Annotated in this window: 53 protein-coding genes and 2 tRNA genes (2 of these 55 running past the window's edge); 33 read left to right on the forward strand and 22 right to left on the reverse strand. The window is 45.1% G+C overall.

The genetic code is table 11. The annotated features are described in order from the left end of the window. Positions 1-350, reverse strand: partial view of a transcriptional activator NhaR gene (nhaR, locus tag KJ365_RS14090; protein WP_214452320.1) — the 5' portion only. 553 nt of this gene lie to the left of the window's left edge; the window shows 350 of its 903 coding nt (coding positions 1-350); the start codon lies at positions 348-350; its stop codon lies beyond the left edge, outside the window. A 173-nt stretch (positions 351-523) separates the two neighbouring features. On the opposite strand from nhaR, the gene KJ365_RS14095 reads away from it, so the two are divergent. Continuing rightward, entirely contained in the window at positions 524-862 is a 339-nt protein-coding gene (locus KJ365_RS14095; protein WP_214452321.1) for an HPF/RaiA family ribosome-associated protein, read from the forward strand. Positions 863-957: 95 nt separating this feature from the next. Here KJ365_RS14095 and KJ365_RS14100 read toward each other — a convergent pair whose 3' ends face one another. The 8 genes from KJ365_RS14100 to ftsH all read right to left on the reverse strand — a co-directional run bounded on the left by KJ365_RS14100 (position 958) and on the right by ftsH (position 7,571). Next, positions 958-1,386 carry a ribosomal maturation YjgA family protein gene (locus tag KJ365_RS14100; protein ID WP_214452322.1) on the reverse strand — a complete coding sequence of 143 codons (429 nt, stop codon included), beginning with the start codon at positions 1,384-1,386 and terminating at the stop codon, positions 958-960. A 6-nt stretch (positions 1,387-1,392) separates the two neighbouring features. Then, positions 1,393-1,860: a Cys-tRNA(Pro) deacylase gene (gene ybaK, locus KJ365_RS14105; protein ID WP_214452323.1), complete on the reverse strand. Its 468-nt coding sequence runs from the start codon at positions 1,858-1,860 to the stop codon at positions 1,393-1,395. 118 nt (positions 1,861-1,978) lie between these two features. Next, positions 1,979-2,064: transfer RNA gene (locus tag KJ365_RS14110), tRNA-Leu, on the reverse strand. A 10-nt stretch (positions 2,065-2,074) separates the two neighbouring features. Continuing rightward, a complete protein-coding gene (secG, locus tag KJ365_RS14115) occupies positions 2,075-2,464 on the reverse strand; it encodes a preprotein translocase subunit SecG (protein ID WP_214452324.1) in 390 nt (129 codons plus the stop codon). A gap of 11 nt (positions 2,465-2,475) precedes the next feature. After that, positions 2,476-3,213, reverse strand: a complete 738-nt coding sequence (gene tpiA, locus KJ365_RS14120; protein ID WP_214452325.1) for a triose-phosphate isomerase — start codon at positions 3,211-3,213, stop codon at positions 2,476-2,478. 93 nt (positions 3,214-3,306) lie between these two features. Further along, entirely contained in the window at positions 3,307-4,650 is a 1,344-nt protein-coding gene (glmM, locus tag KJ365_RS14125; RefSeq protein WP_214452326.1) for a phosphoglucosamine mutase, read from the reverse strand. 11 nt (positions 4,651-4,661) lie between these two features. Continuing rightward, positions 4,662-5,498, reverse strand: coding sequence for a dihydropteroate synthase (folP, locus tag KJ365_RS14130; protein WP_214452445.1), 837 nt, complete (start codon positions 5,496-5,498; stop codon positions 4,662-4,664). Positions 5,499-5,645: 147 nt separating this feature from the next. Beyond that, positions 5,646-7,571, reverse strand: a complete 1,926-nt coding sequence (gene ftsH, locus KJ365_RS14135; RefSeq protein WP_214452327.1) for an ATP-dependent zinc metalloprotease FtsH — start codon at positions 7,569-7,571, stop codon at positions 5,646-5,648. Positions 7,572-8,010: 439 nt separating this feature from the next. On the opposite strand from ftsH, the gene yhbY reads away from it, so the two are divergent. Continuing rightward, the gene (yhbY, locus tag KJ365_RS14140; RefSeq protein ID WP_214452328.1) at positions 8,011-8,307 is read left to right on the forward strand and encodes a ribosome assembly RNA-binding protein YhbY; all 297 of its coding nucleotides are present in this window, start codon (positions 8,011-8,013) and stop codon (positions 8,305-8,307) included. 147 nt (positions 8,308-8,454) lie between these two features. Continuing rightward, a complete protein-coding gene (locus KJ365_RS14145; protein WP_214452329.1) occupies positions 8,455-9,231 on the forward strand; it encodes an SDR family NAD(P)-dependent oxidoreductase in 777 nt (258 codons plus the stop codon). Positions 9,232-9,239: 8 nt separating this feature from the next. Here the strand turns inward: KJ365_RS14145 and KJ365_RS14150 are convergent, their stop codons facing one another. After that, on the reverse strand, positions 9,240-11,642 hold the full coding sequence (locus KJ365_RS14150) for a Lon protease family protein (RefSeq protein WP_214452330.1): 2,403 nt from the start codon (positions 11,640-11,642) through the stop codon (positions 9,240-9,242). 290 nt (positions 11,643-11,932) lie between these two features. On the opposite strand from KJ365_RS14150, the gene leuS reads away from it, so the two are divergent. The 14 genes from leuS (at position 11,933) to KJ365_RS17065 (ending at position 27,543) form a co-directional block, all read left to right on the forward strand. After that, positions 11,933-14,569, forward strand: a complete 2,637-nt coding sequence (leuS, locus tag KJ365_RS14155; protein WP_214452331.1) for a leucine--tRNA ligase — start codon at positions 11,933-11,935, stop codon at positions 14,567-14,569. 2 nt (positions 14,570-14,571) lie between these two features. Continuing rightward, complete coding sequence (locus KJ365_RS14160) at positions 14,572-15,111, forward strand: LPS-assembly lipoprotein LptE (RefSeq protein ID WP_214452332.1); 540 nt, start codon at positions 14,572-14,574, stop codon at positions 15,109-15,111. Beyond that, a complete protein-coding gene (gene holA / locus KJ365_RS14165) occupies positions 15,112-16,143 on the forward strand; it encodes a DNA polymerase III subunit delta (RefSeq protein ID WP_214452333.1) in 1,032 nt (343 codons plus the stop codon). Positions 16,144-16,260: 117 nt separating this feature from the next. Beyond that, positions 16,261-16,578, forward strand: a complete 318-nt coding sequence (gene rsfS, locus KJ365_RS14170) for a ribosome silencing factor (RefSeq protein WP_214452334.1) — start codon at positions 16,261-16,263, stop codon at positions 16,576-16,578. Between the two features lie 11 nt (positions 16,579-16,589). Next, entirely contained in the window at positions 16,590-17,060 is a 471-nt protein-coding gene (gene rlmH / locus KJ365_RS14175; protein WP_214452335.1) for a 23S rRNA (pseudouridine(1915)-N(3))-methyltransferase RlmH, read from the forward strand. A gap of 12 nt (positions 17,061-17,072) precedes the next feature. Next, positions 17,073-18,986 carry a penicillin-binding protein 2 gene (gene mrdA, locus KJ365_RS14180; protein WP_214452336.1) on the forward strand — a complete coding sequence of 638 codons (1,914 nt, stop codon included), beginning with the start codon at positions 17,073-17,075 and terminating at the stop codon, positions 18,984-18,986. Continuing rightward, the gene (gene rodA, locus KJ365_RS14185; RefSeq protein WP_214452337.1) at positions 18,979-20,091 is read left to right on the forward strand and encodes a rod shape-determining protein RodA; all 1,113 of its coding nucleotides are present in this window, start codon (positions 18,979-18,981) and stop codon (positions 20,089-20,091) included. Before mrdA ends, rodA begins: the two co-directional genes overlap by 8 nt. Positions 20,092-20,129: 38 nt before the next feature. Then, positions 20,130-21,095 (forward strand): septal ring lytic transglycosylase RlpA family protein, encoded by a 966-nt coding sequence (locus KJ365_RS14190; RefSeq protein ID WP_214452338.1) that lies wholly within the window; start codon positions 20,130-20,132, stop codon positions 21,093-21,095. A 192-nt stretch (positions 21,096-21,287) separates the two neighbouring features. Continuing rightward, positions 21,288-22,442, forward strand: coding sequence for a D-alanyl-D-alanine carboxypeptidase family protein (locus KJ365_RS14195; RefSeq protein ID WP_214452339.1), 1,155 nt, complete (start codon positions 21,288-21,290; stop codon positions 22,440-22,442). Beyond that, positions 22,442-22,705, forward strand: coding sequence for a DUF493 family protein YbeD (ybeD, locus tag KJ365_RS14200; protein WP_214452340.1), 264 nt, complete (start codon positions 22,442-22,444; stop codon positions 22,703-22,705). Before KJ365_RS14195 ends, ybeD begins: the two co-directional genes overlap by 1 nt. An 82-nt stretch (positions 22,706-22,787) precedes the next feature. Continuing rightward, the gene (lipB, locus tag KJ365_RS14205; protein WP_250884264.1) at positions 22,788-23,372 is read left to right on the forward strand and encodes a lipoyl(octanoyl) transferase LipB; all 585 of its coding nucleotides are present in this window, start codon (positions 22,788-22,790) and stop codon (positions 23,370-23,372) included. After that, the gene (gene lipA, locus KJ365_RS14210) at positions 23,365-24,327 is read left to right on the forward strand and encodes a lipoyl synthase (RefSeq protein WP_214452342.1); all 963 of its coding nucleotides are present in this window, start codon (positions 23,365-23,367) and stop codon (positions 24,325-24,327) included. The genes lipB and lipA overlap by 8 nt, the downstream gene beginning before the upstream one ends. Before the next feature lie 265 nt (positions 24,328-24,592). Then, the gene (gene pckA, locus KJ365_RS14215; protein ID WP_502793494.1) at positions 24,593-26,206 is read left to right on the forward strand and encodes a phosphoenolpyruvate carboxykinase (ATP); all 1,614 of its coding nucleotides are present in this window, start codon (positions 24,593-24,595) and stop codon (positions 26,204-26,206) included. Positions 26,207-26,385: 179 nt separating this feature from the next. Next, on the forward strand, positions 26,386-27,543 hold the full coding sequence (locus KJ365_RS17065; RefSeq protein ID WP_214452343.1) for a GGDEF domain-containing protein: 1,158 nt from the start codon (positions 26,386-26,388) through the stop codon (positions 27,541-27,543). A 13-nt stretch (positions 27,544-27,556) separates the two neighbouring features. Here the strand turns inward: KJ365_RS17065 and KJ365_RS14225 are convergent, their stop codons facing one another. The 3 genes from KJ365_RS14225 to rimK are packed head-to-tail and all read right to left on the reverse strand — an operon-like array spanning position 27,557 to position 29,963. After that, on the reverse strand, positions 27,557-28,012 hold the full coding sequence (locus KJ365_RS14225) for an ATP-dependent zinc protease family protein (RefSeq protein WP_214452344.1): 456 nt from the start codon (positions 28,010-28,012) through the stop codon (positions 27,557-27,559). Further along, entirely contained in the window at positions 28,012-29,046 is a 1,035-nt protein-coding gene (locus KJ365_RS14230; RefSeq protein ID WP_214452345.1) for a succinylglutamate desuccinylase/aspartoacylase family protein, read from the reverse strand. Before KJ365_RS14230 ends, KJ365_RS14225 begins: the two co-directional genes overlap by 1 nt. An 11-nt stretch (positions 29,047-29,057) precedes the next feature. Then, positions 29,058-29,963, reverse strand: a complete 906-nt coding sequence (rimK, locus tag KJ365_RS14235) for a 30S ribosomal protein S6--L-glutamate ligase (RefSeq protein ID WP_214452346.1) — start codon at positions 29,961-29,963, stop codon at positions 29,058-29,060. Positions 29,964-30,333: 370 nt separating this feature from the next. Here rimK and KJ365_RS14240 point away from each other — a divergent pair, with 370 nt between their 5' ends. Together KJ365_RS14240 and trhA are read left to right on the forward strand one after the other, a co-directional pair. Then, positions 30,334-31,671, forward strand: a complete 1,338-nt coding sequence (locus tag KJ365_RS14240) for a magnesium transporter (protein WP_214452347.1) — start codon at positions 30,334-30,336, stop codon at positions 31,669-31,671. A 128-nt stretch (positions 31,672-31,799) separates the two neighbouring features. After that, positions 31,800-32,450 carry a PAQR family membrane homeostasis protein TrhA gene (trhA, locus tag KJ365_RS14245; protein ID WP_214452348.1) on the forward strand — a complete coding sequence of 217 codons (651 nt, stop codon included), beginning with the start codon at positions 31,800-31,802 and terminating at the stop codon, positions 32,448-32,450. A gap of 12 nt (positions 32,451-32,462) precedes the next feature. Here trhA and KJ365_RS14250 read toward each other — a convergent pair whose 3' ends face one another. Together KJ365_RS14250 and KJ365_RS14255 are read right to left on the reverse strand one after the other, a co-directional pair. Further along, positions 32,463-33,734 carry a serine hydrolase domain-containing protein gene (locus KJ365_RS14250; RefSeq protein WP_214452349.1) on the reverse strand — a complete coding sequence of 424 codons (1,272 nt, stop codon included), beginning with the start codon at positions 33,732-33,734 and terminating at the stop codon, positions 32,463-32,465. A gap of 92 nt (positions 33,735-33,826) precedes the next feature. Continuing rightward, the gene (locus tag KJ365_RS14255) at positions 33,827-34,273 is read right to left on the reverse strand and encodes a hypothetical protein (RefSeq protein WP_214452350.1); all 447 of its coding nucleotides are present in this window, start codon (positions 34,271-34,273) and stop codon (positions 33,827-33,829) included. Positions 34,274-34,584: 311 nt separating this feature from the next. On the opposite strand from KJ365_RS14255, the gene KJ365_RS14260 reads away from it, so the two are divergent. The 3 genes from KJ365_RS14260 (at position 34,585) to KJ365_RS14270 (ending at position 37,701) form a co-directional block, all read left to right on the forward strand. Beyond that, complete coding sequence (locus KJ365_RS14260; RefSeq protein WP_214452351.1) at positions 34,585-36,132, forward strand: methyl-accepting chemotaxis protein; 1,548 nt, start codon at positions 34,585-34,587, stop codon at positions 36,130-36,132. A 174-nt stretch (positions 36,133-36,306) separates the two neighbouring features. After that, positions 36,307-36,558 (forward strand): hypothetical protein, encoded by a 252-nt coding sequence (locus KJ365_RS14265; protein WP_284731291.1) that lies wholly within the window; start codon positions 36,307-36,309, stop codon positions 36,556-36,558. A 177-nt stretch (positions 36,559-36,735) separates the two neighbouring features. Continuing rightward, positions 36,736-37,701, forward strand: a complete 966-nt coding sequence (locus KJ365_RS14270; RefSeq protein ID WP_214452353.1) for an SDR family NAD(P)-dependent oxidoreductase — start codon at positions 36,736-36,738, stop codon at positions 37,699-37,701. A gap of 37 nt (positions 37,702-37,738) precedes the next feature. On the opposite strand, the gene KJ365_RS14275 is transcribed toward KJ365_RS14270, so the two are convergent. Continuing rightward, on the reverse strand, positions 37,739-38,806 hold the full coding sequence (locus KJ365_RS14275; protein WP_214452354.1) for a hypothetical protein: 1,068 nt from the start codon (positions 38,804-38,806) through the stop codon (positions 37,739-37,741). 30 nt (positions 38,807-38,836) lie between these two features. Beyond that, positions 38,837-39,880, reverse strand: coding sequence for a hypothetical protein (locus tag KJ365_RS14280; RefSeq protein WP_214452355.1), 1,044 nt, complete (start codon positions 39,878-39,880; stop codon positions 38,837-38,839). 279 nt (positions 39,881-40,159) lie between these two features. Here KJ365_RS14280 and KJ365_RS14285 point away from each other — a divergent pair, with 279 nt between their 5' ends. From KJ365_RS14285 to KJ365_RS14300, 4 genes are all read left to right on the forward strand, one after another. Continuing rightward, positions 40,160-41,080 carry an AEC family transporter gene (locus tag KJ365_RS14285; RefSeq protein WP_214452356.1) on the forward strand — a complete coding sequence of 307 codons (921 nt, stop codon included), beginning with the start codon at positions 40,160-40,162 and terminating at the stop codon, positions 41,078-41,080. An 82-nt stretch (positions 41,081-41,162) separates the two neighbouring features. Then, positions 41,163-42,878, forward strand: a complete 1,716-nt coding sequence (locus KJ365_RS14290) for an amidohydrolase (RefSeq protein ID WP_214452357.1) — start codon at positions 41,163-41,165, stop codon at positions 42,876-42,878. A 433-nt stretch (positions 42,879-43,311) separates the two neighbouring features. Further along, positions 43,312-43,761: a MarR family winged helix-turn-helix transcriptional regulator gene (locus KJ365_RS14295; protein WP_214452358.1), complete on the forward strand. Its 450-nt coding sequence runs from the start codon at positions 43,312-43,314 to the stop codon at positions 43,759-43,761. Positions 43,762-43,993: 232 nt separating this feature from the next. After that, positions 43,994-45,313: an MFS transporter gene (locus KJ365_RS14300; protein ID WP_214452359.1), complete on the forward strand. Its 1,320-nt coding sequence runs from the start codon at positions 43,994-43,996 to the stop codon at positions 45,311-45,313. A gap of 154 nt (positions 45,314-45,467) precedes the next feature. Here KJ365_RS14300 and KJ365_RS14305 read toward each other — a convergent pair. Continuing rightward, positions 45,468-45,544: transfer RNA gene (locus tag KJ365_RS14305), tRNA-Pro, on the reverse strand. A 166-nt stretch (positions 45,545-45,710) separates the two neighbouring features. Here KJ365_RS14305 and KJ365_RS14310 point away from each other — a divergent pair. After that, positions 45,711-46,382, forward strand: a complete 672-nt coding sequence (locus tag KJ365_RS14310; RefSeq protein WP_214452360.1) for a 2OG-Fe(II) oxygenase — start codon at positions 45,711-45,713, stop codon at positions 46,380-46,382. A 19-nt stretch (positions 46,383-46,401) separates the two neighbouring features. Here KJ365_RS14310 and dcd read toward each other — a convergent pair whose 3' ends face one another. Together dcd and apbC are read right to left on the reverse strand one after the other, a co-directional pair. Further along, positions 46,402-46,998, reverse strand: a complete 597-nt coding sequence (dcd, locus tag KJ365_RS14315; RefSeq protein ID WP_214452361.1) for a dCTP deaminase — start codon at positions 46,996-46,998, stop codon at positions 46,402-46,404. 163 nt (positions 46,999-47,161) lie between these two features. Next, entirely contained in the window at positions 47,162-48,253 is a 1,092-nt protein-coding gene (gene apbC / locus KJ365_RS14320) for an iron-sulfur cluster carrier protein ApbC (protein ID WP_214452362.1), read from the reverse strand. A 120-nt stretch (positions 48,254-48,373) separates the two neighbouring features. Between apbC and metG the strand changes: the two genes are divergently transcribed. After that, positions 48,374-50,431, forward strand: coding sequence for a methionine--tRNA ligase (gene metG, locus KJ365_RS14325; RefSeq protein ID WP_214452363.1), 2,058 nt, complete (start codon positions 48,374-48,376; stop codon positions 50,429-50,431). A gap of 14 nt (positions 50,432-50,445) precedes the next feature. Here metG and KJ365_RS14330 read toward each other — a convergent pair whose 3' ends face one another. Beyond that, positions 50,446-51,201, reverse strand: coding sequence for a methyltransferase domain-containing protein (locus KJ365_RS14330; protein WP_214452447.1), 756 nt, complete (start codon positions 51,199-51,201; stop codon positions 50,446-50,448). 169 nt (positions 51,202-51,370) lie between these two features. Between KJ365_RS14330 and gloB the strand changes: the two genes are divergently transcribed. Continuing rightward, positions 51,371-52,147, forward strand: coding sequence for a hydroxyacylglutathione hydrolase (gene gloB, locus KJ365_RS14335; protein WP_214452364.1), 777 nt, complete (start codon positions 51,371-51,373; stop codon positions 52,145-52,147). A gap of 60 nt (positions 52,148-52,207) precedes the next feature. Next, a complete protein-coding gene (locus KJ365_RS14340; RefSeq protein WP_214452365.1) occupies positions 52,208-53,836 on the forward strand; it encodes a lytic transglycosylase in 1,629 nt (542 codons plus the stop codon). Positions 53,837-53,860: 24 nt separating this feature from the next. Here the strand turns inward: KJ365_RS14340 and cysS are convergent, their stop codons facing one another. Continuing rightward, on the reverse strand, positions 53,861-55,252 hold the full coding sequence (cysS, locus tag KJ365_RS14345; RefSeq protein WP_214452366.1) for a cysteine--tRNA ligase: 1,392 nt from the start codon (positions 55,250-55,252) through the stop codon (positions 53,861-53,863). Positions 55,253-55,376: 124 nt separating this feature from the next. Between cysS and KJ365_RS14350 the strand changes: the two genes are divergently transcribed. The 3 genes from KJ365_RS14350 to KJ365_RS14360 form a co-directional block, all read left to right on the forward strand. After that, positions 55,377-55,871: a peptidylprolyl isomerase gene (locus KJ365_RS14350; protein ID WP_214452448.1), complete on the forward strand. Its 495-nt coding sequence runs from the start codon at positions 55,377-55,379 to the stop codon at positions 55,869-55,871. Positions 55,872-55,932: 61 nt separating this feature from the next. After that, positions 55,933-56,670: a UDP-2,3-diacylglucosamine diphosphatase gene (gene lpxH, locus KJ365_RS14355; RefSeq protein ID WP_214452367.1), complete on the forward strand. Its 738-nt coding sequence runs from the start codon at positions 55,933-55,935 to the stop codon at positions 56,668-56,670. A gap of 188 nt (positions 56,671-56,858) precedes the next feature. Further along, positions 56,859-57,671 carry the 5' portion of a hypothetical protein gene (locus tag KJ365_RS14360; RefSeq protein ID WP_214452368.1) on the forward strand. It continues 57 nt past the right edge of the window, so 813 of the gene's 870 nt are visible here — the first part of the coding sequence; its start codon is at positions 56,859-56,861; its stop codon lies off the right edge, out of view.

Here is a 57,671-nt window from a genome sequence, read left to right on the forward strand (position 1 = left end):
GCCGGCTCTAAAATCTTATAGACAATGGTTTTAGGTAGCGCACTGGCTGCACTGACAATAAATTCTGATGTTCCAACTAATGGCGCACCGCGCAACACATCGGTTAACTCCTTGCCTAGCTCAAAAATATCATCGGCGTATCTGAGCACCAACCTGCCGGTTTCTGTGAGTCGTAAACGTCGCCCTACTCTGTCGAACAAAGGCTGCCCAATGCGTTCTTCAAGCATACTGAGCTGGCCACTAATAGTCTGAGGTGTAATGAAAAGCTTATCTGCCGCGCGGGCAATACTACCTTCAGTCGCCACAACCCAAAAATAGTGGAGATGTTTATAATTTAAATTTTCCGCCATGCTTATTATTCTACCTTCATGCTCATCAGACGATTGTTGTGTGGGTCGGTAAACAAACCTTGCCACTCAAATAGCTCAGTTTTTCCGAATACTCTTTATACATATATTCGAATTTAATCGTTCACTTTTTATTGATATTGTTAAAAGGTTAGAAAAAGAAACCTGATAGCGATATGAATTACACGTTAGATGTAACAAACCTAAGATTAAAAGAAAGTGAGCACGAGATGATTGAGACTCGCTTGGGTCTTAGCTTGTCTAGATTCGCTAGTCTCATTGCGCAAAGCAACATTGCTTTCAGTGCTGGTTCGGCCGATATGAAGCAATCGGCAATACACTGTGAAATCACTCTTAAGCTGCAATCAGGCTATAAAATTGACATCAGGGATGACGCAAAAAGTGTCGAATTGGCTTTCACACAAGCCCTTCAACGTTCAAAACGCTCCATAGAAAGGCATCTTCGCCATCATCGCGGCCCTCGATTAGGCTCGAGTATGACGACGCGTACCTAAGCGACTTAGCGACTTTTCACACCTATACTCCTATTTAAAATACTCCTTTTTAAACGCTAACAACGTCAGATCGTGCTCGCCGCTTCTCACCATACCTAGCCTAACTGCTTCTTGACCAAGCAGATGTTCAGATAGGCCCCAAGCAATACGCCAATCAAATAGGCAAATAAATCGCTAACTTTAAAGCCGAACCCTAATATTAGTCCGCCAAGGGTTGTATGGCGGATATCATTGATCCATTGGGCCTGATAGAGCTGTGAAAATTCGATACAAAAGCAAAAAACCAAGGCAAACAGTGCTTGAGCAGCTACTTGCAGAGATGGCCTTAAAAAGCAAACACCCCAATAGATTAAACAAGCCCAAAGTGCATCCCCAACGTATAGATGAACAAAGCTTGAAGGTGCGACAAAACTGCTACGTGACAGCAAACCCAAAAGGATGGTGATACCAATGGCTAAGCTATAAATGATAGATGCACGAATGTTGATTGCCTTTCCCTCTTTTAAGCGTGGTTTGCGAAACACACTACATTATCGTCCAATTTTGCCATACACTGCACCGGTGATATTCACAAGATCACTGGGCCTAAGTTCTATTTCTAGTCCCCTTCGACCAGCACTTACATATATGGTTTCGAAGCTTTGTGCGCTTGCATCAACAATCGTTCTGAGGCGCTTTTTCTGTCCTAAGGGGCTTACGCCTCCCAATACATATCCCGTTGTTCGTTCTACCAAGGCTTTATCGGCCATGACTGCTTTTTTTGCGCCAACTACTTTAGCCAGATGCTTCATGCTTAACATACATGCAACGGGCACTACGGCGACAATCAGCTCATGAGAGTCTAGAGAAACCACTAGTGTCTTAAAGACTCTAATGGCAGACACGCCAAGCTTATCAGACGCCTCTTGCCCATATGAATCAATCGAATCATCGTGTTCATACTCGTGCACCTTATATTCGATTTTGTGTTTTTTAACGCTTATGATACCTGGAGTCATAATCTCCGCTTTTTGCAAGTAACATGAACTAACGTGACTTGTGCGTTGCACGGATGTCGCTAACACCGTCCTTGGCACATAAAAAAAGAGGTAAGCCACTAGCTTACCTCTTTTTAATTGGTGCGGAAAGCGGGACTTGAACCCGCACGAGCATAGCTCACCACCCCCTCAAGATGGCGTGTCTACCAATTCCACCACTTCCGCGTATTTGTCATTAATTAGGGATATCAGACTCTACCTGATCATCTTCAGCTTGAATAGGCTGAACTTCAGTCCCTGGAATATCTGATTCATTAGGCACTGGCGGTGCAACCGGCACGACCTGCTCTAATGGAATATCGATATTCTGAAACTCGTCTACTTCATCACCACGGTTAGCAGAGATGCTACCAATGATAAGGCTTATCAAGAAAAAACATGTGGCTAAAATAGCCGTGGTGCGCGTCATGAAGTTACCCGAGCCGCTAGAACCAAATACGGTGTTTGAACCACCAGCACCGAATGAAGCACCCATATCTGCGCCCTTGCCCTGTTGAATCAGTACAAAACCAATCAACAACAGTGCCACAATCAAGTACGCCACTAATAAAACTTCATAAATCATGTTATTTCCTCTTAACTTGCCGCTTGGCAAATTACGTTAAAATCGTCAATTTTCAAACTAGCGCCCCCAATTAGGCCGCCGTCTATATCTTTCTGTGCAAGCAATGCCGTTGCATTTGATGCATTTAAACTACCGCCATATAACAATCGCATTTGCGACGCTTTAGCGTTTTTTTGCGTTAGGTATTCACGAATAAAACCGTGTACCTCTTGTGCTTGCTCCGGTGTTGCTGTTTTGCCCGTGCCTATTGCCCAAATGGGCTCGTAAGCAATCGTAGTCAGCTTTTCAAAAAAGGCATCACCACATTGCGCTAACACTGCATCTAGCTGTGCTTGCACGTAAGCAAACACGTCACCGTTTTCCCTTACCTCTAAGGGTTCACCAATACAAAGTATAGGCTTAATATTAGAACTCAATGCATTGGCCATCTTTTTTGCCACGACTGCATTGCTTTCATTATGATCTTGTCGACGTTCTGAGTGACCAATAATCACATATTCAACCGATAAGTCTTGCAACATCTGCAGAGATACATCTCCGGTGTGAGCACCTTTTTCATGCTCACTGCAATCTTGCGCACCTATTGAGAACTTGTTTTGTGACGCTAACCCAAGGTATGGATAGGGCAAACAAAGCAGAACATCAGCGCTTTGAGGGACATTAAGCTGTTCTATAAACGTGTTGAGTAATGCTCGGTCGCCATTCATTTTCCAATTACCTGCAACCAACTTTCTGCGCACTTCACTCATACCTTGAACTCCTTGCGTGCCCCTTGCTCAAAAGCGGCGCTGATATTAACCAACCACAGCAAATTATACAAGCAAGTTGACGAATATTTTATGCTAAATGTCTAGTGCTTTCACTTCATCAGCGATAGCGTTTGCCCATTGATCAGATATTTCTCTTTCTTGTGCTTCGACCATAACGCGGATCAATGGCTCTGTACCACTTTTTCTAAGCAGCACTCTTCCGGTATTGCCCATTGCGTTTTCTGCGGTCTTTACCGCATTTATAACTGACTGAGCCTGCAATGGATCTGATGCCCCCGCCTGATACTTCACGTTAATCAAACGCTGTGGGAATTTAATAAAGCCAGACGCTAACTCGCTCAATGTCATTTGTGCTCTGAGCATCGCCGCAACAACTTGCAAACCGGCAACAATGCCATCACCGGTAGACGCATAGTTTAAATTCAACACGTGGCCCGAGCTTTCACCGCCTATTGACCAGCCGTTTCTACTGAGTAGCTCAAATACATAGCGGTCACCCACGTTCGCGCGGGCGAACGGAATGCCTAATTGTTCTAAACCAAGCTCCATACCCAAGTTCGACATTTTGGTGCCTACAACGCCGCCTTTTAAAATACCTGACTTGAGTGCGTCGCGCGCAATAATGAAGATGATTTGGTCACCATCAATCACCTGTCCGTGCTCGTCAACCATCATAATCCGGTCGCCATCGCCATCTAGCGCAAAACCAAAATCGGCTGAGTGCTCTTTTACTGCCTCAATACAGTTACGAAGAGAGGTTGCACCCACTTGATGATTAATGTTGATGCCATCTGGCGAAGTGCCAATTTCAATTACATTTGCACCTAGCTCGCTTAGCACACTCGGCGCAATGTGATAAGTGGCGCCATGTGCACAATCAACGACAATTTTTAGCCCTTTAAGAGAAAGATCTGTAGGAAAGGTGCCCTTGCAATACTCAATGTAACGACCTGCAGCATCACTTACTCGGCTTGCTTTTCCTAACTTATCGCTCTGCACACAGGTCATTGGCTGCTGCATTTGCTGCTCAATCGCCAGCTCGATATCGTCATCGAGCTTTTGCCCTTGGGCAGAGAAAAACTTAATGCCGTTATCATAATAGGGATTATGTGAGGCACTGATCACAATGCCCGCTTCAGAACGAAAGGTTTTGGTAAGATAGGCAATCGCAGGCGTTGGCATGGGGCCGAGTAGACCAATATTAATGCCCGCTGCAGACAGACCGGCCTCTAGAGAAGATTCAAGCATATAACCACTGATACGCGTGTCTTTGCCAATCAATACTTTGTTGGTGCCGCTCCCTGCTAAGACTTTCCCTGCTGCCCAACCTAATTTTGTGACAAACTCAGGGTTGATAACACTTTCGCCAACCTTGCCACGAATTCCATCTGTACCAAAATATTGTCTTGCTGACATTGATGTTCCTTTTATGCTACTTGATTAATTTTTTCGATAATTTTGACCACATCCATGGCCTCTTTTACATCATGTACTCTAAGCACACTCGCACCTGACATAGACGCAAGGGTATTAACGCAAACGTCGCCTGCGATCCTATCATCTACTTTTTTATTTAGTAAGTCACCTATCATCGACTTTCGTGACATGCCTGCCATGACGGGTAAGTCAAACTCGGTAAACCGAATAAAGTGTTTGAGCATTTGATAATTATGATCGAGGGTCTTACCAAAACCAAAACCCGGATCCAGCATGATTTGCTTATAGTGAAAACCAGCATGCGTTAAACGCTCTAACTGCTGGCGAAAGAACTCCACTACCTCATCGACAACCGAATCATACTGAGGTCCATTTTGCATGGTCAAAGGTGTGCCTTGCATATGCATAATGCAGCTTGGAATATTGTGCTTAGCCGCCAATTCTGCCGCAGTTTCTAGTGCACCTGGCTGCGATAGCGCGCGAACATCGTTAATCAATCCTGCGCCATGGGCAGCAGCTTCTGACATGACGGTTGCTTTGCTAGTATCGACTGAAATGATGACATCGAAACGTTTTGAAATTGCGTCAATTACCGGAATGACGCGAGATAACTCTTCGTCCTCACCCACCGGTGTCGCACCAGGACGCGTAGATTCGCCGCCTACATCGATGAAGGTCGCGCCTTGCTCGCACATAAATGCACATTGACTGATTGCAGAGTCTATATTGTCAAATTTACCGCCATCTGAAAATGAGTCGGGGGTGACATTTAAAATGCCCATCACTTTTGGCGCGTCGAACACGACTTTTTTATTTCTAAACGTCATCATAATAATTCATGCCTTTTACCCGCACAGGACCACGCATAATAACGCAATTTAAAAGAAATGTTCAGGTATTAGCGCCCAAAATTTGTGCACTTGAGCATAAACAAAAACACCGGCATAAGCCGGTGTTTTTTCGTACGTATTTGCTTACGATGAAGGATTAGTTTCCCCTGCACCGTCGTCTTTAGGCTCGTCTTGGCGACCTACATCAAGCTTGGCCCCGCCCGTTGGCGTGTCAGAATCCGACTTGTCATGCTTATCCCAATCCGCTGGCTGACGAACTTCTCTACGCGCCATCAAATCATCAATTTGGCGAGCATCGATAGTTTCGTACTTCATCAAACAATCTTTCATTGAATGCAGAATGTCGATGTTGTCACGCAATATCTTTTCAGCACGTTGATAGTTGCGGTCAATCAAAGCTTTGATTTCTTGGTCAATAGCACGAGCTGTTTCATCTGACACACTTGCAGACTTGCTTACAGAGCGCCCTAGGAACACTTCGCCCTCTTCTTCAGCATAAAGCTGAGCGCCCAACTTAGTTGAAAGGCCCCATTGGGTTACCATTTTCTTCGCTATATCAGTGGCACGCTCAATATCATTTGACGCGCCAGTTGTGACCATATCTTCACCGTAGATTATCTCTTCGGCTAATCGACCGCCGTAAAGGCTTGAAATCATACTTTCGAGATGTTGTTTGGTGTAGCTAACACGATCTTGTTCAGGCAGGTACATGGTCACACCTAATGCTCTGCCGCGCGGAATGATAGAGACCTTGTAAACCGGGTCATGCTCAGGCACAAGACGACCAACAATAGCATGTCCTGCTTCGTGATACGCCGTCATGGTTTTCTCTTTCTCACTCATGACCATAGATTTGCGCTCTGCGCCCATCATGATTTTGTCTTTTGCAGAATCAAACTCTTCCATTGACACTACGCGACGATTTGAACGTGCCGCAAACAAAGCAGCTTCGTTAACAAGGTTAGCCAAATCTGCACCAGAAAATCCTGGCGTACCGCGAGCGATTACAGCAGCGTCTACGTCATCACCTAAAGGCACTTTACGCATGTGCACTTTAAGAATTTGTTCACGACCACGGATATCTGGAAGACCTACGACTACCTGACGGTCAAAACGACCAGGACGAAGTAAGGCAGGGTCAAGTACGTCGGGACGGTTAGTTGCCGCAATAACAATAATTCCTTCGTGACCTTCAAACCCGTCCATTTCTACTAACATTTGGTTAAGCGTTTGCTCTCGCTCATCATGACCACCGCCTAGACCGGCGCCGCGCTGACGGCCAACGGCGTCAATTTCATCAATAAAGATGATACAAGGAGAAGATTTCTTGGCTTGCTCAAACATGTCACGAACGCGCGATGCACCTACACCAACAAACATTTCGACAAAGTCTGAGCCAGAAATAGTAAAGAAAGGTACTTTTGCTTCACCCGCAATCGCTTTTGCAAGTAAGGTCTTACCGGTCCCTGGAGGCCCTACCATTAATACGCCTTTCGGGATTTTACCGCCAAGCTTTTGGAACTTCGTTGGGTCGCGTAAGAAGTCCACTAATTCAGTAACGTCTTCTTTCGCTTCATCACAGCCGGCAACGTCTGCGAATGTTGTTTTTATTTGGTCTTCACCTAACAGGCGCGCTTTGCTCTTGCCGAATGACATCGCACCGCGGCCACCACCACCTTGCATTTGACGCATGAAGAATATCCATACACCAATCAGAAGCAACATAGGGAACCAAGAAATGAATATTTGCGCTAACCAGTTAGTTTGCTCTGGTGGCTGACCAAATGCTCTCACGTCTTGCTTAATCAAATCTGACATAAGCTGAGGGTCTGGGGCCGGCATGTATGTTACGAAAGGTTCACCATTACGTCTGACACCCTTAATTTCACTGCCATTGACAGTGACTTCGCGAATATCGCCGCGCTCTACTTCTTTAACGAATGTGGTGTAATCAGTCTGTGCACGAACCGTTTCTTGTCCAGAAAAATTCTTGAACACCATCATTAACACAACTGCGATGAATAACCACAGGATGAGATTTTTTGCCATGTCGCTCAACGCTACTTACCTCTAATCAATAAGCTCAATTTAAAAATTTGGATGCAGGCGATAATCCTATTAGGGCCTGCAAGTAAGACTACTATACTTTATTCGGTTTCGCCACTTAGGACGTGTTATGCGGCGATTTAGTTTCCATCCACCACCATTATTTTTCAGGCCTTATTTACTTTTCATAATTGCTTACGCGCGTGATTCAAATAATGGTCATTCAATTTTGTTGCTTATTGGGTTTTATTTATTACCGTGTAAAAAAAACCGTCCACCCATTAAGTTGTGCATATTTAACGCTTTTTTACACACCCGCTACATTGTTGACGATTTATGGTGTGCAAATGTCGCAATAGTTACTAAGTAGAGGTAGAATGCAGAAATTCAAGGTCGCTTTCTGTGAAAGCGACAAATAACTTTTTACATATTAGTTTGGTAAATGCATTTAACAACGAAACAAAATCAATATCTCAAAGGCCTCGCACACCCACTTAAGCCTGTTGTGCAACTGGGTCAAAATGGCCTCACTGAGGGCGTCGTCGCAGAAATCGAAAACGCGCTTGCACATCATGAACTTATCAAGGTGAAGGTACCTTCTGATGATCGCCAAGAAAAAACGCTGATCATGGATGCCATTGTTGGTGAAACTTCTGCCCATAAAGTACAAACCATCGGACATGTCTTGGTGTTATATAAACCAAGCGAAGAGCAAAAAATCACGCTTCCGCGCAAATAAGCCTGCACTCTCGCCACAAGCGAGCTAGGCTTTTCGATGCTTTTTTGTACGCAAGAATCTCATATGGCATTTAATACGTATGCACTGCTCATCAAACGCACTGGCATCTAGCGCCACATTGTTTTTTATCCGTAATTAGGAGTCGTAATGAATAATACTCAAAACACTGCCATCGTAACCGGCGGGTGCTCTGGCCTTGGCCATGCCACCACTAAAGCACTTATTGCAGCGAATTGGCACGTCATTATGTTAGATATGAACGCTGAGGCAGCGCAAGAGCGAATCGCTGAACATGGCGCTGATAGCTGCTCTTTTTTGCAGGTCGATGTGACTAGCGATGCAGCGGTAGAAGAGGCTCTGAGCACTGCATTTGCAGAGCATTCCAACATTCGCCTATGTGTCAATTGCGCTGGCGTCGCACCCGCCAAACGCATACTCAACAGAGACGGCGATGCGATGCCTTTAGGCGATTTTGCAAAAACGATTAATATTAATCTTATTGGCACATTCAACGTGTCACGAGTGGCGGCAAGTTACTTTGCGAAAAACGAAGCCCTTGGTGAAGCAGCGGAGCGCGGGCTTATTATAAATACCGCATCAGTTGCCGGTTATGAAGGACAAATTGGACAAACTGCATATGCGGCGAGTAAAGGCGGGATCATCGGTCTTTGTCTGCCCATGGCGCGCGATTTAGCGCCATTGGGTATTCGGGTAAATACTATTGCACCAGGCGTGATGGGCACCCCTATGCTTTTAGCCATGCCTGAAAATGTCCAACATGCGTTAACGGCCAATGTGCAATTTCCAAAACGCTTAGGCTTACCAGAAGAATTCGCAAAGCTGGTATTGCACATGTACGACAACAAGTACCTAAATGGCGAAACCGTTCGCTTAGACGGCGCTTTAAGGATGCCGCCTAAGTAAACCGACATCTATTCGTCGTGGCCGCCGTTAACGGTAACAGATATTGCATACAATCGATTAACGGCGCGCTCGTGGACAGAGTGCTTTGGAAAACGCCCTCGAGTATTTAGCACCCCAGCATCTTTTCCGGTCATAATACTGATGGCTTGGTCAACATTATCTACCGCATACACATGAAAGCTACCCGCTTCAACGGCATTTCGTACATCTTCGTTTAACATGAGATTTACGCGATTTGAGCGCGGTATAATTACCCCTTGCTCACCGTTTAACCCTCGGTGACTGCACAATTCAAAGTAGCCTTCAATTTTTTCGTTAATGCCGCCGACCGCCTGCACTTCCCCTAGCTGATTGATTGAACCGGTGACCGCTATGCTTTGCTTCAGCGGAATATCAGTCAATGCTGAGATAAGTGCGAGTAACTCTCCGAGCGAAGCGCTGTCACCATCGATGTAGCCATAGGATTGTTCTAATGCAATATTCGCTGATAAGGTAAGTGAAAACTCTTGGGCATACTTGTTGCCCAAGTAGCCTGTCAGCAAGAGCACCCCTTTAGAGTGGATTGACTGTCCTAGCTCCACTTCGCGCTCAATATCTACGACGCCACTGCTGCCTGCATACACGGTAGCCGTCACTCGCGCTGGCGTGCCAAACGCCGTATCACCAATTTCCAGTACAGTTAACCCATTTAGTGTACCAACCGCTAAGCCTTCTGTGCTAATGAGTACATGGCCCTCCTGAATATCTTGTAGGAAATTATCTGACACTCTGCCGGTGCGCATTTTTTTTGCACCAAGCGCGGCGACTACATCTTCAACTAGCAGGTTTTGACGTTGTGACTTTTCGCAGAAATATTTCGCTTCGTGGATTAACTCTAAAATATCTGCAAAGCGCGCACTTAGCTTACTTTGATGTTCGGCGATACGCAGGCTATGGGCTACAAGCTTCTCTATGGCCACCCGATCAATACTTTGTAAACCGAGTTTTTCCACTTCCTTTTCTAATCGCTTAACAAAATGCGTCAGGTTGGGTTCGTTTAACTCTATATCACTTTCAAAATCTACCAGTACCCGAAATAACTCAGGGAATTCAGGATCATAATCTTGCAAGGTGTAATACAAGTCTCTGGAGCCTAGAAGGATAACTTTAACGTCAAGTCCAATAGGCTCAGGGTTTTGCGTAATGGAGTTAACCATACCAACTTCTTGTTGCGGCAGCTCAAGCTTGATACGTTCAAATTTAAGGGCTAACTTCAGCGCCTCCCAGACATGCGCTTGTGACAACAACTTGTCGGCATCTAACACTAAATAACCACCGTTAGCACGGTGCAGCGCACCTGCCGTAATCATTCGGTAGTTGGTGTAAACGGAGCCCTGTACGCTAGTATATTCAATCTTACCAAATAAGTTTTGATAGCTAGGGTTAGCCTCGTATATCAGAGGAGCCGCTGCCCCTTGCTTATTACTCACCATAGTATTAGGCAAGTACATTTCTATCAGCATGCCACGCTTATCAAACTCATCTTGCTTGTCTTCTTTATGCTCTTGCGACAAGGTCTCAACAATCACGTCGACCATATTAGTCTTTAGCTGCTTGAGATACTTCAAAATGTGAATGTTACTGGAATACTTTTGTTCTAGCTCTTTAATTAAGGGGCGTACGCCTTGCTCAGCGAGCTGCTGCTTTAGCTGTTTTTGCTGCTCGGCCGCTTCGCGTTGCCAACTTGGCAGTTCAAGCAGCGCCTCGGTAAGGGTGAGTTCAAGCTCATCGATAATATCGTAATAATGCTTACGCATTTGGTCTGGTTGGCTCGAAAAATCTGCGTCACTTACAGGCTGGCCTTCTACTATTGGCGCAAAACTCACGCTATTGCCCTCTTCCACCAGCGCAACGCCTTTTTCAAAGGCGAGTTTTTCTACCTCATCGATAGCTTTGTCATATTTTTGTTCAAAATGGCGGGTAATGGCGGCTTTACGCCTTTGATAACCTGGGTTTTCATAAGACGCTGGAAAGGTTGCCAGCACCTCATCAATCAAAGTTTCCATATCGGCAACAAAGGCTTTGCTCTCGCCAGCTGGCAGCATGAGCACTCGCGGCTCTCGCTCGTTGTCTAAATTATTTAAATATAGATAGTCGTACAATTGCGTTTTGCGCTGCGTGTTGAGCGCAATGTAGTCACGAATCAAAGTAAAGCGACCGGTTGCCTGCTCGCCCATCACATACATATTGTATCCTGGGGAAGCAATCCCTAGGCCAAATTCAACGGCGCGCTTAGCGCGCTCCTGACCTATCAACTCATGTATTTGCGGCGTATCTAAAGGTGTCGTATCACAGAGCTTGGGTAAGGTGATATTTGCAGCTAATTCTTGGCTTGATAAGCGCGTTTGCTTGGCGACGGCGTTTTCTGTCATAAACCTGCTTGTTTATTGTTGTAATGATGACATGCGCAAAGTCTACCCCATAATGGCTTTGCAGACCGCATTAATTTGTGAGAATTATGGTTGTTTAATATCCCCTTGGGTCAAGGCAGAGCAGGTCAGATAACTAGAACGACTTTCTATACAGCATTGCACGCACATTCGTGAAGATTGAGCAGCGCCATTCCAAAGCGCTTTATGTAAAGAAAGGCTTGTGATGAGCGGCAAGGGCAAGGTATTCTATACGGCATAAATACATACTAATAATGAGCATTGCACAATAGATGTCCAGTTCTGAAGAAAACACGGCGAATACATACCAATACGACCCTAAATCCATTGAATCACGAGCCCAACAGCATTGGCTAGATACCAAGGTGTTTGATGCGAATGTCGATGAGAATAAAGAAAAATTTTATTGTATGTCGATGTTCCCTTACCCCAGCGGCCGCCTACACATGGGGCACGTGCGTAATTATACGATTGGCGATGTGGTCAGTCGTTTTCATCGCATGCAGGGCAAAAACGTACTACAGCCAATGGGTTGGGATGCTTTTGGATTGCCCGCTGAAAACGCAGCGCTTGCAAATAATACCGCCCCTTCTAACTGGACCTTGCAAAACATCGACTACATGAAGTCGCAACTTAATGCCTTGGGCTTTGGTTATGACTGGCGCCGCGAAGTGACAACCTGCAAAAGCGACTATTATCGTTGGGAGCAATGGTTCTTCACACGTCTGTTCGATAAGGGCTTGGTCTATAAAAAGAATGCGACGGTCAATTGGGATCCGATTGATCAAACCGTGCTTGCCAATGAACAAGTAATAGATGGCAGGGGTTGGCGCTCTGGCGCTTTAGTAGAGCAAAAAGAGATCCCTCAGTGGTTTATTAAAATCACCGATTATGCCGACCAGTTACTTGCAGATTTAGACAAGTTACCCGACTGGCCTAGCCAAGTTAAAACCGCACAAAGAAACTGGATTGGCCGTTCTGAAGGGGTAGAAATCAGCTTCGATTTAGAAACTGAAACCGCCGGTTACCAAGATATCGAAGTCTACACCACTCGACCTGATACACTATACGGCGCAACCTACTTAGCCATTGCAGCGCAGCACCCGATTGCCTTATCTATTGGCGAAAACAATGCCGATATCGCGGCATTTATCGAACAATGTAAAAATGTGAAAACCGCTGAAGCTGATATGGCGACCATGGAAAAGCTAGGTATGCCCACCGGTATTTATGCTATCCATCCACTCACCAATGAGCGTTTAGAAGTATGGATTGCTAACTTTGTATTAATGGGATATGGCTCAGGCGCCGTCATGTCGGTGCCTGCTCACGACCAGCGCGACTGGGAGTTTGCCACCAAATATAAGCTACCGATTGTGCAAGTGGTAGACATTGCACAAGAGCATGGCGATGCTGATATTAGCAAAGGCGCGTATGTAGAAAAAAACACCATCATAAATTCTGCAGAGTTTTCTAACCTCTCCTTTGAGGATGCCTTTAATGGGATTGCAGAGCGTCTTGAAGCTATGAATAAAGGTAAGAAGACGACCAACTACCGTCTTCGTGATTGGGGTGTATCACGTCAACGTTATTGGGGAGCGCCTATCCCGATTGTTAACGATGACGCAGGTAAATCATATGCTGTGGCTGAGCAAGACTTACCCGTTGAACTGCCAACCGATGTTGTGATGGACGGGGTTATCTCTCCCATTAAAGCCGACCCTGAGTGGGCAAAAACCGTGCATAACGGCCAAGCAATGCTGCGTGAGACGGATACTTTTGATACTTTCATGGAGTCATCTTGGTATTACGCAAGATATGCGTCAGCACCACAAGATGCGATGCTCGAGCCCAAAGAAGCAAATTACTGGTTGCCTGTGGATCAATATATTGGCGGTATTGAGCACGCAATATTGCATCTACTGTATGCTCGCTTTTTCCATAAATTATTAAGAGATGAAGGCTTAGTGGATTCCGATGAGCCCTTTAAACGCTTGTTGTGCCAAGGCATGGTGCTATCGAATGCATTTTATTCAAAAGCCGAAAACGGCAAAGAAATTTGGCATGCACTTGATGATGTGACTATCGAGCGCGATGACAAAGGCCGCATTACAGGCGCATACAATACGAAAACCGGCGAAGCGCTTGAATATGCGGGCATGATCAAGATGTCTAAGTCGAAAAACAACGGCATCGACCCGCAAAAAGTCATTGATGTCTACGGCGCTGACACCATCCGCTTATATACCATGTTTGCTGCGCCACCTGAGCAAGATTTAGAGTGGATAGAATCTGGCGTGGAAGGTGCAAATCGTTTCTTGCGCAGATTATGGCGCCTTGCAGGTGAATTTATTGACACGCATTTGAGCGATGCAGCTGATGGCGAGATTGCGGTAAGCGGAAGTTTGTCAAAAGAACAAAAAAACCTTCGCAAAGAAATCCATAGCAAAATTGACTCGATAACTGATGACGTAGCGCGCCGTCAAACTTTCAATACGGCCGTCGCGAAGATGATGGAGTTATTAAACGCACTTCAGAAGTATCAGATTAACGATACCAATGATGTTGCGGTATTTCATGAAGGTTTAATCGCATTAGTGAAAATGCTTAACCCATTCACTCCGCATATTTGCGAGGCACTTTGGTCGGCGTTAAAACAACAAGACCCATTGCAGTGTGCCCATTGGCCCGCGGTAGACAAAAGCGCCTTAGTGGAAGATGAAAAACTTATTATTGTGCAAGTAAACGGAAAAGTAAGAGCTAAACTCACCGTGCCTGCAGATATCGACAAAGATAGTTTAGAAAAACTAGCGTTAGATGCAGACAACGTGCAAGCCTTCACGCAAGATAAAACGATTCGCAAAGTGATAGTTATCCCTGGTAAGTTAGTCAACATAGTGGCCAATTAATCATGAAACTATTCACAGGTATTGTTTTTATCACGTTATGTATGAGCCTCGCTGGCTGCGGATTTAAGTTACGTGGCTCTCAAGCTTTACCTGAATCACTTGATACGGTGGTGATAAATTCATCGTTACAGTTTTCTCCTATGTCTAGAGCACTGGATAACCGGCTTTCGGTTTATCAACTAAACGGTATTGCTGCACGCAGTGAGCAAGCTAAAAACCTTGATGCCGACTCCGTTGTGTTAATTAACTTGTCGCCAGAGAATCTGGAGCGTCGATTATTATCGGTATTTTCTAGCGGTCAGGTGGCAGAATATGAGTTAATCTATTCGGTCAATTATGAAGTCATCTTTCCGGGTGCCGAGGCGATTTCTAATGTGATGTCAGTGTCTAGAGAATATCAAGATGACCCGCAACAAATCCTTGCAAAATCGCGTGAGTTGGAACTTGTTATGGATGAAATGCGTCTAGAAACCGCCGACAGGATTATCCGTTTGCTATCGAGTCAATACACCCTTAGCGTGACTGCTACTGAGTCAAACTAGATGCAACTTCGTGCTAATCAGTTTACTTCTCAGCTCGCAAGCAACGCACTCCCCCCTATTATTTTGCTGTTTGGCGATGAACCGCAGCAAAAACTAGACATCATTGATGCCATTCGAGAAAAAGCTAAAGCAAGTGGCTTTGAGGAGCGCCAAAGCCTCACCGCTGATGCTGATTTCAGTTGGCAACAGCTTGTTGATGCAACGCAAACCATGTCGTTATTTTCAGATAAACAGTACATTGAGCTGACCTTACCTACCGGCAAGCCTGGTGCGCAAGGCGCAGCGGTATTAACAGAGATTGCACAGCAACCTAATGAAGATGTTTTACTGTTGATTGATGGCCCCAAGATTGGCAAGGATGTGCAAAACACAAAGTGGTTCAAGCAGGTTTTGCAGCATGCGTGGTTTTGTCATTGTTATGACCTGCAAGGTAATCAATTAAACCAGTGGATTAAACAGCGCGCGCAACGTCTGAATCTGCCACTTAATGCTGATGCATGCGCCCTGATCGCCGACTTGAGTGAGGGTAATCTACTCGCTGCTAACCAAGAGTTACAAAAGCTCGGCTTATTATATCCCAGTGCAAATGTGCTTGACCACGACATGGTCTCATCAGCCGTTATTGACCAATCTCGTTACACCGTGTTCCAATTTACCGACGAGGTACTTGCAGGCAACATGGCAAAGGCAACGAAAATTTTATATCGCTTGGAAAGCGAAGGCGTTGAGCCAAATATCGTTGTTTGGTCATTAGTGAAAGAGGCGCAATTGTTAGCGCAGTGCCAAGCATTTCGTCAACGCTCGGAGCAAATTCCGTTTACTAAGTTACGGATATGGCAAAATAAACAGGCCTTGTACAATGCGGCTCTCATGCGTTTAGACGAACGGCAATTAGGTGTTCTCATTAACGCACTACAAGATGCTGATCATCTCTTTAAATCACAAACAGTGCACAAACCCTTTGTTATGTTGAGTCACCTTGCGCTGTTGTTTTTACCTGCGCCCATTGAACAATTTAGCTTAACGACTTAATTGAGCCTGGCGAGTTAGGCACTATCGCAAAGAGGCACTACCCATAAAACCTATTTAAGCGCTATACTAACCGTATAAACGCAATCTCTTTTACTACCATCAAAGAAAGGCAGTCGATTGAAAGAAAGTACATTTACCGATTTTGTAGTTGAAAAATTCGAAGATATGAAAGCCAGAGACATCATTGTGATAGACGTCTCCGATAAAAGCAGTGTCACAGATACCTTAGTGATTTGCTCAGGCAATTCTAAACGACACGTATCATCTATCGCCAATAATTTAATTGTTGAAACCAAGCAAGCCGGACATCCTCCATTGAGTGTTGAAGGTAAAGACGCGGGCGAATGGGTGTTAGTAGATTTAGGCAGTGTTGTTGCGCATGTTATGCAAGATGAAACCCGCGACTTCTATCAGCTTGAAAAACTCTGGCAGTAATCTAAAACGCCATGCAAATTCAAGTCGTTGCTGTTGGGAACAAAATGCCTCAATGGGTGGTCGAAGGGGTCAGAGAATATACCAAACGTTTTCCAGCGGATTGCAAACTGAGCTTCACTGAAATAACGCCAGGAAAACGCGCAAAGACCGGCAATATTGAAAAAGTAACCTTCGAAGAAGGGCAAAAGTGCCTGCAAGCTATTCCTAGAGGCAATCGCATTGTTGCACTGGAAGTATTAGGTAAGCAGTGGACGACAGCAAATTTAGCGACACAGTTAGAACAATGGAAAATGGATGGCCGTGATGTAAGTTTATTAATCGGCGGCCCTGAAGGTTTGTCTCCAGAATGCAAGGCTGCGGCGCATCAGCAATGGTCTTTATCGCCGCTAACATTACCGCATCCGATGGTGCGCGTCATAGTCGCAGAAGCACTATATCGCGCTTGGTCGGTCACACAAAACCATCCATATCATAGAGAGTAAGCTAGCAACATTATGGCAAGAAAGCGACAGACCATACGAGACCATAGCGCAGAGGCTAATTTATTCGCCCGCCGCGCATTTTTCTCGATGTTTTTTGTCGTTGGCTTCTTAAGTCTTATTCTAGTCAATCTTTATCATTTGCAAGTGACCCAGTTTGAAGACTATCAAACCCGCTCTAACGGAAATCGTATAAAGGTATTACCTATTGCGCCCAACCGCGGTCTTATTTTCGATCGAAACGGTGTGATATTAGCCGAAAACCGTCCTGTATTTAGTTTAGAAATTATTCCAGAGGAAGTGGAAGACCTCGAAGCAACGCTCGAACAATTAGCAACCCTAATGTCGTTAACTGAAGATGAGATTTATGATTTCAATCAGTCTCGCAAACGTCAGCGCCGCTTTAAACCCCTCTCTATTCGTAATCAATTGAGCGAAAGCGATGTCGCATTGTTCTCTGCTAATCAACATAAATTTACTGGTGTGCACATTGAAGCGCGCCTGTCACGCTACTACCCCTTCAAAGATACTTTAACGCACATGCTCGGCTATGTAGCGCGTATTAACAGACGAGACTTAGAGCGATTGCGTGAAACCGAGCAAGAAGCAAACTACGCAGCAACCCACGACATTGGTAAGCAAGGGGTCGAAAAGTACCATGAGACCACCTTGCATGGCCAAGTAGGATATCAACAAGTTGAGGTCAACAACCAAGGCAGAATTATTCGTGTGCTTGACGTCCAACCGCCTGTTCCGGGAAGCGACATTGTATTAAACATCGATATTGAACTGCAGCAACGTGCGAAACAAGAACTCGCAGGAAGACGCGGCTCAGTAGTCATTACCGATACGCGAACGGGTGGCGTGTTAGCGCTGTATAGTAGCCCAAGCTACGACCCTAATTTATTTGTGCACGGCATCTCACAAAAAGACTATTCAGAACTACTCAACTCACCCTATAGTCCGCTGCTTAACCGGGCAACACAAGGCCGTTATCCGCCTGCCTCCACCATTAAGCCACATCTTGCCTTAGTAGGCCTTGAAGATGAAATTATTACGCCTGAAACGGTCATCAAAGACACCGGCACGTATCAATTAAAAAATGTTTCACACGTTTGGCGAGACTGGAAACGCTGGGGACATGGCGAGGTTGACGTAGTGAAATCGGTAGAGGTATCTTGTGACGTTTTTTATTACGACTTAGCGTTTAAACTCGGCATCGATCGGATTCACGAATCGATGACAGAATTTGGCTTTGGTGAATTCACCGGTATCGATTTGCATGAAGAATCACGAGCCATCTTACCCTCTCGTGGATGGAAGCGAGCACGATTTAATGAGCCTTGGTACATTGGTGACACAATATCTGTGGGCATAGGTCAAGGCTACTGGAACGCGACGCCGTTGCAATTGGCTCAATCGCTCAATTTCTTGATCAACAAAGGGCAAAGACACGTTCCACGCCTGATTAAAGGCTATATGGTAGAGGGTGAGGTTCAAGACCTGCCGATCGAAATGAAGTCCCCCATGGTCGTTAAGAATGAAGAAAATTGGGATTTGATATTAGATTCTTTATACGGAACAGTGAATCGTGAACACGGCACTGCTCGCACTGCGTTTGAGAATACAAATTATACCTCGGCTGGTAAGACCGGCACGGCACAACTGTTCACAGTTGCTCAAGATGCAGAGTACGATGAAGATGCGATTTCAGAATATCTACGAGATAACGCGATGTATGTGGGCTACGCGCCCTATGTAAACCCAGAAATCAGCATAGCGGTCACTATCGAAAATGCAGGTGGCGGTGGCTCAAACGCCGCACCATTAGCACGCAATGTGATGGATTTTTATTTTGAACGAAGCGGTTACAACGAAATTGCGACAATCACCGCAGCGGCACATGAGCCAGTGAACGCCAATGAATAAAGCATTCACCCCAGCAAAAAGTAGCCTCTTGGAAAAAGTCCATATCGACGGCTTTTTGTTGTTTTCCTTGCTGTCACTGATGCTAATTGGTTTGCTAACTATCTTTTCTTCTGGCGGCCAAGATTGGGACTTAGTGAATCGTCAGTTGGTCAGGCTTGGTCTAGCAATTACGGTAATGGTGTTTTTTGCGCAAATACCGGTGCTTTTATATCAACGCTTTGCTATTTATTTTTATGCTTTGGGCATACTGATGTTGATTGGCGTATTGCTATTTGGGGATGTCGGTAAAGGCGCTCAACGCTGGTTGGATTTTGGTTTTATTCGTTTTCAGCCTTCTGAAATTATGAAATTGGCCGTACCGCTAATGGTGGCTTGGTATATTAGTAGAGCCAGCTTACCGCCCAAAAATGGCGATATCATCGTGGGTTTTGTTCTAGTATTTGTGCCCACCATTTTAATCGCTAAACAGCCCGATTTAGGCACATCTTTGCTCATCGCAAGTTCAGGTATATTCGTATTATTTCTTGCAGGGATGGCCTGGAAGCTTATCGGGTTTATTGCCATGCTCGCTGGTTGCTTTGCCCCCATCATGTGGTTTTTTCTGATGGAAGAGTATCAAAAGCGGCGTGTCACCACTTTTTTAAACCCAGAGACAGATCCCTTGGGCGCTGGTTATCATATTATTCAATCAAAAATAGCGATAGGCTCAGGCGGCGTGGAAGGCAAAGGGTGGTTGCAAGGCACGCAATCTCAACTAGAATTTTTACCAGAGCGACACACCGATTTTATTTTTGCGGTCTACAGCGAAGAGTTTGGTTTAATTGGGGTACTTGGCTTATTGGTAATGTATTTGTGTATCATCTTAAGAGGCTTGTATATTGCCAACCGTGCACAAGATGCGTTTAGTAAGTTATTAGCCGGCAGTATCACCCTCACCTTCTTTGTTTATGTGTTTGTGAATATGGGTATGGTTTCGGGGTTATTGCCAGTTGTTGGCGTACCTTTGCCATTAATTAGCTACGGCGGCACATCGATGGTGACACTGCTCGCGGGCTTTGGTATTTTAATGTCGATTAGCACGCAAAAACGATTATTATCTCGATAACATAGCGGTTTATATTATAAAAAGGGTGCTTAGTAGGCATGAAAAAGATACGCAGATGTTTAGTAATAGTGGCAGCCGGCATCACTATGCTGCAGGGGTGCAGTATTTCAGATGGTGGGCGATACTCAATCAAGCAAGATTCAGCGCCGCATTTTGACTATGGCGACATTGAATACGTAGAACCCACACCAGAATATCTTCCTCACAATGTGTGGACAAGTCGCCCCTACGAAGTGCTAGGTGGTTACTACACCCCCATGCTCGATGCGAAAGGTTTTGAAGATATTGGCTATTCATCTTGGTATGGGCAAAAGTTTCACGGGCACACTACCGCAAACGGTGAAATCTTTGACATGTTTTCATTGACCGCTGCACATCGCACACTGCCCCTTCCCTCATTTTTACGGGTGACAAATTTAGAGAATAATAAAACAACCACGGTAAGAGTAAACGATAGAGGCCCGTTTCATGACGACCGAATTTTAGACCTATCTTACGCAGCGGCAAAAAAATTAGGCTTTCATAACAACGGTGTTGCCAAAGTCAAAATTGAAATCATTCATGTTGCACCAAATGGCGCAGTAACCGTTGGCTCGCAGCAAAGCGATACACGACTTGCCCGTAACAGTGTTGAGTTAAACCCTGCTACCCCCATCAGACGCGAGTTAAGTTCAAGTATTGCCGATAGCGACACTGCTAAAGGCCCAAGCACAACGGATATTCGCGTCAGCCAGCAATTGTCTGGGCAATCGTCGACTGACTCGTTGAGCGATTCGGTATTGTTTGTACAAGTGGCAGCAACCTCAGATGCCCAAAAAGCCAAAGAACTCGCCACGGGCTTATCCAATCTCCTTCAAGTGCCTAACAGCATACCAAAGGTGAATAATGTCTACCGCTTGCATTTAGGCCCATTAGAAAATGAACAAAGGGCCGAAAAACTTATCCAAGATCTAAAGAATATCGGATTTGATAGTGCGTTTAGGGTTGAATTTAGCCCACAATGACCTAATTGAATGCTTTCAAACGTATTGATGAACATTAGGTTAGTAGCACCGTATTCTTTCCGTTAGACCCTAAAACGCTATCTCTGGCTGGCGCAATACGCTAACATTATGCGCTTGTCAGGCCAATAAAAATAATAAAAAGGGTCTGTTTAACTTATTAATCGAAATATAAAAAAGGTATTCGAAACCACCATGCGCTTTATTACCCTGTTATTCATCGCTGCGCTTAGCAGCGTTATGGCTGCAAATGCAGCGATTGTTATTCCCCCAGCACCGCAAGTAGATGCCGGCGGCTTCTTGTTAATGGACCATCAAACGGGTCATATCATTGCAGAGAAAAACATAGATCAACGACTTGCCCCCGCTAGTTTGACAAAAATTATGACGGTATATGTGGTCGGAAAAGAATTGAAAGCCGGTAACATTAGCATGGAAGATGAAGTCACTATTTCTGAAAATGCATGGGCCAAAAACTTTCCGGATTCATCCAAGATGTTTATTGAAGTAGGCACGAAAGTCACCGTTAATGATCTGATGCAAGGGATTATGGTGCAGTCGGGTAACGATGCGTGCGTTGCGATAGCAGAGCATATTGCTGGCAGTGAGTCGGCCTTTGCTAGCATGATGAATGCCCACGCCGCAAATCTCGGCATGACAGCCACTAACTTCGTTAACAGCCACGGACTTCACGACCCTGATCACTACACTTCACCGCGCGACATGGCAGTTTTATCATCAGCCCTTATTCGCGAACTGCCTGAAGTGTATGGTTTATACAGCCAAAAAGAGTTCACCTATAATGGTATTAAGCAGTTCAACCGTAACAGTTTATTGTGGGACCAGAGTCTTAACGTAGATGGCATTAAAACAGGCCATACCTCAGACGCAGGTTACAGCCTAATAACATCGGCTACACAAGATGATATGCGCCTCATCTCAGTGGTTATGGGTACCGACAGTGAGCGTTCTAGAAAGGCGGAGAACAAAAAGCTATTACGCTACGGTTTCCGCTTCTTCGAATCGGTAACACCTTACACTGCAGGACAGAGCTTTGTAGCGCATCGTATATTCATGGGTGATAAAGACACCGTAGAACTGGGTATCAATGTTGATACCCCTATCACTATTCCTCGTGGACAGGCGTCGAATCTAACGGCACATTTTGAATTATCACAACAACTTGAAGCGCCTATCACAAAAAATCAAGAAGTGGGAGTTTTAGTACTCAAACTTGAAGAAGACACTATTGCCACTTACCCCCTTGTCACACTAGAAGAAGTGCAAGAAGGCGGTTTATTTGATAAGGCAAAAGATTGGGCAAGTTTAAAGTTAGGACTTGAGAAGTAATGGAAACAAGGTTTGATGAACTCTTAGAGTTCCCCTGCTTACAGACATTTAAAGTTATGGGGCTATCACACGATAGCCTCAGTGATCAGATTGTAGAGTGTTTGCAAGAGCACGCACCAGGCGATTACTCGCCCTCGGTAAAGCCAAGCAGCAAAGGCACGTATCATGCGGTGTCGGTAAGCGTAATGGTCGAAAGTAAAGATCATATGGAAACGATTTACACTGAGCTAGCCAAAATTGAAATCGTAAAAGTGGTGCTATAGCTTGAACGCAGAAGTACAGAGCAAGCTTGTTACCGTGGTGCGCGATTTAGGATTGCAAGACTATTATCCTATTTGGCAAAAGATGCAGCAGTTTACTGATACTAGAGATGCCAGCACGCAAGACGAAATATGGCTATGTGAACATCACAGCGTGTTCACACAGGGTCAAGCAGGTAAGCAAGAGCACATTCTTAACCCAGGCAATATTCCCATTGTAGAGGTCGACCGCGGTGGCCAAGTGACCTATCACGGGCCAGGACAATTGATGATGTACATCTTATTGGACATCCGCCGTGCTAAATGGGGTGTGCGTGATTTGGTTTCTGCGCTAGAAAAAAGTATTGTTGACACGCTAGGCGAGTACGGCACTAAAGCGTACCCTAAAAAGGATGCCCCCGGCGTATATGTAGACGAAAAGAAAATTTGTTCCGTTGGACTTCGGATTCGCAAAGGCGCATCTTTTCATGGTTTAGCTTTTAACGTAGATATGGATTTATCTCCTTTTCAAGGCATCAATCCTTGTGGATATGCGGGCTTGGAAATGATAGATTGCACACACATTGAAGGCCCAAAAAATATGCATGATGCAAAGCGAGACGTTGTCGCACATTTCTGTCAAGCATTGGGTATTAAACACACAATCAATAAAGAAGGTTTTGATGAGTAATTCACGTGCACAAGCAGGCGTTAAATTAAGAGATGAGGATAAAGTTAAGCATATCCCTATCACGATTGTACCGACTGAAAAAGAGCAAATGCTGCGCAAACCTGAGTGGATCAAAATTAAGCTGCCTCGCTCAACCGACAGAATTGATCACATCAAAAAGACGCTGAGAAAAAACAAACTGCATTCAGTGTGCGAAGAAGCGAGCTGCCCTAACCTTGCCGAATGCTTCAATCACGGCACAGCGACGTTTATGATCCTGGGCGATATATGCACGCGTCGCTGTCCTTTTTGCGATGTAGCGCACGGAAAGCCGCTTCCACCGAGCGCAGAAGAGCCTATAAAATTGGCAACCACCATTGCTGAAATGGGGCTGAATTACGTCGTTATTACCTCGGTAGATAGAGACGACCTTCGCGATGGCGGTGCTCAGCATTTTGTGGACTGTATTAAGGCAATCAGAGAGCACAGCCCAAATACGACCATTGAGGTGCTTGTTCCTGACTTTAGAGGGCGTATGGACCGAGCGCTTGAGATTTTCCAGCAAGCCACTCCAGACGTATTCAATCACAACTTAGAGACCATCCCGCGCCTTTACAGAGAATGTAGACCTGGTGCAAACTACAAATGGTCTCTAGAGCTTTTACGTAAGTTTAAAGAGCAACACCCAAGCATCCCAACCAAATCTGGGCTTATGATGGGAATGGGTGAGACGAATGATGAAATGCAAGTGGTATTGTCTGATTTGCGTGAACACAATGTCGACATGTTAACGCTAGGACAATACTTACAGCCTAGTAAGCATCACTACCCAGTAAAACGCTACGTACCACCTGCAGAATTTGACGCGCTTGGTGATTATGCTAAAGAAATTGGCTTTACCCATGCTGCTTGCGGCCCTATGGTGCGTTCAAGCTATCATGCAGACAAACAAGCGATGGGTGAAGAAGTTAAATAATCTCAAGTAAGCATATTACCCCTTCTTTAAATAGGCGCTTTATGCGCCTATTTATTTCGCTCATATATTTCAAAAGCGCATGGTATTGCTTTATGTAAGTTGTCATTGTGACTTTCAGACACAAAATACCCATAAATACTGTGTATAACGCATATATTGCTAAAAATGCCCAAAACCTTACTTTTTTAGTCGTAAAAAGTGGTTAGTGAGGCCAAAAAACTTTAAACTATGCGCTCTATTGGCTGAATAAAAAGAGACTATTCAAGTGAACCTGATCAATTCATTGAAAGATTACAACATCACGACAGACGCAGAAATACTGCATAATCCCGACTACGACACCCTATTTTCTGAAACAACAGATACAAGTTTGACCGGATACGAAAAGGGCGAACTAACCGAATCGGGTGCTGTTTGCGTCAAAACAGGTAAATTCACGGGTCGCTCGCCTAAAGACAAATACATCGTAAAAGACAGCGTGACGAAAGATACGCTGTGGTGGTCTGATCAAGGAAAAAATGACAACAAACCTATAAACAAAGAAACATGGGATCATTTAAAATCCCTAGTGACCAATCAACTTAGCGGCAAACGCTTGTTTGTGGTTGATGCATTTTGCGGGGCCAATAAAGACACGCGCATGAGCGTTCGCTTCATCACCGAAGTTGCTTGGCAAGCTCACTTTGTGACAAATATGTTCATTAAACCAACAAAAGAAGAGCTTGCTGACTTCTCTCCAGACTTCGTAGTAATGAATGGCGCGAAAACATCCAATCCTGACTGGCAGTCTCAAGGCCTCAATTCAGAAAATTTCGTAGCCTTTAACCTAACTGAGCGTATCCAATTGATCGGTGGAACGTGGTACGGCGGGGAAATGAAAAAAGGTATGTTCGCCATGATGAATTACTACCTACCGCTGCAAGGTATTGCTTCAATGCACTGCAGCGCCAATGTAGGTGAAAAAGGCGACGTTGCTATTTTCTTTGGCCTATCAGGCACGGGCAAAACCACGCTATCGACAGATCCAAAAAGACAGCTTATTGGTGATGATGAGCACGGCTGGGACGACAACGGTGTTTTTAACTTAGAAGGCGGTTGTTACGCAAAAACCATCAACTTAAGCCAAGAAAACGAACCCGATATTTATGCAGCCATACGTCGTAACGCCTTACTTGAAAACGTCACCCATGACGAAAACGGCGTGATTGATTACAACGACAACTCCATTACTGAAAACACCCGAGTATCTTACCCTCTTGACCATATTACAAATATCGTTAAGCCTATATCGAAGGCTGGGCATGCTAACAAAGTCATCTTTTTAACTGCAGACGCATTTGGGGTTCTGCCGGCGGTATCTAAACTTACCCCAGAACAAGCACAATACTACCTACTGTCTGGCTTCACGGCTAAATTAGCAGGTACTGAACGCGGTATTACAGCGCCAACCCCTACGTTCTCAAGCTGTTTTGGCGCGGCTTTCCTTACCCTTCACCCTACGCAGTATGCAAATGTGCTTGAAAAGCGAATGCAAGCAAGCAATGCTCAAGCTTACTTAGTTAATACCGGCTGGAACGGCACCGGAAAACGCATTTCGATCAAGGCAACAAGAGCCATTATCGACGCAATTTTAGATGGTAGCATCGATTCAGCACCCAGTACTATGCTACCTATTTTTAACCTTGAAATACCATCAAGCCTGCACGATGTGGATACCAAAGTACTTGACCCAAGAGGGACCTATGCAGACGCTAGCGATTGGTATGACAAAGCTCAAGACCTTGCTGCGCTGTTTGTAGATAACTTTGAGAAGTTCACAGACACTGCACACGGTGCAAGCCTAGTTTCCGCTGGACCAACACTAAAAGTGACCGCCTAATAAACCAAAGAGGGCTTAACCGCCCTCTTTGTTTTCTCACCATCAATTCATCTTTGTTTACGCAACTCGCCAGCGATTTTTTGCTCAACTCTCTAAACAAAAACTAGCGACGGCCGTTAAAATAATCTACGCTTTTACCTAAGCATTTGTGCGAAAATCCGGCGTTTTGAGATGTAGATGTGAGCATAGCAGAGATTGCCAACATTAATTATTTGTTCATTATTTTTATAATGAACTTAGTTGGCGTGGCTTATTTTTATGTATCTCCAGCAAGACGCGTCGCTGAATTAACACCCTCTGTTAATTCATTTATGACCATGTTTGCCGTAATTGCTGCGGCATTTGCAGTATTTGCGCTTAGAGCACTTATTCCAATTTGGATTTCGTTAACCCTAGCTAACGGGCTGTTCTTACTTTCGGCATATTGCGCAAAAAGAGGGTTCGTTTATCGCTCCGGCCATTCACCGCCCCAGCTTTTAAAAGACCGTGAGGTGTGGGTCAACATTTCAATCTTAACCATTGTCAACACAGGTATTTTCTACTTATGGATTGATAACTTTGCAATACGAGCCACAATCACTAGCGTATACATAGCCTATGTATTTTATTCATCGATAAACAAAATCCCAAAGAATCCTCAAGATAAGTCTGATGGCGAAAAAATTGCTCAGTTTGCCATCTATGTAACCGTGTTTTTTACGCCTTTAAGCGCAACCTTTCATTGGTTTGATCAATCCTATTTTGTTTACATGTCGACGCTGATGTTTACCCAAGCCATTGCAGTAACCAGTTTATTAGGGGCTTTTTTATCGTTGCTCACATCCGACCTAATCGAAGAGCACTACCATAACTCTGTGATAGACCCCTTAACGGGCGTATATAACAGGCGCTTCTTTAACGACAAAGCGAGCAAACTTTTAGGCTTTAGTCGTAAAACCGACAATTCACACGGCGTGATAGTAACCGATATCGATGACTTTAAGGATATTAACGACAAATATGGTCATGCAGCGGGTGATGAGGCCCTGGTAAAGTTTGCAAAGATTATCTCACAAACCGTTAGAAGCTCAGATGTGGTCGCTCGCTTTGGTGGCGAGGAGTTTGTTATTCTGTTGCCATCGTCAAGCCAAGACGAGACTGCAATGTTAGCAAAGCGCTTGTGCGAAGAAATATCAAATTGCGTCATTGCTACAACGGCGGGAGACGTATCGATAACCGCTAGTTTTGGGGTATCAATGGTCAAGGAGCCAAACCAGCTACAAGCAAGCCTTGAGATAGCTGATGCCGCCATGTATAAAGCAAAAGGTGCTGGCAAAAATCGCGTGGTAATTGCCTAAGAGTATCTAAGCCTCACTTAGTTGGATTTGACGCTCTATATTCTTCGCTAGGGTCAACCATGCACATTCCCACTAACGCTTCTCTGCCTAGTAACATCAGATGCGTCATGGAAGAACGATCAGTTAAGGTCAACTCTATATCCCAAGCAATGCTCGTCATCAATGCATTGGTCTTAATCACATAACGGCGTTCACGCTCACCATTTGACGATTTGATCCACCGTCTCGCATGAACGTCTGCCTGGCAACGTATGGTCTTGTCGATATCGTGAAAATCAGGATGAAATTCGAAACTCACCACATTCGACTTTTTATCAAAATGAATATGGTCAACATGCAGCGCAGAGGTTTGCGCGCCGGTGTCGATTCGGGTAGTAATTTGCGTTAGCCCTAACGCGGGTAAGTCAATGTTTTCAACAACACCGACAATAACCTTATCTTCTAAATAATCTAGATTACGCTTATCCATTATGGATTACTCTCAAACTTTTCGTCGTTGGGTACGAGATTGTCTTGTAGCTGCTCAATATGCTCGAGCACATCCGTTGGCTCTTCAAAATTAGCAACGTGATACATTGCATCCCCTTCTTGTACCAGAGGGATATTTTGCTTGCCGATAATTACACCTGATTTAGGTGCGATCAGTTTTTCAACAAAGCGGCCTGTTGGGCTGCAAATGTGTGCCATCACCTCGCCCTTGTTAACATGGTCCCCTAGCATCTTAAGGTCGGTTACCAATCCGCTTACGGTTGCTCTCACCCAATTTGAATGATTGGCGATAAACGGGTCAACTGTTTTAGAACGTGAAGGGCGTTTACGAACCATGCCAAGATGGCCCAGCACGTTCAAAATGCCTTTCAGGCCAGCTCTAATTGAGAGCTCATCAAAACGCAAAGCTTGGCCTGCTTCATAAAGCAATACTTTTGCGCCTAACTCCGACGCCGCTTCACGCAGAGAACCGTCGCGCAATTCAGAATTAAGTAACACGGGCACACCGAAAATCCGAGCCATTTCTTGTGTTTCACTGTCGCGTAAATTGGCTCTTATCTGAGGAAAGTTACTGCGATGTATAGCACCGGTGTGTAAATCAATGCCGTAATCACATTTACTCACGATCTCGTCCAAGAATAAGTGCGCTAAACGGCCTGCCAAAGAGCCTTTTGGTGAGCCTGGAAAGCTTCGATTTAAATCTCGGCGGTCTGGCATATAGCGCGATTGGTTAAGTACGCCATACACATTTACAATGGGCACCGCGATCACCGTTCCTTTAGATAGTTTAAACGATTTGGTCGCAAGTAAGCGGCGAATGATTTCGATGCCATTGAGCTCATCACCGTGAATCGCGGCACTGATAAATACCGTGGGGCCAGGCTTCTTTGCCCGTATGACTTCTACCGGAATAGAGACCTCGGTGTCTGTATACAAACTAGCCACAGGCAAATCGAGCTTAACGCGACTCCCCGGCACAATGTCTACATCGCCAATGCGTAATAAATTGTTCACCTGTTTACCCTTTAGCCTTTGCCCTTGGTGCGATTGTTATGCGGTTTGGTGGTTTTTTCAATAAATTGGAAGATCATACTTGCCACATCTTTACCCGTTGCAGTTTCGATACCCTCTAAGCCAGGCGATGAGTTCACTTCCATCACTACCGGTCCGCGGTTGGAGCGCAACAAATCTACCCCACACACATTCAACCCCATCGCTTTTGCCGCAGCAACTGCCGTCGCGCGCTCTTCAGCAGTAATTTTAGTGATTTGAGCAGAGCCGCCACGATGCAAGTTGGAGCGAAACTCGCCCTCCTGACCTTGACGTTTCATTGCAGCAACTACCTTGCCGCCTACTACTAAGCAGCGAATGTCTGACCCGCCAGCTTCTTTGATAAACTCTTGCACAAGAATGTTAGTGTTAATACCCATAAACGCTTCAATCACGCTCTCAGCGGCTTTGCTTGTCTCCGCTAGCACAACGCCCACTCCTTGCGTTCCCTCTAATAGCTTGATAACAAGAGGTGCACCACCTACGTTTTTAATTAGGTCTTTGATGTTATCAGGGCTGTGTGCAAATCCTGTGCGCGGTAAACCAATGCCTTTACGCGAAAGTAACTGCAAGGAACGAAGCTTGTCTCTCGAACGCGATATCGCAACCGATTCATTTACACTAAAAGCGCCTGTCATCTCAAATTGTCTTACTACCGCGGTGCCATAAAATGTAACCGATGCACCAATGCGCGGGATAACTGCATCGTAATGGGGCAAGGACTCACCCTTGAAGCGCACAACTGGATTTGCACTCGTAATATCCATGTAGCAATGCAGCGTATCAATAACGTCAACTTCGTGGCCTCGGGCTTCTCCAGCCTCCTTAAGGCGGCGAGTTGAATAGAGCTTTTTGTTTCGTGATAGAATCGCGATCTTCATTAATTATAACCTTAAATTTTGGTGTCGGTGTTTGATCAATATTTTGGAGCATTCATCAAACGTACAAAGCCTTATTGTCCAACCATCATGCGTGATAATAATGCTTTAAATGTCTAATACAGCCTAACAAACTCCGAAAGCGAACGCGAATTTACCCCAATTTGGGTTGGAGCGTCCGCGTAGGAGAGGGCAAATATTCATCAAAAAAATCTTGAGCGGACTTTTACGTTAGTTTTCCCTTAAAATAAACAATTATTTGCATAGACTTGCAATTAATTTCCGCTATCCTGATACGCATATTATCTGCAAATCAGAATCCTTCGTCCCAACATCCATTTGTGCTAGCCTATCTGTAATAAAAGGAACGTCTATGTCTGAACAATTACCTGATCTCATTGAAGAAATCGTTTCAGCCCCTGATGCACAAAACGTAGGTGCGGTCACCAGCGTTATCGTCACCCAAGATGAAGATGACATCGCACTGCTTTTAGAGTCTATTCCACTCGAGCAGCGTTTAGCGATATGGCGTGACATTCCAAAACATAAAAAGCTTGACGTATTGGTAGAAATGCGTGCCGATGCGCGCGAAACACTCATCCTACAGAACGATCCAGCTGAATGGGACGTGCTATTTAGTGACGTTGATGCAGAACAATTACTAGAACTTGCTGATACGCTACCAACTGCACTTTTAGATAAAGCTTATGCCGCGATGGACAAGCAACAGCGGCAATATTTTAAAGACGCTAGTCAGTATGCAGATAATCAAATTGGGCATTGGCTGAGTCACGATTTGTTAGTCTTACCGCTAAATGCAAAAGTCAGAGATGCGCTTCGCTTGATACGCAGAAACGTGCCGAACTATACCGACTGCATATTTCTGCTCAATCGTGCAGGACAGTATTCAGAAGCCGTAAAAATTAATAAGGTCTTCGGCTCTCCAGAACATTTACCACTGGTTGATTTAAGCGAAGATGAAATTGGCATACTCAGAGCGGAGGATGATTGCACCAGTGCTGCACGCATAGTGCAACGTTCGGGCTTTGCAGCTTTGCCGGTAGTAGATGAAAACAACAAGCTTTTGGGCTGTGTGGATATGTTTATCGCCAGCGAATTGGTCAACGAATATTACGAGCGCCAAGTGATGTCGAGCGCAGGTATGGATGAAGAAGAAGATTTATTCTCCCCTGTGCGCAAAAGCGCAAAGAACCGCGCGGTTTGGTTGGGCATTAACTTACTCACCGCCTTTCTTGCTTCATGGTTTATTGGTTTGTTTGAAGCAACTTTACAACAAGTGGTTGCGTTGGCAGTGTTGATGCCGGTAGTTGCTAGCATGGGCGGCATTGCAGGCTCACAGACCTTAACACTTATTGTACGCGGATTGGCGCTCGGACAAGTCACCAATGCCAACCGCAAAGCATTACTTGATAAAGAGCTGCGTGTAGGCGGCCTAAATGGATTGGTGTGGGCAGTTGTGATTGGTATTGTGGCCTACTTTTGGTTTGCCAGCCCCTTGCTAGGGCTGGTAATTGCGCTGGCCATTTTAGTCAACATTGTGGTGGCAGCGATTGCAGGCGTCACGCTGCCGGTTATTTTACACAAGCTTAAAATTGATCCGGCCCTTGCCGGCTCAGTTATCCTCACAACGGTCACCGATATTGTGGGTTTTGTGGCGTTTTTAGGCTTAGGCACCCTTGTTTTACTGTAATAGACTAGCGTTGGCCATTGTCTAGATACTAAATGTGATGTGAAATCATGCGTTTAATAATTTTCAGTGTACAAGTGTAAGCTGAAATAGTAAATTAATGGCTCTTAAAGCTTACATTTTGAACTAACATGCTCCCCCAGAAATCGATATCGATGGACAATAGCACCTATTCTTCACTCGAAGAAGGGTTAAACGCCGCCACCCACGGGTTAGGCGCCCTGCTATCTATAGTGGGTATGATATTTTTGCTGTTGAAAAGCCAATCGGGTATTGAGGCCGCAGTTGCCACAGTATATGGCGCGAGCATGGTCATGCTATTTACCGCATCATGCCTATATCATTTGTCTACGCCGGCAAAACAACGCAAATGGCTAAGAAAACTTGACCATATTGCTATTTACTTTCTCATTGCTGGCACCTACACGCCATTTCTCACTATTTCTATGGACGGTACGTTAGCAACGATAGGGCTGATAGTCATATGGATAATCGCACTCGCCGGATTGGTATTTAAGCTCACACTTGGGCACAACCACCCTCGTATCAGCATATCCACCTACGCCATTATGGGATGGCTCGCACTGTTTTTGATTTACCCAATTTATCAGGCCCTGCCCTTAGCTGGATTTATTTGGCTGGTGGCCGGTGGCCTTTGCTACAGCGGAGGCATACCGCTATACCTAATGAAAGGCCACCACTACACCCATGCGCTTTGGCATTTATGTGTAGTAGCCGGCGCTGCTTGTCACTTTATTGCCATTTACTTTTTCGTATATTAAGCGCGCGACCGTTTAATCGACTAACGCCTGATATACCGTATTTCTAAAATCATTGTTGTGGGCATGAAAGTTAGACGGTAAAAATTGCGTCATCGAAATCATGATCATGTTCTCTTCTGGCGATACACGAAAATACGTCGATGCAGCGCCTCCCCAACCATAGTTTCCATCAGAGCTCATAAACATCACCTGATTAGCATCTAGCGTTACCGACATGCCTAAGGCGTACCCTTCTCCCGGCCTATTTTGCTCATATGGCACTAAATGCTCAGGAAGATGATTGCTGGTCATATATTCTGCCGTCTTACGCCCTAAAATACGCACCCCGTTATACTCTCCGCCGTTTAACAGCATTTGCGCAAACTTATAATAATCGTCAATGCTGGATACTAAACCGCCCCCACCATTATGCACGGCTGGCTCCGATAAAAAGTCTCCTAGCGGCTCATTTTCAACGACTACGGTTTTACCTTGTCTATCAGCGCCATAGATTTGTGCAAGCCTGTGCGCCTTTTCAGCAGGTACGTAAAACCCGGTATCGGTCATATTTAGTGGATCAAAAATCACCTCTTGCATATATTGGCCAAGCTTTTTGCCGGTAATACGCTCAACAACAAAGCCCAGCACATCGGTATTGATGCCATAATGATATTGACTACCTGGCTGATGGTTTAGCGGCAAGTCGGCTAATTGTGCTAAAAAGCTCTCCACGGTATCGCTGCTAGCAGGCGGCGGAAATGCTCGGTACAGTTTATCGAGTTCGCTGTTGGTAAACCCATAAGAAAAGCCCGCGGTGTGTAAAAATAAGTCAATCATGCGAATCGAGCGCTCACTGTCCTCTACTACCATATCGTCGGCAGGTCCACTCACATATACTTTCAAATTTGCAAGTTCAGGCAGGTACTTTTCAATAGGATCATTCATGTGGAACTTGCCCTGCTCCCAAAGCGTCAAGGCCGCTACTACGGTGATGGGTTTGGTCATTGAATATATTCGAAACAGCGTATCGGTGGTCATCACCTCGTTGGTTTCACGATTTTTCATGCCGTTAGCCGAAACATGCACAATGTCTTGATTTCGTGCCACAAGGGTCACCGTGCCAGCTAATTTACCGCTTTCGATATAACGCAGCATTGCCTCGTCAATGCGCCCTAGACGCGCTTTAGAGAAGCCCTGTATATACTCGGCGTTGCTTTCAACAATGTTAGCTTGCTGGTTGGGTTGGCTCGTAACCGAGCATGCAGCCAGTAACAAACACAGGGCTATAAAAGAATATGGTTTCATCAGTAGACCTTATCAATTTATTTAACGAGTTGAGTGTATAGACTTGTGATATTGAATCAACAGCATGATGCACACAGTTGACACATAACCCATTAAAATGTGTAGCCCACATTTAGCCCAATTAAGGTGGTGGTTTTTACTTCTACATCTAGGCCAAATATTTCTCCAACGTTTAGCACGTCCTCGTCGGTGCGACGCACACCTAACGATGCCCCAAATGCCCAGCCACTTTTGCTAAATCCGTTAGGATAATAATTGTAGGTAAGCGCTAAAAATCCAGACTCACTGGCTAGCACTTCAGCCCCTACCATAGCCCCAAAAGCGTGTTGCTGTGACATATCAGTAAAGCGTTGATAACCAAGCGCACCGCCTAGCAGACCTACAGAAGCATAAAAATTATCTTGTTCACCTTTAAAGTTATATTTGACGCCCACGATCCCGCCGTACTGATAGCCAATACCAACCGTTATGTTTTCTTGGGCTGGCGCACCGGCAATACATATCACAAATAGAAAAACACTTGTTATTAGTCGTTGCATCATCTTCCTCTTAATTTTCAACTTGTTCATTGATGTAGGTGGTTGATTATAAAGGCGCACTTTATCGTAAATTACACCTTAAAAAACAGCTTTTATTTTGGTTAGTCATTTTTGCTCTGAAGGCACGAAGTGCGTGATTTAGCGAAAAGTATCGAAGGGGTAAAGCCTAGATAATATTTTAGTCAAAGAAAATGAGATTTAACCGATAAATGTATGTTGGGAGCTACCTTGTGAATAAAAAAGCCTTCGCAAAAGCACTACATGATATGAATGATTGACCAAATTACACCAGAAAGGTTTAAGGAAGTAAAATGACCATTAAGCGCATGTTGACAGTCTCACTCGCGATTCTCACTTTTATAATCATAGGTGTGGGCGCAATATCCCTTGTGAGTTTTTCTACACTAGAGAAGCAGAACAATATTTACAACTCCATATCGAGTGCAGATAACAGTATTTATAAAGCACGGCTTGCTCAAGCAGACTTTCTTGTATTTAAGGATGCTAGCTTTGCGGCAGCGCTAGAATCTGAACTCGGCAGCGCCACTAAACAGCTACAAACCGCGAAATCATCTATGAAGATAAAAGCGAATATCTCAGAAATTGATAGCATCATTAAGATTCAACAGCGATACGAGCGCGCATTCAACAGCCTTGCGGCTCAAAGCAACAACGAGTCGTTTGACCCCCAACAAGTACAAGAATTGCTCAGTATTGCAAAAGAGCTTTCTGTTAAAATTGATACCCTACTTGAAAATGAACGATTAGTTGCGCAAGGGGTTCACTCCAACATCTCGATATATCTAATCATTGCAATAGTCGTAGGTGTACTCTTAAGCATAGGACTAGGTTACTGGTTAACGCAGAGCATTGTTAAAGGCATCAACATGTGTACTAGCGCCTTGCAAACCATTGCCACAGGGGATTTTGCGACTCTCAAGCAACCGGCGCACACAAATGATGAGTTTGGGCAATTACTTACGATTATGAACGGCTCAACAACGCGTGTAAGGGATGTCCTTAGCGAAATTAAATTAGCCTTAGACCGCGTTGCACAAAGTAATATTGAAGTCGATAATGCGGTGGCTGATTCCACTTCATCTATGAATAATCAAAAAATGGAAACTGAGTCATTAGCGTCTGCGATCACTGAGCTTTCTGCCGCGAATGAACAAATTGCGCACAATGCAAAACTAGCCGCGGACACAAGTCAAAGTGCAGGTCAGGCCGCTGTTGATGGTGACTTAATCGTCAAAGACGCAAGTGCTGCGATGGCTGAACTTTCATCAGAGCTTGATCAAGCCTCGGTGGTAGTAGACAAACTTAATGAAGACTCTGACAACATCGCCAACATCCTCGATGCGATTAGAAGTATTGCGGAGCAAACTAACTTATTGGCGCTTAATGCCGCGATTGAAGCAGCACGAGCCGGTGAGCAAGGCCGAGGCTTTGCAGTAGTCGCAGATGAAGTACGCACGCTAGCGGCTCGCACACAAAACAGCGTAATGGAAACTACCTCGTTAATCGAGCACATACAAAAAGGTGCGCGCGACGTGGTCAATGTGATGACAAGTTCAAATACCAAGAGCTCAGCGGTCATGAAACTGACCGAAGAAGCGTCTGTAGCCTATGCAAACATTACTCACGCAGTCAATCAGCTTACTGAAATCAATCAACAGGTTGCAATGGGCGCAGACGAACAAACTAAGGTTACCCACGAGACCAGTAAAAATGTAGAACGCATTGCGAATTTAGCAGACACCAACGCTCGCAACCTACATGATATTGAAGAGCAGACTAATCACCAAACAAAAGATACCAACTCTCTGGTAGATTTATTGAGCTTCTTTAAGATTTAGGCATAGGCAAAACCGCGAGCAAAGCGGAAGGGGAGATTGATCCATCGGTTTTGCTTACGCGTTTCAATATCAAGTGACTAGTATTTCCATACGCTAAGTCAATCTAAAAGTGATAAGCCATTCGGTTCTACATAGAGTAATGGCTCATCGATGCTTCGCAAGAAGGGGAATAAGGTGAAAACAAGCGTTGAGATTTCTCTGTATCCTCTAGACGACAACTACACGCCTATTGTGTTGGCGTTTATTGAGCGTCTGCAAGATGATCCAGACCTAGATGTCGTCATATCGCCATCTAGCACTTTTGTAACGGGCGAGCACCACAACGTTATGACGACTCTTGCAACAGAGTTTGAGATTACTTTTCGACAAGTTGGCCAAGCTGTTTTCGTGTGCAAGTTTATGAATGCTGACGCAATGATGGAATAACGTTCCGAGCCTCTGACCTACCCCATAGCTCAACACTCTTCAGCAACACCATCTTTGTATAGTCCTCTATGAATGCATCTTTGCACTGGTGCCAGCACAAGGTATCAAAATAAAACGATAGTCATTGCCATAAGACGGTTGTAGAGTAAGAGTTCGATCATCGAAAGGAACATCATTATGAAACATATTTCGTCTATTGTATTACTCGTCTTTATTACCTTTACTTTTTATGCCCCACTCGCTTATGCCCAGGATAAAGCAGACCCGCAAGTCAAATCTGTATTGATCACCGGCGCTAGCACTGGCCTTGGGCGTCATTTAGCAGAAACACTAGCAAGTAGCGGCCATCACGTATATGCCGGAGCCCGCAAGCAAGCCGATCTTGATGCTTTAAATGCCATAGATAATATTACCGCTGTGAAACTTGACGTCACCAAACAAGATGAAATCGATGCGGTAGTGGCATTGATTGAACAAAAAGGTACCGGATTATATGCACTTGTGAATAATGCAGGTATTGGCGGTGGCGGCCCGGTAGCGACCACACCGATTGAAGATCAGCGCCTTGTTTATGATATCAATGTAGAAGGGGTTTATCGGGTTACAAAGGCATTTGCGCCTATGATCATTGAATCTGAAGGCAGAATTTCGACCACAGGCTCTATTGCAGGCACTATCACGCGTGCTGGAATGGCTACCTATAGTGGCAGTAAACACTGGATTGAAGCCTTCACCGACGCATTGGCGGCTGAAATGGCTGAGCACAATGTCATGATCAGCGTCATTGAGCCGGGAAACTATCAATCGTATATAAGACGCAGCAGTGTTTTACGAGCCTACGCAAAAATTGAAGCGGCAGGCGGCGAAATCACCCCCGAGATGCAGCAAGCGTATGAAAACACCGCATCATATGAACTGAGTTTAAAACAGCCCGACGATGTATCGGCGGCTTTTGTGCATGCTTTGTTTGATGAGAAACCACTTCGCCGATATGTGGTGACACCAAATCAAGAAGAACAAGCATGGACCATTGGCAGTAAAATTCAGCAGTTAGTCGAGCTTAATCAGTGGGGACCGCATAGCTACACCCGCGACCAACTCGTTGAAATGCTTGATGCAAGCTTGGCCGAAAAGGCAAAATAACAATAAAGAGTGCTGCGTTGATGATAACGCGCTATCACTAAAACAGTTTTAAGTCATCTTTATACGCTTGATAAACCGCCTTCTTTTCACCAAACAATTCAAGCAAATCAATGTTCAAGAAAATAGCGTTATCGTTACTACCTCTGTGCGTCACACCAATACTATATCGGTTATTAATGTGCACGGTTATGCCGGTACCCACCGAACTTACTTGTGCAGCATCTCGATAAGTACTGGTAATAGATAGACCTATGCCCTTACGCCACCAGTTCACACCCACCCATTCAACCGCCAACGACAAATCATCTTTGCTTCCATCGGGTGCATTGCCAATGTGCTCAAATACTAACGATGGGCGTAGCAAAAAGTACTGCGTACTGGGTGGCCCAGCCAAGTCTATTCCTTGATAATCATTACGATAAATAAGCGTGGTCAACCATACATCTAAAGGCGTTTGATATCTGGCTTGTTCGATAAACATGTTCCAATCGTTTTGCATTTGCGCTAGCTTTTCGCCGTTTTGCTCAAGCATGTATTGAGACACCTGTGTTTGAAACGGTGCGGCGGCCCTTCTTATTTGCGCAAAAACATCTTCACAACTTTGCACTCCTGCAATAGCCTCAGCGCAGCTTTGCATGCGATCATCGTTTAACTCAAAACTCAAGCGAGAAAGCTGATCATTATTTTTATCCCACACCTCCCAATAAGGGGTAAAGTCATCGCCTTTTGCTGTGTTGCCATCTTCTAAAAACTGCAAATAGCGATAATCATCGGTGTTTGCGTGCAAATTACGCGACCACAAACCAATTCTACTTGAGAGCCCTGGGAATAATTGCTCTGAAAACAACTCATTTACAGTGTTTTCGACCTCTAGCGTAAAAGCATCAAGACGCATACCTACCGCCTGCTGCTCCTCAGGTAAGACTTGCAGGTAGTTTTCACAAATTACCTGACCAGCTTCTCTCGCCTTTTTGTTGAGCTCAGTGAGCGATGCATCAAAAGATACTTCTGCTTGCTCAGGTAAAGCACAACTCAACCCTGTTATCTGACTTTGACTGGCAAACGAAATGAGCACCATTGCGCACATAATAACGATTTTATTCATGTCATCTTTCCTTATATGAACGGCTATGGATTACACCAAAAATTGCTTGGCCTTAGTTTGAAAGTCTGTGGCCACTTGGTAGAACGCTTTGAGAGCTTTTATCTTGTCGGTGGTATTTGTGGTGTTTTTGATGTCAGCAAAGTGCGCCTTTAACTCTTCATACGACCTATTTACCGACGTTTCACCATGCTTTTTCACACCTTCTAAGTAATCACTTTGCCTGACCAGCTCACCCACCACAGAGAATAAAAACATACGCGCAACAGGCGGCGCCGCCATGTATTCACGCACATCATGAGTATTGAGTTTACGCACCGTTTTCACCTTAATATGACGTCCATTTTCAATGTCTCGACGATAAGCTTTTGGCCATGTAAAAGGGTCAAATTCATTGGCAACATTGTACAAGTAGTTGCAACAGCCATCTGCTGAGGAGTGCACAATCGAATGATTAGGGTCTGCAATGTCGTTAAGTAAGTTGACCAAGCGACTCACATTGGCCACGGTCCAAATAGAATCAATGGTAAAACGGTCTACATCAAGTGACGGAATAGCAGAGGTGATATCTGCATCTTTGCGGAACAGTTTTGCTAGCGTGTCGTGCAGCACAGCCGTACCTAAACTATGCGCAACTATATGCACTTTGCGCGATTGAGCGTTCGCTTCAATCATAATGTCGTTAATTCGTTTTGCCAGATCTAGGCGAATTTTCTCACCCCAAAAGGTCAGGCTGTAATACACCACGTCGAGCCAATGGCTATACAGCATGTCATCTTCATCAAAATCCGCAAAAAATGCAGTGAGTTCGCCGGCCATTTGTTCACCGAGTCCATGGCCCTGCAAAAACTTCAGATGATTGGAAATAGACTGTGCGTAATCGGCGTCTTTTTGGCGCAGTTGATCAAAGAATTCTGAGTAGTTGAACTGAAAAAACTCGACTTCGTTTTCAATATCAAAGTCGCTAAGTCCGAAATTCATAGCCGCTTCATTTAGGCCGCTAGCAACCTCTTGTTTCATCGCGCCAGGCACATGTGTGCCCATGCCATGTATAACCAATACCATAGGTTTTGTCATGCAGACTCCCTTCCTTTCTCTTTAATGATGCTTAAATTTGAAGAAACGAGTAAGACGTCAGAAACGTTTCATAGCGTGAGCTTTGCGCTCTATCTAAAAGCATAGCCTTATAAAAAAAGGACTGCAATAGGGGCGCAGAGAAATGCAGCAAGTACTCACAATGTTAAAACACAAACAACCGCCCGTTTATTGGGCATGAAGACTAAAGGATGAACGCGTTTTATGTGATGCATGTTACCATTAAACCACAACGGTATTCTTTAGCTACAGACCTGCTTCATGCAACACTTTATCATTGCCCTTGTGCCGGTTTTGGCACTTATTTTTGTTGGTTATTTACTTAAACGGCTTCAATTCATTGAAGATAACGTATGGGCTGGCATTGAAAAACTGACCTATTATGTCATGTTCCCAGCGCTGCTAATTTTCAATATTGGCCGACAAAACCTCGATGGAACACAGTGGCAAGAGATGTTCTTCGTGATTTTTGTAGTGTTAGCAATCGCCAGTCTGCTGCTGTTGCTCTTGTATCGAGTACAACAAGACATCACGCCGCAAACCTTTACTTCCCTGTTTCAGGGCGGCATTCGTTTTAATAGCTATATCGCGTTTTCCATATCTGCTGCCTTTTATGGTGATGAGGGCTTAGGCCTAGCGGCTATTAGTGCCGGCTTTATGATTGTGATGGTAAATATTTTATGCGTTGGCGTATTTGCGATGTTTGGCGACAATGCATCGTCGAGCGCCAAGGTTTTTATGAAACAAGTGTGTCTAAATCCACTCATCCTTGCATGCATTGTGGGTTGGTTGTTGAGCCTATCGGGAATTGGCTTGCCAAGCGTCAGCGCAGATATTTTAAAAATACTTGGTCAGGCAGCGTTACCCATTGGACTGATGGCGGTGGGCGCTGCGCTTAAGCCGCGGTTAATCAAAGGTCACAGCAGCGCCATCGTCAGTGCCAGTATATTGCAGTTTATTATCAAGCCGGCACTGGTTATTATGCTATGTACCTTCATAGAGGTTCCGCTGATTATCACCGGTGTTTTATTGATTGCGTTTATATCACCCACCGCGTCTAGTGCCTACATATTGGCTCGTCAACTAGGGGGAGATGTTGACACCATGGCATCTATCATCACACTGCAAACGCTACTAGCCTTCATCGTTATGCCGTTATGGGCTTATTGGGTGTTAGCGTGAGCCATTTTTGTAGCGGTTATGCATCAACCTTAAAACATGCCACACTGTTATTAGCACACTATCAATAAGGTTAAGCACTTTTATGAAAACGTTCACCGCCCTGCTCTTCACTTTCACTGCTATGTCGCTCATAAGCGGGTGTTCAAAACAGTCAGCGAATGACCCTCAGGCCTCTGCCCAGTGCTTAGATGCAGATCTTGTTTTGTATAACACGACCATTTACACCGTAAACGCAGCACAACCAGTTGCTCAGGCAGTCGCTATGCAAGACGACAAAATTATATTTGTTGGGAGCAATGATGACGCGAACGAATACATGTGCGGTGATGCACAAATTATAGACATGACAGGCAACTTTGTTTTCCCAGGTTTTACCGACAGCCATCAGCACGTGGAAGGTGTAGGTCAACGCCCTAAAACACTTAGCTTATTTTCCATCCCTACATTAGCCGAGACAGTTGAAGCCATTCAAGCATTCGCCGACACTGTAGAGCCCGGTCAATGGGTGCAAGGGCGCGGCTGGATTGAGCGAGAATGGCAAGACGAACAACGCTTTTTAACCAAACACGACGTTGACCCATTTACGCAAGACAAACCGCTATTTATGCCGCGAGCAGATGGCGTATCGGCGTTAGTTAACTCAAAAGCACTCGAGCTTGCAGGCATTAATAAAGACTCCCCTAACCCACCGGGCGGCAAATTTGAGCGTGATGAAAACGGTGAGCCTAATGGCTACGTGCTTGCCACGGCAATGGACGTATTTAGAGCACTCATCCCACCTAAAACGCGAGCGTATATCAAAGACAGTTTGGTACAAGGTATGGCGCTAAATGCCAAATTAGGCTGGGCGGCCACGCAAGATGCAGGCATGCCCTTTATCAATATAGAGTTGATGCAAGAAATTTACGCACAAGGCGATATGTCTACACGTATTTATGCTGCTGCCAATGTGCAAGAAGCGGCGAAAATGTTTGAACTTGGCCGCTTTGCAACTGCCGACAACATGTTTGAGGTACGCGGAATAAAAGTGTATATCGATGGCACACTAGGTTCACGCGGAGCAGCGCTTATCGAGAACTATTCTGATGCTGATCATAACGGCTTTATGAATCGCACCACCAAAGAAGAACTTGAGCCTATACTGCGCCAAGCGCTTGTTGAAGGTATTCAAGTCCAAACTCACGTCATTGGCGATAGAGCAGTACAATCACTATTAGACTGGTACGAAGAAGCCTATAACGCCGTTCCAAAAGCGCAGTGGGAAATAGACAATCCGCGCTGGAGATTAGAACACGCCCAAGTTATCCCACCCGAGGAGCAAGCAGAGCTCGCTCGCTTGCAAGTCATTCCCTCTATGCAACCTAGTCATGGCATTGGTGATTTAAACTTTGCCCCTGCTCGATTAGGCCCACAGCGATTAGAATATGCTTATCCGTGGCAGCAGCTCATCGACCGAGGAATTATCATTTTAGGCGGCTCAGACGCCCCTGTTGAAAAAGGTGACCCTCGCATTGAATTTTATGCCGCAGTGGCGCGCAAGCGACTTGATGGAACCAACGATGAGGGATGGCACCCTGAACTGGCGGTCAGCCGTGAGAGCGCGTTAAAAATGTTTACCATTTGGCCTGCCTTTGGTGCGTTTCAAGAAGACATTAGGGGCTCAATTGAAGTCGGAAAATATGCTGATTTCACCATTTTCAATAAAGATTGGATGAATGTGCCCGCGGCCGAAATCCTTACTTCTGAAAATCAAATGACAATTGTTGGTGGAAAAATAGTCTATCGCGCGGACAATTGATGGCAGCATACGCCTTAAAACTGAAGGAATTTTGCTTCCTAAAAGGTGACTAGGAGAGTTAAGCTAATTCTCCTGCCACTTCTTGGGTTTGACAATTTTTGCCCCCAAGATCGCTTCTACGTTTTTTCTGCCTAAATACGCAACCGGCGCATATGGCACCTTTCTCTTAAATAGTTTAGAAAGTTTCATTGTTTTCACCTTCTCCTTACAAATAATTGTACAACCACATAAATTTTAGCACTAAAGCCAGTATCAAAACGCAGCCTAAAGCCACTCTCAATAGTGCTAAAACTTTTGTGTTGTCAAAAAACTGCAATACATTATGTTTAACGTCTGAATTTATTAATGCCATTTTTACGTACCTCACGTAGCATGGATGTTCGTTACACTACAACAAATATATCTTGATATCAAGGTACATTGAGAAGTCATAATGTCGAAATTACTTGAAAATGGGCCTGTTGAGGCTGAGAAGCTTCTGATTAACTTAGATAAAATCAGCAGAAAGCTCTCCTCAAATCGCACCAAAGATCTTTTGAAATATGAGTTAAAAAAGTCAAGTTTTGAAATACTCTATGCTTTACTTGTAGAACCAACACATCAACTCAAACCCACGCAATTGATGAAAATTACCGGCATTACCAGCGGCAGCCTCACCACTCGGGTCGATAAGCTTGTAGAAAAAGACTACGTACGCAGAGTCAAAGATAAAAATGATAAACGGGTAAAGAGTATTAAAATTAAAAAGAAAGGGTTGACCCTCATCACCGAGGTTGTCAAAACGCACAATGAGCAAATTGAACAGTTAATTGCGCCTTTAACTGAAGAGGATTGCAAGGGACTTAACGGGCTATTGAATAAGTGGTTAACGGCTAATGCTTAGTGGCTCTGCGCCATAATGACATTGATGAAAGTGTATTCGCATTATGTTGCACAATGGATTGCATGAATCAAACATTTTAGGTTTTATTGAGCCTTAATCTGCAGTGTAGGAGCTACGCTCACGCCTTGCTTGGTGTATCGAATGGTCGTCTTTACCCTTTCATACTATTCGATGGAAATTAACGCTATACTTGTCTCATTGCATATTTACTCACGTCAGTCTTGGAAAACCATTGCGCTCAATCCTCGCTTCAATCATGTCGCTGTTTCTTGCCATTTTCCTTCTACTGTTGGGCAACAGCTTACTGAGCACATTGTTAGCATTGCGCGGCTTAGAGGAAGGGTTTTCAGGTAAGTATTTAGGCTTACTTACCTCTATTTATTTTTTAGGCGCCCTCGTAGCGACCCTCGTAGCCGCTAAAATGATAAAGCGGATTGGGCATATCCGCTGCTTTACCTTTTGTACTGCGCTTTTAGGCGCCTGTGTTTTAGCGTATGTGCTCATTATCGACCCATACGCATGGCTTATCATTCGCTTTCTGACCGGCTTCGCCGTATTTGTTGTCTATACCGTGGTTGAAAGCTGGTTAAACGGACAAACGCAAGAAGCTTATCGCGGGCGCGTATTTTCTGTTTATACTTTAGTCAACTTGATGTCGATTGCGCTATCACAACAACTTTTATTAGTTGACAGCACCAGCGGATCAAGTCTGTTCATTATTGCGAGCTTCTTAATTACCATTGCCGTCATGCCGGTTTCTTGGACACGCCTTCAGCAGCCTCATATTGCTGTTGATATGCCATCTCTAAGTGTGCGTAAAGTATTTGATGCTGCCCCTGTTGCCGTTATTGGGTGTTTAGTATCAGGCTTAATCATGGGCCCTTTTTGGGGTCTAACGCCACTTTTTGCAAATAGTTTGGATTTTACCGAGCAAGAGCTGGCGGCATTTATCTCTTTAAGTATTTTGGGCGGAGCGTGTATTCAATATCCTGTGGGACGCTGGTCAGACAATGCCGACAGACGAAAAATTATCTTGCTTGCACTTTTGATTGGCGCTGTGCTGTCGCTGGCAATGGCTATTTGTGCCATTTATTTTGCTTCTGAACGCTGGCTGATCACGGCCATATCGGCCTTGTTCTGCGGGTTAGTTTTAGCCGTATATCCCATCTCTGTGGTGCACCTGGTTGACCGTATTCATAAAGACCTCCTCGTGGCGGGCTCTAGTTCTCTGCTCATGGTATACGGTTTAGGTTCATTTGTTGGCCCTGCTTTAGCTGGCTTATTTTTAGAATACTTAGGGGTCAGCGCATTGCCGGTTTATTACTTAGTCGTGCTTGTTGTCTTTAGCACGCTGTTAGCCTTGCAGTTGATGCGTTCACGGATTATAGAGCGCCCTGAAGATCACGAAAGCCAATATGTGGCAATGGTACGTACCTCACAAAATGTCTTGGCAATGCACCCTGAGTCAGAAGAGTCACTCGAACCGCCTGAAGAACGCCGCAGCGAACCCGACGATAGAGCGAGCGAGACAAACGCGAGAAAAGCGCTGTAAACCTTGTGTTCAGGCACACCAGTACCGAATGAACATTTACTCTGTGAACCTGTCATTGTTTTAAACTGATATACGAAAATGCGATGTAAGGGTGTGAAAGTATTTGAAAAAGGCTTAAGGATTTAGGGTGTTGCGATTTGGGGTGCAGTAGAATTGGTCGGTGTGAGAGGATTTGAACCTCCGACCCCTGACACCCCATGACAGTGCGCTACCAAGCTGCGCCACACACCGACCGAAGTTGGGCATTATATTGATTCTTTAGCGTATTGCCACTGTTTTATCCACAAAATTCACCTGTGATTGTCGTGGTTGCTTAAAAATTATCAAGAAGATGATATTTAGATTGTGCAATCTATCAAATTAGCGTAAATAGCTTAAAAAATTTGCGAAACTTACCGTGAAACTATCAACCAAACTTAAAACTGGCTCTGGCCACTCACCTTCAGACAGTTTATTTGAATCCATCGCGAACGATTTACTTGTGCGCGGCTTTAGCATTCAGCACAAGGCGCTTGAGTTAGACATTGCTGATATTCTTCATCATCACATTACAAATATGCCTAGCACGAAGTTTTCTGACGCCTCTATCGGCCGCCAGCAAACCAACCAGCTTAATGAAGATGTGCGACGCGACGAAATCGCGTGGATTAATGGCGAGAGCCCTGCTGGTATAAAGTGGTTACAGTGGACGCAAGCGCTGCAAAGCTATCTGAATCGGCGCTTGTTTTTAGGTTTATTTTCATTTGAGAGTCATTTTGCGCACTACGGCAAAGGAAACTTTTATAAACGCCACATCGACGCCTTCAAAGGTGAAGCCAACCGCGTACTATCTCTGGTGTTATATCTCAACCCACAGTGGCAACAAGGCGACGGTGGTGAGCTGGTGATTTATGAAAATAGCGCTGATAAACAGGGTATTCGAGTGAACCCAGAATATGGCACTTTGGCGGTTTTTTTAAGCGAAGAGTTTGAACACGAAGTGCTACCCACACACACCGATCGCTACTCGGTAGCAGGTTGGTTTCGGGTAAATACTAGCACTGGCGAGCGGGCAGACCCGCCTCAATAGGCAGGCCGGTCTGCATCAACTAGCCGTTGTGGGGATCATCTCCACTAATGCGGCTGGCGATTGCGCCGTCTTGATTGCGATATTTAGCATCTTCACGGGCATTGTAAGGTCGCTGAGCTGGGCCGCTGAGCATTTCAAAGCTAATAGCACCAATCTTCATGCCCGGTTTAAGGGCTAAAGGTAGCTTACCTGAGTTAAAGAACTCCAGCACAATCTTTCCCGACCAACCTGGGTCAATGCGATGCGCGGTCACATGCACCATCAAACCTAGGCGCGCTAACGACGAACGGCCATCTAACCAACCAACAATGTTGTTAGGCAGGCTAATTGACTCATGGGTCACCGCAATCGCAAGCTCACCTGGGTGCAGGTAGAAAGACTCATCATCACCTATCGCAATTTCATCGCTCATGACGCGATCTAGTGCTGCTTGCACTTCAGCTTTAGGACCACTTAAGTCAATATAAGGAGCGGCGTGCGCTTGAAATACTCTAAATTTATTGCCTAGACGAACATCTACGGTAACGCCGCTAATTTGCTCTGATACCGGCGCCGGATCAATGGCAATAGCCCCTTCTTCTAGATACTTAATAATATCCGTATCACATAATCGCATGTAGGCGTATTCCTCGTTTACAGCTAATGGTTTGGGTGTTTTTTGCTTGTGTAATATAAAGCTCTGCGCGGATTATGCTCACTCTTTGTGCGCTGCGCAACCGCTAATGACAAGCCTTTAGTATTGATTTTGCGGCAACTTAGGTATTTATCCGCATTTGCACTTAATCTAGGCGCGTCACTTCTATTTTATTGGCAAGCGCTTGTGCCGTCTCAGATACACTTAACTGCGTACTAATTTGCATAGATAGTCGCAAAGCAGCTTGTTTGTATATCTTCGAAATTGCATGCTCGGGTTGTTCATCAATTAACGACTTTCCGCTATCTGCATATTCTCTTATAACAGTATTAAGAGGCACTTCAGCCAACATCGGCAGCGCATATTTTTCGGATAGTCGATGCGCTCCATGACTGGAAAATATTGGTGTTTGATGATGACACTCTGGGCACTCAAAGTAGCTCATATTTTCAACCATACCCAACACGGGCAGCTCGAGCTTGTTGTACATGGCTATGCCTTTTTCAGCATCCGACAGCGCAATATCTTGCGGCGTGGTCACAATCACCGACGCGGTTAGAGGTAATTGCTGCGCCATGGTCAGTTGAATATCGCCTGTGCCCGGCGGCATATCTACAATTAAATAATCGAGCAGCGGCCAGCGGGTTTCTTTTGCTAACTGCGATAGCGCCTTGCTTGCCATGGGTCCGCGCCAAATAGAAGCATGGTCGTTTTTGACCAAGTAGCCAATAGAGTTTGAGGCTAGACCAAGGGCATTGATAGGGAACATGTGTTTGTTATCGGGGCTTTGTGGCGATTCACCCGCCGTGCCAAGCATAAGCGGCACAGACGGGCCATAAATATCAGCATCTAAAATACCCACTCTGGCGCCTTGAGCTTTTAACCCAAGGGCAAGATTGACCGCGGTGGCTGATTTACCGACCCCGCCCTTACCCGATGATATCGCGATGATGTTTTTTACGTTGCTTAAGTGCTCTACTTTGCTGGCGTAGATTGGTACGTTGTGCTCAATAGTAAACTGTAAATCAGCAAACCCAGCTTGCTCTGCCAAATGCGCTTTCAAGTCATCATGAAGCGACGCACAAACAAATGGCAACTTAACCGTGTAATGCGCGTCGTTTAGCAACAGGACAACAATACCCGAAGCGTCTTTTAGCTCAAAAAAGATGGCTACCGCTGCGGCTATATCAGCAAGGCGTTTGTCGTCATTGCTTAGTTTTTTTGAACGAAAGAACATAACACTCCTAAAATAATGCAATTATCGCCTTAAACGACGATTTGCGGGTGCAAAAATAACTGGTTTGGGCTAACATCCTCGCCCAGTTATTTCAATCAATAAACAAAGGTTCCGCTCTACATGTCACAACGTCAGCGCCGTATTTTGGTGACCAGTGCTCTGCCCTACGCCAATGGTTCAATTCACTTAGGCCATTTGCTAGAACATATTCAAACCGACATTTGGGTGCGTTTTCAGCGCCTGCGCGGCAACGTATGCTACAGCGTATGTGCCGACGATGCACACGGTACACCGGTGATGTTAAAGGCTCAAGAGCTAGGCATTACGCCAGAAGAAATGGTCGCAAAAACCCGCGCGGAACACCACCAAGACCTACTCGATTTCTATGTGGAATATAATAACTATTATGTGACGCATTCCCAAGAAAACAAGGAACTTTGTGAACTGATTTACAAACGCCTCGACGAAAAAGGCTACATTTCTAAGCGTGCCATCAATCAGCTGTACGACCCAGAAAAACAAATGTTTTTACCCGACCGCTTTGTAAAAGGCACTTGCCCTAAATGCGGCGCAGAAGATCAAAACGGCGATAGCTGTGACGTTTGTGGTGCCACCTACTCACCTACTGAACTGAAAAACCCGCGTTCAGTAGTATCGGGCGCAGAACCGGTGATGAAAGAATCAGAACATTACTTTTTTGACCTCCCGCAGTTTGAAGGCATGCTCAAAACCTGGATTAACTCAGGCGTAGTACAAAAAGAAATGGCCAATAAGTTCAACGAGTGGTTTGAACAAGGCTTGCAGCAATGGGATATCAGTCGCGATGCGCCTTATTTTGGCTTTGAAATTCCTGGCGCGCCCAACAAGTTTTTTTATGTCTGGGTTGATGCACCGGTTGGCTACATGGCTAGTTTTAAAAACTATTGCGATACCAACGGCATTGACGGCGACTTTTTCTGGAACACCGGTAACGACTCAGAGTTATACCACTTCATTGGTAAAGACATTAGCTACTTCCATTGCTTGTTTTGGCCTGCCATGCTCGAAGGTGCTGGTTTTAGAAAACCAACTGCGGTAAACATACATGGCTTTGTAACGGTTAATGGCGCAAAAATGTCAAAGTCTAGAGGCACGTTCATCAAGGCGCGTACCTATCTTGATCACTTAAATCCAGAGTATTTGCGCTATTACTATGCAAGTAAACTCAACGACAGCGTCGCAGATATTGATTTGAACCTGCCCGACCTTGCCCAAAAAGTAAACGCCGACTTGGTGGGCAAAGTAGTGAATATTGCCTCACGCTGCGCCGGTTTTATTACCAAGAAATTTGACGGTAAGCTATCTGACAACATTGAAAACCCAGAGCTACTCAAGGCCTTTCAAAAAGCCGAAGATGAAATTGCCTATTGTTTTGAAGACCGTCATTACCATAAGGCCATTCGGGAAATTATGGGGCTAGCAGACAGAGCAAACCAATATATTGATGCACAAGCGCCTTGGGTGACCATTAAAGATGCCGACAAACAAGCCTTTACCCACGACGTATGTTCTATGGGCATTCACTTGTTCCGCATCCTGATGATTTACTTAACGCCGGTCCTACCAAAGCTTTCTGAACAGGCCCAGGCCTTCCTCAACGATGACTTTACATGGGCAGGTGCGCAAGATATTAAGCTTGGCCATGAAATTAATAAGTTTAAGGCGATGATATCGCGCGTAGACGTCGAGAAGATTGAAGCGATGGTAGAAGCGAGTAAAGAAAATTTGAAAGAAACACCAAGCAAGGCGCCGCAGGCTCTAGATGCACCACATACTGATAATGCCTCCCCGCTTGCAAGCGACCCCATTAGCGAAACCATTGAGTTCGATGACTTTGCCAAAGTCGATTTACGCGTGGTTAAAATCGTGCATGCAGAGTCGGTGGAAAAGGCTGATAAGCTGCTTCGTTTAGAGCTAGATCTAGGCGGCGAAACCCGACAAGTATTCGCAGGCATCAAATCTGCCTATGACCCAGCCGATTTAATTGGTAAACATACCGTAATGGTGGCTAACCTAGCGCCGCGTAAAATGCGTTTTGGCATGTCAGAAGGCATGGTATTAGCCGCAGGCCCCGGCGGCAGTGATTTATATATTTTAAATCCTGATGATGGCGCAGTACCTGGCATGCGCGTTAAGTAAGCTTAACGCGTCATCTACACCGGCCGGTTGTTTGAGCGCATGCTGATACCGGCCGCACTCGATGCAAATTTGGGATTTAACTTCCACTTAGGTTTAATGGGCGAAAGCGGTATTTCGCGCTTACGTGCCACAATCACGTACATGGATGAAAACCACGGTAAAAATCGCTTGCACCACCCTTGCACACGACTGCCTTGATTCAAGCTTGAACGCATAAACAATGCTGAATATATCACTTGGTCTTGCTGCACTATTTCAAAATCTAACAACTGCAACCAATCTTTGATGCGGGCCGCGGTAAAAAAACGTCCTTTATGTAGCATATTTTTACGATTAATCGGCAGGTACTTGATAATGCCAGCCAAACTCAATGGATTAAAGCCGGCTATGACGACATGACCGTTAGCGGTAATAGCACGGTCAATTTCTCGAATAATTTGGTGAGGGTCTTTGGCAAAATCTAGCTCTGCGGCCAGTAAAAATGCGTCTACACTGTTGTTTTGCAGCGGTAACTCACATGATTTAGCATTCACGCTAGATTGCTCGATGGTGGTTTGCGATAGGTTGAACTGATGCCTTATCGGGCATGCTGTGGTGGTCAATTCAGAGCTCAGATTGCCGAGCTTGACTAAGTAGTATCCAAAAATACGCTCAAGAATAGGCTCAAGGGCTTTTTCAAGCTCCTGCTGCACATTTGTTCCTTGGCTCAACATGGCCCAATGGTCTGGATAATCTGGCCTTTGCGGAATTTTTGCTTCACGCATCCACATCAATTAGGCACCTTTTGTACAACACTTCATCATATATCCTCAACTTAGCTTAACGGGCGCAAAGGTCAACTCTTTTCGCCAAAATGGCGTATAGATTTGATATGACAACATAACCATGAAAAGGTTAACATTGTTGGCGTAATTTATACTCACTTTACACAGAGGCACCATGTTACAGACGCTCAAGGTCACGCCTATCAAGGCATTTACTGATAATTACATCTGGTGTATTCACGATGAACGCAGCGCAGTAGTGGTCGACCCGGGCGATGCAGAGCCGGTACTAGATTTTCTGACACAACATAACCTGCAGTTGGTTGAGGTCTTAATTACCCATCATCATTACGACCACACAGGCGGCATAGCTAAACTCTCAGAAGAGATTAAAAACTTAACGGTGATTGGGCCGCATAATCCTAAGATAAGCGGGCTGACCGAAAAGGTGAAAGAAGGCGATACCGTTACTGTCTTATCAAACCAAGTAAGGTTATCGATATTAGAAACCCCAGGCCATACTCTCGATCATATTGTTTTTTATAATGAGCAATGGTTGTTCTGTGGCGATACTCTATTTTCAGCAGGGTGTGGACGCATGTTTGAAGGCACACCAGAAGTGTTTTTGTCCTCACTAGACAAGCTAGCTAAGCTCCCTGGCGAGTTGAGTGTTTACTGTACCCATGAATACACACTAGCAAACGTGAAGTTCGCTCGGCATTTATTGCCAGAGGATCAAGCCCTCGCTGATTATGAAGATTGGGCAGTCACTCAGCGCGAGCAGAATTTGATTACACTACCGTCGAGTATTGAGCAGCAGCGTAGCATCAATCCATTCTTGCTTTGTCACGACAATACCTTTCAAACAAACATGTCCAATAAATTGCAACAAACGCTGAATAATGCGGTCGATACCTTTGCTGCTATTCGGGCAGCAAAGGACAATTTTTAAATCAGCGGAGGATCGCGTACAATCACGCACGTTTCGCATCAACCACAGTAATTAGGATTTATGAAGTACTTATTATTAGCCTGTAGCCTGCTTGTGTTAAATGGCTGCAAGCTCACTGAGGACGTGCAAGAGCCGTTAACACAAAGCGTCGACCTGACTGCCAAATGTGAGGCAGGTGAGCCACAATCTGATACCCACGATATCCCAGCATGCGACCAAGCACAGGAAGGCGTCGCTCAGCTTATCCATCCGCTGTCAGAGCCTGTTGACGTGCCCTTACCCGAACCCGTTGAGCCGGTTGAAGCAACTTATAGCGACGTATGGCAATATATTGGTAGCAACTTAGAATTTGACATCCCCGTTAACGAGCCAAGATTAGACGCCCAAAAACGCTGGTTTTTGCGCCACCCCGATTATATGCAACGGGTTTCCAATCGCGCTAGGCCCTTTTTATATTTTATTGTTGAACAATTAGAAGCCCAAAATATTCCCCTAGATATTGCCTTATTACCCATCGTTGAAAGTGCCTTTGATCCGCTAGCCTACTCTCACGGCAGAGCCTCTGGCATGTGGCAATTTATTTCATCCACCGGTAAACGCTTCGGCATGAAACAAACATGGTGGTATGACGGACGACGGGATGTGATTGCGTCTACACAAGGGGCAATCGACTACCTTAAGTATTTGCATGAAATGTTTGACGGCAACTGGATGCATGCACTCGCTGCCTATAACAGTGGTGAAGGACGCGTACAGCGAGCCATTCGCAAAAACAAGCGTGCAGGCAAAAGCACCGACTTTTGGTCTTTAGATTTACCGCGCGAAACCCGCGCCTATGTCCCTAAACTATTGGCCTTGGTCGACATCCTACAAAACGCCGAAAAATACAACTTTAATTGGCCGACCATCAATAACGCACCGGTGATTGAGGTCGTTGAGATTGAATCACAACTCGATTTAGCGATGGCCGCAGATATGGCCTCTTTAACCCTCAAAGAACTTAAAGCGCTCAACCCTGGTTTTAATCACTGGGCAACTGATCCAGACGGCCCGCACCAATTGGTCTTACCTATTGATAGAGCAGAGCCTTTTTCGTTAGCCCTTGCCAATACGCCAAAACAAGACCGTATCAATTGGGCGCGGCATAAAGTGCAATCGGGCGACAGCATAGGCGAAATCGCGCAGCAATATCGCACCTCTATTTCAGTGATAAAACGCGTAAACGATATGGACAGCAACACCATATACATTGGCGATTATTTGTTAGTGCCTGTTGCGACCACAGACGCTGAAGCGAGTATGTTAAACCATCCACAAATGGCGCGCACCGTCACAAACGCTGGCCAACAAAAAACCACCCACACGATTGCTAGCGGCGATACGCTTTCAGAAATTGCGCAAATGCACAATGTCAGCGTGCGCGATTTAACTCGTTGGAATAACATTACTAGCAGGACCACGCTGCAAATTGGCGCGCAGCTTGCGATTTATACCGACATGCCAACAGTCACCACCGACAAAACGCGCACCATTACTTATCGAGTAAGAAACGGTGACTCGTTGTCGCGTATTGCGAGCAAATTCAATGTGAGTATTAATGATATTGTGCGCTGGAACACGCTCAACCGTCAGAAGTATTTACAACCTGGTCAGCGCTTACGACTGACCATCGATTTAACCAAGAGTTAGTCCAAAACAGCGGCGCAAAGTGGCCTAAGCTTTGCGCCACGTTGTACCTGACGCACCGTCTTCAAGCAACACACCTAGGGTGTTGAGTTCATCTCGTGCTGCATCAGCCGCCGCCCAATTCTTATCTTGGCGAGCTTGATTACGCTTTACAATCAACGCTTCAACTTGCTCGGCGAAACCGTCATCGGCCTGTGTATTCCCTTGCAAAAATGCCTGTGGGTCGCTTTGCAGTATACCTAGAATACCACCGAGCTTTTTCAATACGCCAGCAAGCTTTTTCGCCTCATCGCTTTGCGCGCTATGCTTGTTCAACTCTTTTGCAACATCAAAGAGCACTGAAAATGCTACGGGCATATTAAAATCGTCATTCATGGCGGTTTCAAAGCGTGCTAAATAACCGCCATGAGCTAAATCTACGTCCATATCCGGCTCAACATCGCGCAGTGCAGTATATAAACGCTCTAAACCGGCACGCGCTTGATTGATGTTATCTTGCGAGTAACTCAGTTGCGAGCGATAGTGCGCCGACATTAAGAAAAAGCGCAGCGTTTGCGGGTCGTGTTTTGCAAGCACGTCGCGCAAGGTGAAGAAGTTACCCAACGACTTTGACATTTTTTCATTATCGACCTGCACCATACCTGTATGCATCCATGTATTTACATAGGGCGTGTCGAACGCGCAGCATGACTGAGCCACTTCGTTTTCGTGATGAGGAAAAATAAGATCAGAACCACCGCCGTGAATATCAAAGTGATCACCCAAATGCTTATGATTCATCGCCGAACATTCGATATGCCAACCAGGACGACCGTCTCCCCAGGGGGATGGCCAGCTTGGCTCACCCGCCTTTGCGGCTTTCCAGAGCACGAAGTCTAGAGGGTCATCTTTATCAGACGTCGTTTGTACGCGAATGCCCGCCTCTAATTGCGATAAATCTTGCTTTGATAGCTTGCCATATTGCTCAAACGCGCTGACGTCAAACAACACGTCCCCGGCATCTGACACATAGGCATATTTCTTTGCCAATAAGCGCTCAATTACGTCGATGATTTCCGGCATATGCTCGGTCACTTTAGGCTCAATATCTGGCGCGAGTAAGCCAAGGGCTGAAAAGTCTTCATGCATCATGGCAATGGTGCGTGTGGTTAAGCTCTCTAGGGTCTCGTTATTTTCTATGGCGCGCTTAATGATTTTATCGTCTACGTCGGTAATGTTTCGCACGTAGTTCACGTCAAAGCCTAAATGGCGCAAGTAACGCACTATGATATCAAAGCTCAAATAAGTACGAGCATGCCCCATATGAGAGAGGTCATATACCGTGATACCGCACACATATAGCCCGATTTTATTAGCGTGTAGAGGAACAAAAGTTTCCTTTTTTCGGGTCAATGTGTTGTATATGCGTAAATCAGTCATACGTAGTGTGCAGTCTCATGGTCATAAAATTGCGGGAATTCTAGCATCTGCAGACGCTTTTAGGCTACCATTGAGCGGTTTTTTAGCAATTCATTTCACAGGACATAGAAGGTAACGAATGACTATGGTTATTTTAGAAACAAATTTTGGCGATATTAAACTTGAACTTCACTCAGAGGCCGCGCCAAAAACCGTCGCCAACTTTATTCAATATGTAGAAGACGGGTTTTACGACAACACAATTTTTCACCGCGTGATCGGCAACTTCATGATCCAAGGTGGCGGCATGGAGCCTGGCATGCAAGAAAAAACGACGCGTGCGCCAATTGAAAATGAAGCCGACAATGGACTGAGCAATAAAGTGGGCGCGGTCGCTATGGCTCGCACCAATGACCCACACTCTGCTACTGCACAATTTTTTATTAACGTAAAAGACAATGATTTCTTAGACTTTAGTGCTGCAAACTCACAAGGCTATGGTTATTGTGTATTTGCAAACGTAGTGGATGGAATGGACGTTGTAGAAAAAATCAAAGGCGTCGCCACTGGGAATTCAGGTTACCATCAAGATGTGCCTGTAGAAGATGTGATCATCACTTCTGCGCGCATTGAAGCATAAGCACACGCTTGTGAAGGCGCGCATAATATGCGCGCCAATACTTACCTATTAAGCACTATTGATGAGCCAAGCTTTCACCTATTTTATATCTGATCTGCACCTAAGCGCGCAGCGTGAGGATATTACAGAGTGTTTTGTTCACTTTATGCAACATGAAGCGCCCCAAGCACAAACGCTGTACATTCTCGGTGACTTGTTTGAAGCATGGATAGGCGACGATGACATCACCCCGTTCAGTAACACAATTGCCGCCACGATCGCAGACGTGTCGAAGAAAATTCCCGTGTACTTTATCCATGGCAATCGAGATTTTGCCATTCGAGAAGGCTTTGCAAAACGCGCTGGCATGACGTTATTGCCCGAACAAGTGGTCATAGACTTGTATGGGCGCAGAACCCTTATAAGTCATGGCGATGAACTTTGCACGCGAGACATTGAATACCAAAAATTTCGTAAAAAAGCACGGGGTTGGTGGTGGCCACGCTTAATGTTAGCCCTGCCACTTTCCATGCGACGCAAGATTGCCGAGCGCGGACGCGTAACCAGTCAGAACAACCAAAAGCAACTTACCGCCGATATTATGGATGTCACGCCATCTGAGGTCGAAAAAGCCATGCGCTCGTTTGATGTCAGCACCTTCATACATGGACATACTCACCGCCCTGATATCCACAACTTTGTGTTAGACGGTAAGCCAAGACAGCGTATCGTTTTGGGTGACTGGTACGATCAAGGGTCAATATTACGCGCTCAGTCTGATACCTTAGCCTTAGAGACTAGGCCCTTTCAATCGCAGTAAACCCTTGCGCTGGCAAGCCTTGGCTATCAATTGGAGGAACTGTTAAGCTTGCAACACAAAATGAAGTTCAAATTTACTGTTTAAAAGACGAACAAAATAGTCAATAATGTTCAGCCAATATTAAGTTAACTCTTTCCTTAATAAACACATTACATCAATCTCGCTGATCTTTTGAAAAGGACGCTCATTTGTTCAACCGAAGCATAAAATACATCATTTTATTAATTCTCAACATCGTCGTTTTAATTTCATTATACCAATCGTCAGACGATGGTGATGCAGGCGTATTCGATACCCAATTTGTTATCAATTTGCTCGAAGAGCGCGACGAGTTGCAAATGTCGGTGATTGATATGGAATTAGCCCTTGAACAAGTTGAAAGCAAAATCACCGAAACCGAAGAGATGTTAAACATCGCTGAGCGCGAAATCTCTGTGCGAGGGAGACAGTTTCAGCGCTGTGAAGCCGCTCGCACGGCCGCCGTGGTGTTAGCAAATGAACAAGCCGTTCAGCTTGACCAGCCCGCTGCCGGCATGCCGGTAAGCAACTGTAATGAATCGACCGCCAAATTGCGCTTTGCCCGCCAAGAGCTCGCCTCAACCAATGCTGAATTGACCGAACTCAAGGCCACCAACCAAGACTTACGACGTGAGATTGATGACGCTAAAGCGCAAGACCAAGAAAGGCTAACGTTAGAACTTGAGGCACTAAAAGCACAAAACGCCCAACTTAAACAAGACATAGAAAATCCGATTTACTTAAAATCAGCCTACTTGTCGGGCCGCAAATGCGAACAACCGCGATTTGAAGAGCTCGTATGCTTAACGGAATTGTTGGTGCGGCCAATGTTCAGTAAGGCGCCAACCTCTGAGGTTGTTGTCACAGTGTATGATCTAAACGAGCGCGTGGTAGCGCAAGCCACCTTTGCGTCAAAACGAGCGCAGCTCTTTAGAATGCCGCTAGGAAGAGGAAAAGAAGTGTTCGCAGGTGAATTTAGCGCT

The organism is Glaciecola sp. XM2, assembly GCF_018595715.1.
In the GTDB taxonomy this organism is placed as follows: Bacteria; Pseudomonadota; Gammaproteobacteria; order Enterobacterales; family Alteromonadaceae; genus Glaciecola.

What these genes read in the sequence shown, in the direction of transcription:
- dcd (WP_214452361.1), bottom strand. Translation starts at nt 46,998, where the DNA reads ATGCGATTATGTGATACGGATATTATTAAGTATCTAGAAGAAGGGGCT.
- cysS (WP_214452366.1), bottom strand. Translation starts at nt 55,252, where the DNA reads ATGACTGATTTACGCATATACAACACATTGACCCGAAAAAAGGAAACT.
- KJ365_RS14280 (WP_214452355.1), bottom strand. Translation starts at nt 39,880, where the DNA reads ATGACAAAACCTATGGTATTGGTTATACATGGCATGGGCACACATGTG.
- gloB (WP_214452364.1), top strand. Translation starts at nt 51,371, where the DNA reads ATGTTACAGACGCTCAAGGTCACGCCTATCAAGGCATTTACTGATAAT.
- KJ365_RS14260 (WP_214452351.1), top strand. Translation starts at nt 34,585, where the DNA reads ATGACCATTAAGCGCATGTTGACAGTCTCACTCGCGATTCTCACTTTT.
- KJ365_RS14160 (WP_214452332.1), top strand. Translation starts at nt 14,572, where the DNA reads ATGAAACTATTCACAGGTATTGTTTTTATCACGTTATGTATGAGCCTC.
- ybaK (WP_214452323.1), bottom strand. Translation starts at nt 1,860, where the DNA reads ATGACTCCAGGTATCATAAGCGTTAAAAAACACAAAATCGAATATAAG.
- tpiA (WP_214452325.1), bottom strand. Translation starts at nt 3,213, where the DNA reads ATGAGTGAAGTGCGCAGAAAGTTGGTTGCAGGTAATTGGAAAATGAAT.
- leuS (WP_214452331.1), top strand. Translation starts at nt 11,933, where the DNA reads ATGTCCAGTTCTGAAGAAAACACGGCGAATACATACCAATACGACCCT.
- rodA (WP_214452337.1), top strand. Translation starts at nt 18,979, where the DNA reads ATGAATAAAGCATTCACCCCAGCAAAAAGTAGCCTCTTGGAAAAAGTC.
- mrdA (WP_214452336.1), top strand. Translation starts at nt 17,073, where the DNA reads ATGGCAAGAAAGCGACAGACCATACGAGACCATAGCGCAGAGGCTAAT.
- lpxH (WP_214452367.1), top strand. Translation starts at nt 55,933, where the DNA reads ATGAGCCAAGCTTTCACCTATTTTATATCTGATCTGCACCTAAGCGCG.
- apbC (WP_214452362.1), bottom strand. Translation starts at nt 48,253, where the DNA reads ATGTTCTTTCGTTCAAAAAAACTAAGCAATGACGACAAACGCCTTGCT.
- ybeD (WP_214452340.1), top strand. Translation starts at nt 22,442, where the DNA reads ATGGAAACAAGGTTTGATGAACTCTTAGAGTTCCCCTGCTTACAGACA.
- glmM (WP_214452326.1), bottom strand. Translation starts at nt 4,650, where the DNA reads ATGTCAGCAAGACAATATTTTGGTACAGATGGAATTCGTGGCAAGGTT.
- trhA (WP_214452348.1), top strand. Translation starts at nt 31,800, where the DNA reads ATGCTCCCCCAGAAATCGATATCGATGGACAATAGCACCTATTCTTCA.
- metG (WP_214452363.1), top strand. Translation starts at nt 48,374, where the DNA reads ATGTCACAACGTCAGCGCCGTATTTTGGTGACCAGTGCTCTGCCCTAC.
- KJ365_RS14270 (WP_214452353.1), top strand. Translation starts at nt 36,736, where the DNA reads ATGAAACATATTTCGTCTATTGTATTACTCGTCTTTATTACCTTTACT.
- KJ365_RS14195 (WP_214452339.1), top strand. Translation starts at nt 21,288, where the DNA reads ATGCGCTTTATTACCCTGTTATTCATCGCTGCGCTTAGCAGCGTTATG.
- rimK (WP_214452346.1), bottom strand. Translation starts at nt 29,963, where the DNA reads ATGAAGATCGCGATTCTATCACGAAACAAAAAGCTCTATTCAACTCGC.
- lipA (WP_214452342.1), top strand. Translation starts at nt 23,365, where the DNA reads ATGAGTAATTCACGTGCACAAGCAGGCGTTAAATTAAGAGATGAGGAT.
- KJ365_RS14350 (WP_214452448.1), top strand. Translation starts at nt 55,377, where the DNA reads ATGGTTATTTTAGAAACAAATTTTGGCGATATTAAACTTGAACTTCAC.
- KJ365_RS14225 (WP_214452344.1), bottom strand. Translation starts at nt 28,012, where the DNA reads ATGGATAAGCGTAATCTAGATTATTTAGAAGATAAGGTTATTGTCGGT.
- lipB (WP_250884264.1), top strand. Translation starts at nt 22,788, where the DNA reads ATGCAGCAGTTTACTGATACTAGAGATGCCAGCACGCAAGACGAAATA.
- KJ365_RS14295 (WP_214452358.1), top strand. Translation starts at nt 43,312, where the DNA reads ATGTCGAAATTACTTGAAAATGGGCCTGTTGAGGCTGAGAAGCTTCTG.
- KJ365_RS14145 (WP_214452329.1), top strand. Translation starts at nt 8,455, where the DNA reads ATGAATAATACTCAAAACACTGCCATCGTAACCGGCGGGTGCTCTGGC.
- KJ365_RS14095 (WP_214452321.1), top strand. Translation starts at nt 524, where the DNA reads ATGAATTACACGTTAGATGTAACAAACCTAAGATTAAAAGAAAGTGAG.
- KJ365_RS14250 (WP_214452349.1), bottom strand. Translation starts at nt 33,734, where the DNA reads ATGAAACCATATTCTTTTATAGCCCTGTGTTTGTTACTGGCTGCATGC.
- KJ365_RS14190 (WP_214452338.1), top strand. Translation starts at nt 20,130, where the DNA reads ATGAAAAAGATACGCAGATGTTTAGTAATAGTGGCAGCCGGCATCACT.
- KJ365_RS14340 (WP_214452365.1), top strand. Translation starts at nt 52,208, where the DNA reads ATGAAGTACTTATTATTAGCCTGTAGCCTGCTTGTGTTAAATGGCTGC.
- KJ365_RS14240 (WP_214452347.1), top strand. Translation starts at nt 30,334, where the DNA reads ATGTCTGAACAATTACCTGATCTCATTGAAGAAATCGTTTCAGCCCCT.
- KJ365_RS14330 (WP_214452447.1), bottom strand. Translation starts at nt 51,201, where the DNA reads ATGTGGATGCGTGAAGCAAAAATTCCGCAAAGGCCAGATTATCCAGAC.
- yhbY (WP_214452328.1), top strand. Translation starts at nt 8,011, where the DNA reads ATGCATTTAACAACGAAACAAAATCAATATCTCAAAGGCCTCGCACAC.
- KJ365_RS14275 (WP_214452354.1), bottom strand. Translation starts at nt 38,806, where the DNA reads ATGAATAAAATCGTTATTATGTGCGCAATGGTGCTCATTTCGTTTGCC.
- folP (WP_214452445.1), bottom strand. Translation starts at nt 5,498, where the DNA reads ATGACGTTTAGAAATAAAAAAGTCGTGTTCGACGCGCCAAAAGTGATG.
- holA (WP_214452333.1), top strand. Translation starts at nt 15,112, where the DNA reads ATGCAACTTCGTGCTAATCAGTTTACTTCTCAGCTCGCAAGCAACGCA.
- KJ365_RS14150 (WP_214452330.1), bottom strand. Translation starts at nt 11,642, where the DNA reads ATGACAGAAAACGCCGTCGCCAAGCAAACGCGCTTATCAAGCCAAGAA.
- rlmH (WP_214452335.1), top strand. Translation starts at nt 16,590, where the DNA reads ATGCAAATTCAAGTCGTTGCTGTTGGGAACAAAATGCCTCAATGGGTG.
- KJ365_RS14285 (WP_214452356.1), top strand. Translation starts at nt 40,160, where the DNA reads ATGCAACACTTTATCATTGCCCTTGTGCCGGTTTTGGCACTTATTTTT.
- KJ365_RS14290 (WP_214452357.1), top strand. Translation starts at nt 41,163, where the DNA reads ATGAAAACGTTCACCGCCCTGCTCTTCACTTTCACTGCTATGTCGCTC.
- ftsH (WP_214452327.1), bottom strand. Translation starts at nt 7,571, where the DNA reads ATGGCAAAAAATCTCATCCTGTGGTTATTCATCGCAGTTGTGTTAATG.
- KJ365_RS14255 (WP_214452350.1), bottom strand. Translation starts at nt 34,273, where the DNA reads ATGCAACGACTAATAACAAGTGTTTTTCTATTTGTGATATGTATTGCC.
- secG (WP_214452324.1), bottom strand. Translation starts at nt 2,464, where the DNA reads ATGATTTATGAAGTTTTATTAGTGGCGTACTTGATTGTGGCACTGTTG.